The organism is Levilactobacillus tongjiangensis, assembly GCF_003946345.1.
Classification (GTDB): Bacteria; Bacillota; Bacilli; order Lactobacillales; family Lactobacillaceae; genus Levilactobacillus; species Levilactobacillus tongjiangensis.
In genome coordinates, this window is the sequence record NZ_RHNY01000015.1 from 1 (window position 1) to 57671 (window position 57671).

At 48.2% G+C, this 57671-nt stretch carries 55 protein-coding genes and 1 pseudogene; 10 read left to right on the forward strand and 46 right to left on the reverse strand.

What is annotated here, in order from left to right; translation table 11 throughout:
• Positions 1-137: 137 nt before the first annotated feature.
• The 9 genes and pseudogenes from EKM75_RS09345 to EKM75_RS09385 all read right to left on the reverse strand — a co-directional run bounded on the left by EKM75_RS09345 (position 138) and on the right by EKM75_RS09385 (position 7494).
• Positions 138-1229 (reverse strand): annotated as a pseudogene (locus EKM75_RS09345) (DUF916 and DUF3324 domain-containing protein).
• A 54-nt stretch (positions 1230-1283) separates the two neighbouring features.
• Entirely contained in the window at positions 1284-1985 is a 702-nt protein-coding gene (locus tag EKM75_RS09350; RefSeq protein WP_125694032.1) for a WxL domain-containing protein, read from the reverse strand.
• 41 nt (positions 1986-2026) lie between these two features.
• Positions 2027-2809: a WxL domain-containing protein gene (locus EKM75_RS09355; protein WP_164508780.1), complete on the reverse strand. Its 783-nt coding sequence runs from the start codon at positions 2807-2809 to the stop codon at positions 2027-2029.
• A gap of 14 nt (positions 2810-2823) precedes the next feature.
• A complete protein-coding gene (locus EKM75_RS09360) occupies positions 2824-3273 on the reverse strand; it encodes an LPXTG cell wall anchor domain-containing protein (RefSeq protein WP_164508781.1) in 450 nt (149 codons plus the stop codon).
• 501 nt (positions 3274-3774) lie between these two features.
• Positions 3775-4497 (reverse strand): class A sortase, encoded by a 723-nt coding sequence (locus EKM75_RS09365; protein WP_125694038.1) that lies wholly within the window; start codon positions 4495-4497, stop codon positions 3775-3777.
• A 201-nt stretch (positions 4498-4698) separates the two neighbouring features.
• The gene (locus tag EKM75_RS09370) at positions 4699-5079 is read right to left on the reverse strand and encodes a hypothetical protein (RefSeq protein WP_125694040.1); all 381 of its coding nucleotides are present in this window, start codon (positions 5077-5079) and stop codon (positions 4699-4701) included.
• 113 nt (positions 5080-5192) lie between these two features.
• Positions 5193-5444, reverse strand: a complete 252-nt coding sequence (locus EKM75_RS09375) for a type B 50S ribosomal protein L31 (protein WP_125694042.1) — start codon at positions 5442-5444, stop codon at positions 5193-5195.
• 100 nt (positions 5445-5544) lie between these two features.
• Complete coding sequence (locus EKM75_RS09380; RefSeq protein ID WP_125694044.1) at positions 5545-6831, reverse strand: UDP-N-acetylglucosamine 1-carboxyvinyltransferase; 1287 nt, start codon at positions 6829-6831, stop codon at positions 5545-5547.
• A 126-nt stretch (positions 6832-6957) separates the two neighbouring features.
• On the reverse strand, positions 6958-7494 hold the full coding sequence (locus tag EKM75_RS09385) for a TetR/AcrR family transcriptional regulator (RefSeq protein ID WP_125694046.1): 537 nt from the start codon (positions 7492-7494) through the stop codon (positions 6958-6960).
• Positions 7495-7782: 288 nt separating this feature from the next.
• Here EKM75_RS09385 and EKM75_RS09390 point away from each other — a divergent pair, with 288 nt between their 5' ends.
• Positions 7783-10116, forward strand: coding sequence for an ABC transporter ATP-binding protein/permease (locus EKM75_RS09390; protein ID WP_125694048.1), 2334 nt, complete (start codon positions 7783-7785; stop codon positions 10114-10116).
• Positions 10117-10232: 116 nt separating this feature from the next.
• Here the strand turns inward: EKM75_RS09390 and EKM75_RS09395 are convergent, their stop codons facing one another.
• From EKM75_RS09395 to alsS, 3 genes are all read right to left on the reverse strand, one after another.
• Positions 10233-11486: a hypothetical protein gene (locus EKM75_RS09395; protein ID WP_125694050.1), complete on the reverse strand. Its 1254-nt coding sequence runs from the start codon at positions 11484-11486 to the stop codon at positions 10233-10235.
• Between the two features lie 247 nt (positions 11487-11733).
• Positions 11734-12444 carry an acetolactate decarboxylase gene (budA, locus tag EKM75_RS09400; protein WP_125694052.1) on the reverse strand — a complete coding sequence of 237 codons (711 nt, stop codon included), beginning with the start codon at positions 12442-12444 and terminating at the stop codon, positions 11734-11736.
• A gap of 14 nt (positions 12445-12458) precedes the next feature.
• Complete coding sequence (gene alsS / locus EKM75_RS09405; protein WP_125694054.1) at positions 12459-14135, reverse strand: acetolactate synthase AlsS; 1677 nt, start codon at positions 14133-14135, stop codon at positions 12459-12461.
• Positions 14136-14275: 140 nt separating this feature from the next.
• Here alsS and EKM75_RS09410 point away from each other — a divergent pair, with 140 nt between their 5' ends.
• Entirely contained in the window at positions 14276-14695 is a 420-nt protein-coding gene (locus EKM75_RS09410; protein WP_125694056.1) for a MarR family winged helix-turn-helix transcriptional regulator, read from the forward strand.
• Between the two features lie 679 nt (positions 14696-15374).
• Here EKM75_RS09410 and EKM75_RS09415 read toward each other — a convergent pair.
• From EKM75_RS09415 to EKM75_RS09425, 3 genes are all read right to left on the reverse strand, one after another.
• The gene (locus EKM75_RS09415) at positions 15375-16982 is read right to left on the reverse strand and encodes a CTP synthase (RefSeq protein ID WP_125694058.1); all 1608 of its coding nucleotides are present in this window, start codon (positions 16980-16982) and stop codon (positions 15375-15377) included.
• A 171-nt stretch (positions 16983-17153) separates the two neighbouring features.
• On the reverse strand, positions 17154-17813 hold the full coding sequence (gene rpoE / locus EKM75_RS09420; protein ID WP_125684078.1) for a DNA-directed RNA polymerase subunit delta: 660 nt from the start codon (positions 17811-17813) through the stop codon (positions 17154-17156).
• A 44-nt stretch (positions 17814-17857) separates the two neighbouring features.
• A complete protein-coding gene (locus tag EKM75_RS09425; RefSeq protein ID WP_125694060.1) occupies positions 17858-18298 on the reverse strand; it encodes a DUF1934 domain-containing protein in 441 nt (146 codons plus the stop codon).
• Between the two features lie 714 nt (positions 18299-19012).
• On the opposite strand from EKM75_RS09425, the gene EKM75_RS09430 reads away from it, so the two are divergent.
• The 4 genes from EKM75_RS09430 (at position 19013) to EKM75_RS09445 (ending at position 22738) form a co-directional block, all read left to right on the forward strand.
• Positions 19013-19843, forward strand: coding sequence for a lipoate--protein ligase family protein (locus EKM75_RS09430; protein ID WP_125694062.1), 831 nt, complete (start codon positions 19013-19015; stop codon positions 19841-19843).
• A 20-nt stretch (positions 19844-19863) separates the two neighbouring features.
• Positions 19864-21228, forward strand: a complete 1365-nt coding sequence (locus tag EKM75_RS09435; RefSeq protein WP_125694064.1) for an HD domain-containing protein — start codon at positions 19864-19866, stop codon at positions 21226-21228.
• Between the two features lie 4 nt (positions 21229-21232).
• The gene (gene yidA / locus EKM75_RS09440) at positions 21233-22042 is read left to right on the forward strand and encodes a sugar-phosphatase (protein ID WP_125694066.1); all 810 of its coding nucleotides are present in this window, start codon (positions 21233-21235) and stop codon (positions 22040-22042) included.
• 279 nt (positions 22043-22321) lie between these two features.
• The gene (locus EKM75_RS09445; protein WP_125684068.1) at positions 22322-22738 is read left to right on the forward strand and encodes a MerR family transcriptional regulator; all 417 of its coding nucleotides are present in this window, start codon (positions 22322-22324) and stop codon (positions 22736-22738) included.
• Between the two features lie 297 nt (positions 22739-23035).
• On the opposite strand, the gene EKM75_RS09450 is transcribed toward EKM75_RS09445, so the two are convergent.
• From EKM75_RS09450 to trpS, 24 genes are all read right to left on the reverse strand, one after another.
• Positions 23036-23908, reverse strand: a complete 873-nt coding sequence (locus EKM75_RS09450) for a hypothetical protein (protein WP_125694068.1) — start codon at positions 23906-23908, stop codon at positions 23036-23038.
• Between the two features lie 600 nt (positions 23909-24508).
• The gene (locus EKM75_RS09455) at positions 24509-24856 is read right to left on the reverse strand and encodes a DUF3899 domain-containing protein (RefSeq protein WP_125694070.1); all 348 of its coding nucleotides are present in this window, start codon (positions 24854-24856) and stop codon (positions 24509-24511) included.
• A gap of 239 nt (positions 24857-25095) precedes the next feature.
• Positions 25096-26076 carry a ribose-phosphate diphosphokinase gene (locus EKM75_RS09460; RefSeq protein WP_125694072.1) on the reverse strand — a complete coding sequence of 327 codons (981 nt, stop codon included), beginning with the start codon at positions 26074-26076 and terminating at the stop codon, positions 25096-25098.
• Positions 26077-26159: 83 nt separating this feature from the next.
• Positions 26160-27539, reverse strand: coding sequence for a bifunctional UDP-N-acetylglucosamine diphosphorylase/glucosamine-1-phosphate N-acetyltransferase GlmU (gene glmU / locus EKM75_RS09465; RefSeq protein ID WP_125694075.1), 1380 nt, complete (start codon positions 27537-27539; stop codon positions 26160-26162).
• A gap of 11 nt (positions 27540-27550) precedes the next feature.
• The gene (purR, locus tag EKM75_RS09470; protein ID WP_125684179.1) at positions 27551-28390 is read right to left on the reverse strand and encodes a pur operon repressor; all 840 of its coding nucleotides are present in this window, start codon (positions 28388-28390) and stop codon (positions 27551-27553) included.
• 527 nt (positions 28391-28917) lie between these two features.
• A complete protein-coding gene (locus tag EKM75_RS09475; RefSeq protein ID WP_125684181.1) occupies positions 28918-29715 on the reverse strand; it encodes a metal ABC transporter permease in 798 nt (265 codons plus the stop codon).
• Positions 29708-30406, reverse strand: coding sequence for a metal ABC transporter ATP-binding protein (locus EKM75_RS09480; RefSeq protein WP_125694077.1), 699 nt, complete (start codon positions 30404-30406; stop codon positions 29708-29710). The genes EKM75_RS09475 and EKM75_RS09480 overlap by 8 nt, the downstream gene beginning before the upstream one ends.
• The gene (locus tag EKM75_RS09485) at positions 30403-31302 is read right to left on the reverse strand and encodes a metal ABC transporter solute-binding protein, Zn/Mn family (protein WP_125694079.1); all 900 of its coding nucleotides are present in this window, start codon (positions 31300-31302) and stop codon (positions 30403-30405) included. The genes EKM75_RS09480 and EKM75_RS09485 overlap by 4 nt, the downstream gene beginning before the upstream one ends.
• 115 nt (positions 31303-31417) lie before the next feature.
• Entirely contained in the window at positions 31418-32353 is a 936-nt protein-coding gene (locus EKM75_RS09490) for an alpha/beta hydrolase (protein WP_225426697.1), read from the reverse strand.
• 292 nt (positions 32354-32645) lie between these two features.
• Positions 32646-32795: a hypothetical protein gene (locus EKM75_RS12785; RefSeq protein WP_164508782.1), complete on the reverse strand. Its 150-nt coding sequence runs from the start codon at positions 32793-32795 to the stop codon at positions 32646-32648.
• A 194-nt stretch (positions 32796-32989) separates the two neighbouring features.
• Complete coding sequence (locus EKM75_RS09495; protein WP_125694141.1) at positions 32990-33571, reverse strand: uracil-DNA glycosylase family protein; 582 nt, start codon at positions 33569-33571, stop codon at positions 32990-32992.
• A gap of 17 nt (positions 33572-33588) precedes the next feature.
• Entirely contained in the window at positions 33589-34443 is an 855-nt protein-coding gene (ispE, locus tag EKM75_RS09500) for a 4-(cytidine 5'-diphospho)-2-C-methyl-D-erythritol kinase (RefSeq protein WP_125694081.1), read from the reverse strand.
• Positions 34444-34793: 350 nt separating this feature from the next.
• Complete coding sequence (locus tag EKM75_RS09505) at positions 34794-35030, reverse strand: Veg family protein (RefSeq protein WP_061777444.1); 237 nt, start codon at positions 35028-35030, stop codon at positions 34794-34796.
• Positions 35031-35129: 99 nt separating this feature from the next.
• On the reverse strand, positions 35130-36020 hold the full coding sequence (gene rsmA / locus EKM75_RS09510; protein WP_125694083.1) for a 16S rRNA (adenine(1518)-N(6)/adenine(1519)-N(6))-dimethyltransferase RsmA: 891 nt from the start codon (positions 36018-36020) through the stop codon (positions 35130-35132).
• A complete protein-coding gene (gene rnmV, locus EKM75_RS09515; RefSeq protein ID WP_125694085.1) occupies positions 36010-36582 on the reverse strand; it encodes a ribonuclease M5 in 573 nt (190 codons plus the stop codon). Before rnmV ends, rsmA begins: the two co-directional genes overlap by 11 nt.
• Positions 36569-37348: a TatD family hydrolase gene (locus EKM75_RS09520; RefSeq protein ID WP_125694087.1), complete on the reverse strand. Its 780-nt coding sequence runs from the start codon at positions 37346-37348 to the stop codon at positions 36569-36571. The genes rnmV and EKM75_RS09520 overlap by 14 nt, the downstream gene beginning before the upstream one ends.
• Before the next feature lie 779 nt (positions 37349-38127).
• Complete coding sequence (gene metG / locus EKM75_RS09525; RefSeq protein WP_125694089.1) at positions 38128-40167, reverse strand: methionine--tRNA ligase; 2040 nt, start codon at positions 40165-40167, stop codon at positions 38128-38130.
• Positions 40168-40395: 228 nt separating this feature from the next.
• Positions 40396-41244 carry a DUF72 domain-containing protein gene (locus tag EKM75_RS09530; protein ID WP_125694091.1) on the reverse strand — a complete coding sequence of 283 codons (849 nt, stop codon included), beginning with the start codon at positions 41242-41244 and terminating at the stop codon, positions 40396-40398.
• Between the two features lie 12 nt (positions 41245-41256).
• Complete coding sequence (locus EKM75_RS09535) at positions 41257-41583, reverse strand: hypothetical protein (protein WP_125684200.1); 327 nt, start codon at positions 41581-41583, stop codon at positions 41257-41259.
• A 10-nt stretch (positions 41584-41593) separates the two neighbouring features.
• Positions 41594-42292 carry an NAD-dependent protein deacylase gene (locus tag EKM75_RS09540; protein WP_125694093.1) on the reverse strand — a complete coding sequence of 233 codons (699 nt, stop codon included), beginning with the start codon at positions 42290-42292 and terminating at the stop codon, positions 41594-41596.
• A 25-nt stretch (positions 42293-42317) separates the two neighbouring features.
• Entirely contained in the window at positions 42318-43283 is a 966-nt protein-coding gene (locus EKM75_RS09545; RefSeq protein WP_125694095.1) for an IpaB/EvcA family protein, read from the reverse strand.
• 14 nt (positions 43284-43297) lie between these two features.
• Positions 43298-44560: a hydroxymethylglutaryl-CoA reductase, degradative gene (locus EKM75_RS09550; protein ID WP_125694097.1), complete on the reverse strand. Its 1263-nt coding sequence runs from the start codon at positions 44558-44560 to the stop codon at positions 43298-43300.
• 12 nt (positions 44561-44572) lie between these two features.
• A complete protein-coding gene (locus EKM75_RS09555; RefSeq protein ID WP_125694099.1) occupies positions 44573-45493 on the reverse strand; it encodes a Ppx/GppA family phosphatase in 921 nt (306 codons plus the stop codon).
• Between the two features lie 20 nt (positions 45494-45513).
• Positions 45514-46533 carry a tryptophan--tRNA ligase gene (gene trpS, locus EKM75_RS09560; RefSeq protein WP_125694101.1) on the reverse strand — a complete coding sequence of 340 codons (1020 nt, stop codon included), beginning with the start codon at positions 46531-46533 and terminating at the stop codon, positions 45514-45516.
• A gap of 746 nt (positions 46534-47279) precedes the next feature.
• On the opposite strand from trpS, the gene helD reads away from it, so the two are divergent.
• Entirely contained in the window at positions 47280-49586 is a 2307-nt protein-coding gene (gene helD / locus EKM75_RS09565) for an RNA polymerase recycling motor HelD (protein ID WP_125694103.1), read from the forward strand.
• Between the two features lie 151 nt (positions 49587-49737).
• A complete protein-coding gene (locus EKM75_RS09570) occupies positions 49738-50061 on the forward strand; it encodes a hypothetical protein (RefSeq protein ID WP_125694105.1) in 324 nt (107 codons plus the stop codon).
• Between the two features lie 82 nt (positions 50062-50143).
• On the opposite strand, the gene EKM75_RS09575 is transcribed toward EKM75_RS09570, so the two are convergent.
• Positions 50144-50605 carry a hypothetical protein gene (locus EKM75_RS09575; protein WP_225426698.1) on the reverse strand — a complete coding sequence of 154 codons (462 nt, stop codon included), beginning with the start codon at positions 50603-50605 and terminating at the stop codon, positions 50144-50146.
• Positions 50606-50776: 171 nt separating this feature from the next.
• On the opposite strand from EKM75_RS09575, the gene EKM75_RS09580 reads away from it, so the two are divergent.
• Positions 50777-51103, forward strand: coding sequence for a toxin-antitoxin system (locus EKM75_RS09580; protein ID WP_125694107.1), 327 nt, complete (start codon positions 50777-50779; stop codon positions 51101-51103).
• Positions 51093-51389 (forward strand): type II toxin-antitoxin system RelE/ParE family toxin, encoded by a 297-nt coding sequence (locus EKM75_RS09585; RefSeq protein ID WP_125694109.1) that lies wholly within the window; start codon positions 51093-51095, stop codon positions 51387-51389. The genes EKM75_RS09580 and EKM75_RS09585 overlap by 11 nt, the downstream gene beginning before the upstream one ends.
• A gap of 112 nt (positions 51390-51501) precedes the next feature.
• Here EKM75_RS09585 and EKM75_RS09590 read toward each other — a convergent pair whose 3' ends face one another.
• From EKM75_RS09590 to EKM75_RS09615, 6 genes are all read right to left on the reverse strand, one after another.
• The gene (locus EKM75_RS09590) at positions 51502-52824 is read right to left on the reverse strand and encodes a tyrosine-protein phosphatase (protein ID WP_125694111.1); all 1323 of its coding nucleotides are present in this window, start codon (positions 52822-52824) and stop codon (positions 51502-51504) included.
• Between the two features lie 903 nt (positions 52825-53727).
• The gene (locus tag EKM75_RS09595; protein ID WP_125694113.1) at positions 53728-54915 is read right to left on the reverse strand and encodes a cation:proton antiporter; all 1188 of its coding nucleotides are present in this window, start codon (positions 54913-54915) and stop codon (positions 53728-53730) included.
• 133 nt (positions 54916-55048) lie between these two features.
• Entirely contained in the window at positions 55049-55570 is a 522-nt protein-coding gene (locus EKM75_RS09600; RefSeq protein WP_125694115.1) for a hypothetical protein, read from the reverse strand.
• On the reverse strand, positions 55560-56192 hold the full coding sequence (locus EKM75_RS09605; RefSeq protein WP_125694117.1) for an ATP-binding cassette domain-containing protein: 633 nt from the start codon (positions 56190-56192) through the stop codon (positions 55560-55562). The genes EKM75_RS09600 and EKM75_RS09605 overlap by 11 nt, the downstream gene beginning before the upstream one ends.
• Positions 56193-56211: 19 nt before the next feature.
• The gene (locus EKM75_RS09610; protein ID WP_125694119.1) at positions 56212-56880 is read right to left on the reverse strand and encodes a hypothetical protein; all 669 of its coding nucleotides are present in this window, start codon (positions 56878-56880) and stop codon (positions 56212-56214) included.
• Positions 56867-57658, reverse strand: a complete 792-nt coding sequence (locus EKM75_RS09615) for a hypothetical protein (protein ID WP_125694120.1) — start codon at positions 57656-57658, stop codon at positions 56867-56869. The genes EKM75_RS09610 and EKM75_RS09615 overlap by 14 nt, the downstream gene beginning before the upstream one ends.
• Between the last annotated feature and the right edge of the window lie 13 nt (positions 57659-57671).

The window sequence follows — 57671 nt, forward strand, 5'->3', positions numbered from 1 at the left end:
TCAAAATCAGAATACAAAAAAGAGGTCCAATTCGAAAGTGAATTGAACCTCTGAAAATCCCTTCATCAACACCGGTTGACAAAGAGCCCAAAAAACTCGGTATCTTGACTAGATACCGAGTCTTACCGTGAATCCTATTAGTCTTTGCTTACCTTATCATCATCGTCATCACGCTTCTTGTTCTTCAACAACAAGTAGATAATGATCAACAATAACAGAATGATGATGGCCCCACCAGCTACGAACCACCAGAAATAATTCTTCTTAGGTGCCGGTGTGTTGAACTTGTTTTGTAATTGCCCAATCTTCTTCTGAGTCAGCTTAAAGTCCTTCACGAAGTGCCAATGATACCCGCCTTGCGCGTATGCATCCAGCGTTAACGTATAGGTACCGGCCTTCAACTGCTTGTCCCCCCACGGAATGGCGTAATTGAAATTACTGTTTGGTGCCATCGCCATGGAAGACTTTTCGTTGCTTAAAATGGTTTTGCTTTCACCCTGCTTCGTAATCTTCGTCTTGACCTTCAAGTTGCTCATCAAGCCCGGACGTGGGTTCTACAGGTTAGCCTCAACCTGGTTGTACTTGTTCGACTGGCCGTTCTCGACCGAAAGTAGCTTCATGTCCGGCGCAACGTCCACGTCACTCTCCCGAAGTCGCAGACCAATGACGTAAGCAAAGGCGTTCTTGATGCTAACACCCTTTTTATTGCTGGCTGCTTCGTTCGCCGTGAGTTGCTTGACGTAAATACCACCCAAAATCATCCCATCGATTCGCTTGGCAGGCATCTTGTAAGAAACGTAGACTTTTTGCTTGCTCTTAGCAGGAACGGTGACCCGCTGGGTTTTACTACCGAACAAATCCTTAATTCCTACTTTTAACGAGGAATCTAGCTTAGGACTCGCCATACTGTAATCAACGACCCCGTTACTGTTGGTGACGGCCTGATTGACTCCCACCTGGTACGTCTTTTTCTTACTCCCCGTATTACTGATCACAATGGCTAACTTCTGTTCCTGATTGGGTTTAACCCGTAATGCAAAGTAAGTCACCTTTTTGTCGTCCTGATTTTTTGGTAGCACGGCCCCAACCGTGTACCCGACACTTTCTGCGCGTGCGGATTGCTGAAACCATCCGAACGCTAGCAGTAACGCCCCAAATGTTACCAATAACCGTAACCACTTTTTCATGATTAATTCGGCCTCCCATATCCACTCTCTTTTTTGTTTCATTGTAACAAAGAATGCGGTAGCTGTCGCCACCGCATTCTTTAAAACTCGTCATTTTTAAGGTGTGTCTGTTAACTGCCAGGTCAATACTCCCGTGTAAAGTTGCTGTTGGGTTACCTCGCCGGCATTGACGAACAGACGCGCCGGTAAACTTGAATTTGCGTTGATGCGCATCATCCACGTTCCTAACCCGTGGTCCGGTGCGGCGTGTGCCACAATTTCCGCCACATTCATCGTCATGTCTTGCTTTGCCCCAACGGTTACGGTTGGCGCCCCGCTGACAGTCCCTGCTGCCTTCGGTTTAAAAGTCGACTGACCCAGAGCTAAGTCACCGTGAGTCACCTGATGATGGTCAGTTTGACCAGTCAGGGACCCCGCCGTTAGGTACAGTTTCCAGCCGGCGCCATTATAGCGCCGGTCACTGACCTGAACAAAGGCTCTGGAATTCTCGGCGGTCGTGTTAATCACTTGGCCCGTCACAGAATCCTGTTTGAAAGTTAGGTTCGGAACGTAATCCAACGTAAGTGGGCCGGTCGAACCGGTCCCTCCGTTACCTGAATCCCCTGGGTCGCCGGGAAAGGGTTTCTCCGGTGTTTCCGGATCGACAGGTTTCACCGATCCACTAGTGTCCCCGGGCTTCAGGTTCGTTGAAGCAGTTGTTCCGTACGTATCGGCTGACGCTGGGCTTTGTAGCAACCCCACGCTAAGGCTGAACGCCAAAGCAAATGAGGCCACTATTTTAGTTATTTTGTTGGTCACTACGCAGCCCTCCTTTGCTTATAGCAACGGATTAGCGTGTGTTATTTATCAGTTGATGGTTGTGCTGGTGCTGGAGTTGATGGCGTTTGTGTACTTGCACCAGTCGTGTCAGGCGTGTTAGCTAACGTCCAAGTCAATTTAGAAGTATAGTTACCAGCCTTGTTACCAGCAGCAATTTCAAATGAGCTGGTTGCCTTATCGAATTGAGAAATCCAAGTCCCGATACCTTTACCAGCTGAGGCTTGGAAAATTGGTAAGTTACCAGTGGAACCGTCAGATTCCAAAGTTACCTTGTTACCAAGGGGAGAATTACTTTGGTTGTTGTCATCCGTAGCGCTAACTTTTGAAGCATCCAGTACCAGTTGGGAAGCTGCCAGAACCTTTGAGTCTTTTGTAACATTAGCGTCTTTAGCCACTGGGTTGTTGAGATTAAATGCATCAGCGGATACTTGAACGTTCCAACCAGTTTCATAACCTTGGTTCCCAACAACTAAGGCACCATCTTTGAGTTCTTTAGGTGCCTTCGTCTTGTCTCCAAACAGCTCATTAGTGAAAGTTACATCGTGCAGGGTTTGCTTGTCCCCAGTTAAGGTACCAGTGAAGGCAACGTTAGGAGCGCTGATCAAGTGAATACCACCAGCAGCGTTACCACCTTCATCGCCACCACCAGTTAAGCTAACACTGGCTTGGGTTTGCTTGGAAACTGAAGTTGCATCTTTTTCAGCTGGGTTCACCGTTGCGGCACTAGCAGTAACAGTGTTAAAACCTAACCCAGCAAGCAGTGCAGTAGTAGCAAGTAATTGTAAAGTTTTCTTAGTCATCATCATTATAGTCTCCCTCAACTTTTTGTCTTTTTCCGTCTACTCGTCAAAAATCCTATCCAAACCGTAAGCAACAATATGATACCGGCCATCGTACCTAAGCCGAACCACGCCTCAGAAGTCTGAGGTAAGCGGCCCTTCGAAGTCTGGTTGGTTGGGCTGCTGCCCGTCGCCGGACTCGCGGTAGCTCCTTGACCACCTGAAGCACTCGTGTTGACGGGCTTCGAAGTCGTCCCGGGGTTACCATCGTCAGCGCCACCGCCGCTCACTAGATCGCCGTCATGTCCCCCACTAACCGAACCACTAGGTGTCGTGATCGTTGGTGTTGTAGGTGGCGTTAAAGTGACCGAGTAATGCGACTGTTGAACATCCCCTGACGATTGGTCAGCAGCTCGAGCAGTTGTTGGAATTCCCCAACCGACGATAAGCAGGCTCAGTATCAGCAATCCTAGTTTTTGAAAACGCATCGCTGTTCCCATCCTCACGTCCGTATCTTTCCAAGCAACTCATTACCATTTCCAATGGACCTGTCTTGCAAGGCGAATCGAATCTCATCTGATTACAGGGCATATACTATCACGACCCAATTAACTTGTCCACAATCTATAATCTGTGGTGAAAATGGGAACGAAGCCCAGTCAAGCCGCGCCGTGCCTTAGTTCATACGTATTTATATTTTTTAGATTAAACACTGTTATATCAGTGTTTTTGCGTACATTTTCGATATTAATTACGCAATCAATTCGCGAAATCCCTTGTGAATATTTTAAAAAGCGCCCGGAACATTATAGGGTAATGGGGTTCTTATACAACATATCTAAGGTATATCCTATGTACTATAAACCCTTATGGCTTATGGCTTGAACCCATGAAAACAATCCTGCTTTTTTTATTCCAAAAAAAAGCAAAAAATGTAAAAAAAATGACGTTTTCTTAGAAACCTCTAAGAAAACGCCGTTTTTATAAAACTATTTATTGTTAAAGCCGCTATGGAAGCCTTTTTGTACGGAAACTGGTGCATTCTTGTACGCCATCTGTTTGACGTAAGTTCCCCGAATCATCAATCGATTAGCACCGGTTGCGTCACAAGTAATCAGGGTCACCAGCTTCTTCTTGGTCTGATCAACCACTTTCACGTCGGTTGCTGGAATAAATTTCCGCACGCTCACCTTGTACACGAAAACCTTTTTAGCATTGGTTAGGTAGATAGTCTGCCCGACCCGGGTCTTCCAATACAATGGACTAAACAGAATCGTCTGTGAGCTCATGTGGTGCCCAGCCAGCGGATAATTCCCCTCACCCATCTTTTGGTCCGGCCGCATGGTCCCCGCTGTTAACGCGAGAACCTCGTTGCTGACCCCTCGAGCAATCGGCAAGTGAATCTTAGATTGGGGCATCAATATCTCCCCAACCACGTGAATATCAGCCGTGTTCCAACGCGCGTTAGCTACGGTTGAGAAATCCAGTGACTTGACCTTACTGAAATCAAACGATGCCTTTTTCTTCTCGTTTTTCTTAACGGACTTCTGCGTAATCTTGGGTTGATAGGAAGAAATCAACCAGTTTTTAATCTGCTCGTTGAAAATCAAGCCCAGTGATACCACGATCAACAGAACAAATAGCGTCGACCAGAACCATCGCCACCGATTCTTCCTCTGTTTTTTGGGTGCTTGCTTGTTATTGTCTGCCATAATTACATACTCCATTCCCCAAATAATTCGGTCTCTTCGCTTTTGTATTTTACGCCCTTTACTGACTAAAACAAAGCCGAATACACCGAGAACGGGTTTATTCGTTAGAACTTTGTCAGCTACCAGGTTGCACTGCCCCCCAAAGACGCCTAACTTCAAAGAGTCGTTCTCCCTATATGGAAGGACGACTCTTTGTCAGCTTTATCTATAAAGGGTCGAACGATGACCATATTGCTTAAAAGTCACACGATGTCTATTGATAAAGTGCATCGTCACTGTCGATTGATACTTTCCAGCTTCAAATTCATAGCCACGGAACTTGTACCGGTGACTCCCCATTTTCTTGTATTTCAAGTGGGTGAGGTGCGGATCATTATCGTCTAAAACAAATAGTTTCTTACTGATATACATCGTTTCACCCATGCGACCCCGCATCACATCTTTGTCGTGCCAATGACCACGGGCAATCTTGGGAGCGCCCTTATGCCACTTAGCCGCTTGCGCCTGAGTATTACCACTAACCAGACTGCCCAATCCCAAGCTGCCGACTAGCAATAACGCTGCTATCGCTTTACGATACATCTTGCCATCTCCTAAATTAAATAGACTATCTCTCTAAAGTTTAGCAGTTTCATTCCACAAAAAACCGGCAACAGTTGAACTGTCGCCGGCAAGACAAATCATAAATTTTATAATTAGTCGTTGGATAAACCATACTTCTTGTTGAAACGGTCCACAGCACCATCGGCCGTAGTAAACTTTTGCTTACCAGTGTAGAATGGGTGGGAATCAGAAGTAATTTCGACACGGATCAATGGGTACGTGTTACCGTCTTCCCATTCAACCGTTTCGTCAGAAGTTGCAGTTGAACCAGACAAGAACTTAAAACCAGTACTTGAGTCTTGGAACACAACTTCGTGGTAATCTGGATGAATTCCTTGCTTCATAATGTATTTCGCTCCTTTGCCCTGATCCATCTACTGGATCAGAGATTGATTTAATCGTCAACCGTTGAATTATACCATGAAATTATAATCGCGGCAATGCTTAATCTTGGCCGTTTTCAACCAAACTATCATCAACGATTTCTACGTCGGCGTTTAGCGCCGTTAATTTTTCGACAATTCGATCATAGCCGCGCAAAATATTATCTGCCTGACTAATCTCTGTGTCACCTTCGGCCATCAGCCCGGCAATCACCAGTGATGCCCCGGCCCGAATCTCGCCAGCCTGAACTGAGCTGCCGACTAAGTCATCGCTCGGATCAATGATAATGGTGCCCTCTTCAGAACGAATGTGGGCCCCCATCTTCCGTAACTCCGCAATGTGCTTAATCCGCTTAGGGTAGATGGTATCAATGACCACACTACTCCCGTCTGCCTTAAACAACAGCGGCGTCAATGGCTGCTGTAGATCCGTGGCAAAACCAGGGAACGGCATCGTCTTAACCTGAATGGGCTGTAAGTCCTCGGACCGCGGCACGTAAATACTGTCTTCGTTGATCTCCAGAGGCACGCCCATTTCAATCATCTTAGCGGTAAAGGCCTCCAAGTGTTCTGGAATCACATTCTTTAACACCACGCCATCCCCAACAGCCGCTGCCATGGACAAATACGTCCCAGCTTCGATCCGATCAGGAATAATGGTGTGAGTGTTCATGGCCCGTAACGTTGGGACCCCTTCGATCCGAATAACGTCGGTACCAGCACCACGAACGTGTGCCCCCATGTTGTTTAAAAAGGTCGCAATGTCGATAATCTCTGGTTCCTTCGCAGCGTTCTCAATCACCGTCGTTCCAACTGCTTTAACCGCTGCCAGAATTGAGTTGATCGTTGCGCCGACCGAAACCATGTCCAAGAAAATCCGCGCACCATGCAGGCCCTCTGGCCCCGTGGTGATCCGAACCGTCCCGTCGTGCTCGTCAACTTGGGCACCCAAGGCCTTGAACGCCTTGATGTGTTGGTCAATTGGCCGTGGCCCAATGTTGTCGCCGCCTGGAAAACTCAGCGTGGCCCGTTGGAACCGCCCCAACAAGGACCCCATAAAATAATACGACGCACGCAAGCTCTTGATAGCCTTGCTGGGTAACGGTGCTTCGACGATTTCCGTTGGGTCAATGGTGAGGACCCCATCTTCAAAGGTTGATTGCACATTCATTGATTTCAAAATAAGCATTAAGTTATGCACATCGAGAATATCCGGTACCATATCAAAACGCACCGGGGTATCAGCTAGAATTGCTGCCGGAATTAATGCTACTGTGCTATTTTTGGCGCCGCCAATCGTCACTTCTCCAGAAAGGCGCTGGCCGCCATGAATAATCATTTTCTTCATTGTGATGTGTTCCTCACTTAAATTTATCTTCCATATAATTCCATACAGTCAGATACCATGATAAATAATACCAGGCAAAAAGACAACTGTTTCCCGGCATTTCACGCAAAATGTAATATTCCGTGACTACAAGACCTGGTCTCGTAAGTCATCAAGGTCCTTGGCTAGAATGGTGTCAATAATAATTTGTGTCAATTGACGGGGTGTCTCAGGCATCCCGTCCTTGACCCATTTTTTAAGGATACTTTGCAAACCGGCGCCAATGTAGGTTCCCTGGTAATCGTCAATCAGTGGCGGTTCCGGGCCATTTCGCCGCATCAGTTCCTGCATCCGTTCTAATAGTTTCGTTTTGCCTTCAACAAACACCAAGTTACTTAACTTCTTGTCTCCATAGAACGCCGTTAACAGGTGTTCTAACGCCTGTGTTGGCGTTGCCCCCTCTAGAGGGTTTAACGACGACACAAAGGCCTTCTCAATGCTCGCAACGCAGTCATAGATGTCTGTATAGTACCGATAGAACGTTGTGCGGTTCACATCAGCCTGCGCGCAAACTTCCGTCACCGAAATGGCGTTAATCGGTTTACTCTCCAGTAATGATAGGACAGTTTGTTGAATGATCCCCTGTGTATACTGGGCGCGCCGATTATTTTTCACACCAACCATAGATTTTCACTCCTAATTGTGCCACACACCGGCCCGACCACGAGAGATATTACGTGCTGTCACCACTATTTCTATGGTATGGTAGGGACCGCAAAACACGGTGTGCGTAAGTATCAAAACAACATTTTCATAAAAACTGTTGTGTTTACAACACTTCCGTCAACATTGACGCTTGTTCTGTCGACCATTTGTTTTTATGATATAAGACACGGTGTTGCAATAATGCCATTTTATCAGAAAAATCGAAACAACAACAGCCAAAATCAAAAATTGGAAGGATAATTTCAAATGCTGGAACTCAAACATATCAAAAAGTACTACCACGTGGGCGATTCCGTCACGAAGGCCCTGGACGACGTCTCCGTTGCCTTCCGTTCCCAAGAATTTGTGGCCATCCTGGGGCCTAGTGGCTCTGGGAAAACGACCATGCTGAACGGTATTGGCGGCTTGGACATTTACGATTCTGGTGACCTTGCCATTGAAGGTAAGTCTACCAAGGACTTTTCTGCCTCCGACTGGGACGCCTACCGGAACAATTCCGTTGGTTTCATCTTCCAAAGCTACAACATTATCAGCCACCTAAGCATTCTCGACAACGTTGAAATGGGGATGACTCTGAGTGGGGTCTCTAACCAGGAAAAGAAGGAAAAGGCGCTTAAGGCCCTGGACCGCGTTGGTCTAACCGAACACATCAATAAAAAACCTAACCAACTTTCTGGTGGCCAACTACAACGGGTCGCCATTGCTCGGGCGATTGCCAATGAGCCAGAGATTCTGCTCTGTGACGAACCAACCGGTGCCCTGGATACCGAGACCAGCAACGAAATCATGCAGCTGATCAAGGAACTTTCCGCTGAACGATTGGTCATCATGGTGACGCATAACCCTGACTTGGCTCGGCAATACGCCGACCGGATCATCGAATTCGCAGACGGTAAGATTCAAAACGACTCAAACCCCTACAATGAACATGCCGATGCCGAACAATTTAAGCTGAAGAAGACACGGATGACCTTCTGGACAGCTTTGAAGCTTTCCTTCAATAATATCCGGACTAAGAAGGGGCGGACCGCTCTGACAGCCTTCGCTTCCAGTATTGGGATCATCGGTATTGCCGTCGTCTTGGCCCTGTCCAACGGATTCCAGACGCAGATCAATAAGACTCAGGCCAACACCTTGGCCCAGTTCCCCGTCACGATTTCACAGACCGCTACCAGCACCACCGGTACCCAGGGCAATGACAAAGTGAAGGCCAACAACGCCAAACACGTGACGGCTAAAGTCAGCCAGCAGGACAAGGCGACTCACACCAACAAGCTTACCAAGAGTTACTTAAACTACGTTAAAAAACTCGACAAGAATTTAAGCAAGAACGTGACGTACACCTACTCGACTGGGATGAACCTATTACGCCAAGTCGACGGTAAGACTAAGACGGTCTCCTTCTCCAACGTCGATAACAGTAGTTCTAGCAGCTCCAGCGCTATGCAATCAGCCATGTCTGCTTCCACTGGTGTCGGCGGTTCCGTCTACCCCAGCGCCAACGATGGTGGGATCAACTTCTTGAAGAAACACTACAAGTTGGTTTCTGGTTCGTATCCTAAGAGCGCCAACGACATTATCCTAATCGTTGACCGGGATGGCTCAACCAACATCAACGCGTTGAAGAACCTGGGGTACACTGCCAAGGACAACCAGAAGTTTAGCTACGGTAAAATCGTGGGTACCAAGATCAAGGTCGTCAATAACAACGACTACTATCAAAGCCTCCCTACTGGTAATTATGTACCGAACAAGGCCACAAATGCCTTGTACAACAACAGCCACAACATGACGTTAAAGGTTGCCGGTATCGTGAAGGTCAAAGCGAAGTCCTCTGAAAATGTGCTGGCCTCCGGAATTGCATACAGCGACAAGTTAACGCAGAACATCATTCAAGCAAATAAAGGTTCCAAGATCGTTAAAGCCCAAAAGAAGGCCAGTGACAACGTCATTACGGGCCAAAGCGTGGATAAGACCACGAAGCAATCGTTAGTCAGCTACTTAGGTGGCTCCACCACGCCTGCTAGCATTTTGATCTACCCCAACACCTTTAAAAACAAGGATAAAGTGTTGAAGTACCTCGACAAATACAACAAGGGTAAGAGCAAGTCTGACAAGGTGATCTACACCGATATGGCCGGGACCGTTTCCAGCCTGACTGGTGGCTTGATGGATGCCATTACCTACGTATTGGTTGCCTTTGCGGGTATCTCGCTGGTAACCAGTATGATTATGATTGCCATCATCACCTACACTTCCGTTCTTGAACGGACCAAGGAAATTGGGATTTTGAAAGCATTAGGTGCTCGGAAGAAAGATATTACCCGCGTCTTCGATGCTGAAACCTTTATCCTGGGTGTCGGTTCTGGTGCACTGGGTGTCGTCATTGCCTGGTTGTTGACGTTCCCAATCAACGTGGTGCTGAAAAACATCACTGACTTGAGCAACGTTGCCCACCTGAACCCCGTTCACGGTATCGTGTTGATTATCATCAGCACCGTCCTGACAATGTTAGGTGGTCACATCCCCGCACGGATGGCGGCCAAGAAGGACGCGGCGACTGCGTTACGTTCTGAATAATTTCTAAATACACTTAAAACGACCTCCCCCCTCAGTTGGGGAGGTCGTTTTTTTGCTGTCTATTGGGCTGGCTGGTAACAACTAACCCATTAACAGGACTGCTTCACGCTTGAAAATTATTCGCCGTATTGGGTTGAAACGACTTTGTATTTCCCTGTAACTATATCTTGCTTCATCAATTCTCCCTTGGCATTAATTTCGTAAGATGCCACCCTGGGATCGATATCAGGAGATGCACCAGCCTCTTGCATCCGTCTGGTCGAATGATTTTCACGAACGTCAATATCTAAAGTGCCTTTTTTATTCATGTTTTGCATAAACAAATAGTCGCTTTGCGCAAATTTATCCGGATTGCCTTTAAGATCATCTTTCAGCATATTCGTCCAAACCCAATCATTCACCTGAGCTGTCGTTAAATTATTGGTATCAGTACGATTAGTCGTAGCCGTAGTAGCTGAACTTGTGCTGTCCGAATCAGTGTCACTAGAACTAGACTCATCGTCCACTACTGGCGTATTCTTGGTTGATTTCCGGGTCATCAATGGGATATCCCCCACCGTATCAATTAATTTCAACCGGTTACCAGTCAGGTTGACCCGATAAACATCTGGGGCGACTTTCCGACCAGCCCAATATGACTTCAGCAGATAGTCGCCACCAGTCAACTTTTTGTAAGACACAGCCGAGTTGGCACCCCAACCAGCACCATCACTGACCTTATTTCCTTGCTGATCATAACTATTATTCAAGCCATCGAGGGTCGTATCAAGAATATAAAAATAGGTCTTTTCTTTAAGCATTTGTTTGTCTACCGAGGAACTGCTACTGTCCAGCTTCCCGCCTAAATTCAATCGCTTGGCATCATAAATGCCAGTCTCCCAAGTCCCTTTCAGTTCTGAAGGAACCCCCTTCGTCCAGGCCGTTCCATCATCGCCAATAATGAAGTTTCGACTCAACTTGGGGGCACTGCTTTTAAGACTGTAAGAATGCAGCCCACCATCCAGCCACGACAGGGTCAACGCCATCTTCTGACCATTGTTCCGCTTAATTGTCAGCTTCTGGTCAGAATCTTTCTTCTGACTCGTCGTTACGATTCCCTTAACGATTGTCTTGCCCTTGGCAGTCAATGCCCAGCGCCAATGGTTTTGATGATAGTAAAACCGTGAATAAGTCATCTGCTGATTGCTCCGCGTACCGGCATCCTCCGCTGCTTTTTGACTAGCCGGCTTCAGTGCCGTCGTCAACTTGGACGGTTGGGGCTGATCAGCCAACTTTGTTTCCGACTGGCCGGCATTTTGCCTAGCGTGGCAACCGCTCACGACCATCATGGCTAACAACGCTAACCCCACTAATTTGACTTTGGTTTTCATTGTCGTTCTCCTCTATTTTGACAAATTAAAAGCGGCCGGTCTGTACTTATCGCACGATGAACGGGCCCCCTCTGCCAACTGTAGTTATGTACTGTGATATTTTAGAATCAAAAATAACAACCATTTACATACTAAGAATACACCCACGACTGGAAAAAGCGTAGTGTCATTTATCAAAAAAATGTCGCATTACTCCCCAGTAAACCTAAGAAATAATGCGACACTGTTTGAATTCATGATTAATTGGTTAGCCCTCTGCTTGATGCACGTCTTCCTTGATGTTATCTTCAGCGAAGTCGTGGGCTCGGTAGTCCGGATCATCAATGGGTAAGTGTTGTTCCAACGTGCTGAACGGTTGAACGCTAACTTCACCAGTCACCGTTTCAAAGTCCAGCAAGTGGCCACCAAAGCTCCGATCGTCTGTCAGGAAATGGTGATGAAAACCACCGACCGCAATGCCATCAAACAACTGCGGTGAGTAGTAGCCAATCAAGGTTCCTTGAACGCTATCACGAGTGAACACACTCTGATTCTTAGCGGTTTCTGCCAAGGACTGGTAAGGCTGGCTCGACTTAGCCACGGCCCGGGTCTTCACGTTGGTAAAGGTTCCCGTTGCTTTGACCGAGAAGAACGCATTATCTAGCTTGCTTAACGCCAGAATCTGTTGATTAAAAGCGGTTTTGCTGGCATTTTCCACCGTCATTAAGGGTTGGTAGTCGGCAAAGTGACTGTTTGCAAATGGCAACGTAAAGTCGTCACCAACGACCTTCACCTCGCCACGACTGTTGATTTGATAGGGTTGCCCATCTAAAATGATCAGCTCACCATCCAAGCCTTCACCGGTGCCAATGCCGGTGTCCCCGTGCTGAAGCAATTCTTTCATCGTGAGGGTCCCGGTCAAAAGGCCCGGCACCAACAGGGCTAACGTCCCGTGTTGAAATAATTTTGTCGTATCCATTCCGCATGGCTCCTTTAGTTTAAAACGTCTTCCAAAAGTAAGGACTTCAATTTAAGATTATCACGGTAGTCAACCGGGATCTGAATCACGATTGGGCCATCAGTGTGCATCGCTGCAGCCAACGTACCCGCTAAGTCAGCAGCGTGGTCAACGCGCACACCCTTGGCACCAAAACTCTCAGCGTATTTCACGTAATCGACGGGACCGAAGTCTACGCCGGCGTCGTGGCCGTACTTCGCGATTTCCTGGAACCGCACCATGTCATAGTGCCCATCATCCCAAATGAGTTGGACGATTGGTAACTTCAAGCGAACGGCCGTTTCTAATTCCTGACCGGAAAAGAGGAATCCACCGTCACCCGCAACGGAGACGACCGGTTGACCTGGTCGTTCAAGCGCCGCCGCAATGGCCCACGGTAATGCCACCCCTAACGTTTGCATCCCGTTACTGAAGAGTAAATGCCGGGGTTGATAGCTCCGGAAATACCGGGCCATCCAAATGTAAAAACTACCGACGTCGGCGGTGACCGTGGTGTCATCATCCACGGCCGCTTGCAATGCCTTGATAATGGCTAACGGATGGATGCCGTGCACGTCATCCGCCGCTGGTACTTCCGCCTGATCAGTGAATTTTTGCCAAAGATCGGTCAGTTCAGTCTGAACGGCCGGGGCTAGTTTCCAATCGCTAGGCAATTTGGCCGCAATGGCATCGAGGGTCTTGGCAACGTCAGCGTGAACCACCATTTCTGGCTGGTAATCCGTTGTGATCTCTGGCACCACACTGTCCAAACTGATGACTTCACCAGTTCGGTCGGTATTCCAAATCCGTGCTTCATATTCCACGGGATCGTAACCAACGGTAATCACTAGGTCACTGCGTTTCAACAGGTTATCCCCCACTTGGTTACGGAACAAACCGACTCGCCCAAAGTAGTTAGCGACCAGGTCACGGGACACCACGCCGGCCCCCTGGAACGTCTCAACGACGGGCAAATCAACCCGCTTCAACAAGTCCCGAATGGCTGCCGTTACGTCGTTCGCCGAAGCACGCATCCCAGCCAAGATAACGGGCAACTTAGCCGCCTGAATCTTAGCAACGATACTGGCCACAGTGGCTTCATCAGCGACACCCTGATTGACGACTGGCACGGCACCAATTTCTGGACGAGTCACTGCAGCGCTCAACACGTTTTGCGGCAGTGACACGAAGGTTGCCCCAGCCTTAGGGGCAACGGCCGTCTGATAAGCGTTGGCAAATGTTTCAGACAGGCTGTCAGCGTTTTGGACTTCCACACTAGACTTCGTGGCGGCATCCATCAATTCCTTGCTGGGAATGCTTTGATGGGTCAACCGCGCTAAGTCATCTTGAGGAACCTGACCACCCAGAGCGATAACCGGATCCCCTTCGGCTGTCGCCGTAATCAGACTAGTCGTCAGGTTGGAGACACCCGGGCCAGAGGTAGTGGCTACCACACCAGGCTTACCAGTCAAACGACCAATTCCCGCAGCAATCAGCGCAGCGTTTTGTTCATGACGGGTAACAACTAGTTTAGGAGTCCGTGGATCTTTGCTATACTGGAGTCCTTCAAACAGTTGATCGACCTTAGCACCCGGAATACCAAAAACGTACTTGATTCCTTGATTGATCATGCTTTGAATTAGGGCTTGCGCACCCGTTTTCGTGTCTGCCATGGAGATTACCTCACTTTTATATATTTTCTTCTATTCTGCTAATTAAGTTTAAAAATCCGTTCGTGTTGACAAGTCAACATAGAACTATGATAATCAGGTTGTGTTGTTTTGTCAACACATCATTTCGAAAGGAGTTTCAAATGAAAGACTTAGGCTACCTGGCTCAGGACATTTCCATCCTGCACCGTAAATATTATAAAGATACGCGTGAGGCGTTCGCCGAATTGGGACTGAACCCCACCGCCGCCTGCGTGTTGCTCACGATTCACGAACAGCCCGGTATTAATCAGAACCAGGTGGCCAAGTCACTGGTCATCGACAAGGGATTGACCACTAGAGAGGTCAATAAACTCCAAAACTTAACCTACCTGACTAAGACCGCCGGGGCCGGTAAAGCCCAGTTGCTCTCACTGACCGCCACGGGTGAAACCGTGGTTGACCAAGTACAAACTATTCGTCGGAGCTGGTGGCAGGCCCGGTTCGATGAAACCGGCATCGATGCACAAAGTCCCCTAATTCCCGCCATCGAAGCCGCTGTAGCTAGTATTGTTGAAAAATAAACTGGTTAATTGGCCACCTGCGGCTGTCAGAGATTCCGCCTGCTGTGGGGAACGCCTCCGGCCTGAAAAGCGGTCCTTCGGCTCGGTTTGAAGCCTGGAAAAACCACCAGTCTCCAAACACGTCCCACGCTGTAAGCCGAAAATCGGCTAACACCGTTGACACAGCTGGCTCCACCTCTGACCGCCTCCGGTTAAACGGGTTCTTGGAAACTAAGCTAGTATAAATACTCGGATGACAGCACTTATCCAGTATCATTGGCGCTCTACTAGGCAGCCGAGGACGTGTTTTGCGGCTTCAAGCGAGGAACAAGACCGTCCTTTTGTCCTTCCCACCGTGTTTCGGTACAAATCTGGCGAACGGACAAGCGGCAATTTCCCACTATTTCTGACTAAACACCAATACCCGATTCCTGTTGTATCAGGCATAATTGGTGTTTCAATGTTTTCAATCTTTAGACCTCAATTAAAATCACACTATCATTCCCAAATATGCAAGATATGGCTGTTATCTTGTGTTATATAAAGTTTAAACAGCGTTTCCGCTGAACTCATTCAAGTAAAGTTTACAAATTTAAATTAATATATCTGAACTACAGACAAAAAGAAGCCCCACCACCAAGCGTTTTATCAACGCTTGGTGGTGGGGCTTCCTCAATTTCATAATTAAGTCATTTAAAACTTAGTCCTTAACTTCCTTGCTAGCAGCGGCAATGAAGTCACGGAACAAGCCTTCTGGCCGCTCTGGCCGTGATAAGAATTCTGGATGGTATTGGGCTGCCACGAAGAACTTCTTTTCTGGTAATTCAATGACTTCAACCAAATGGTCGTCAGGAGAAGTCCCAGAGAAGACCAATCCCTTGGCAATCATTTCATCGCGGTATTGGTTGTTGAATTCATAACGGTGACGGTGACGTTCTTCCACCATCGCCTGGTTATCGTAAGCTGCAGCGGCTTTCGAACCTGGCTTCAACTTGCAAGGGTACAGGCCTAAACGCTGGGTCCCACCCATTTCATGGACGTCCGTCTGGTCAGCCATCAGGTCAATGATCTTGTGGCTAGTTTCAGGATCCATTTCCGTTGAGTTGGCATCCTTGTAACCAAGAACGTCGCGAGCAAATTCAATGCTGGCCATCTGCATTCCCAGGCAAATCCCCAGGTAAGGAATATCTTGTTCCCGCACGTACTTGATGGCAGTAATCATGCCTTCAATTCCACGATCCCCGAAACCACCGGGAACCACGACACCATCAACGTCGCCTAAGATATCAGCAACCGTGCCTTCTGTAATCTTTTCAGCGTCGACCATCTGTAAGTCGATGTTGGCATCAACCGGGTAACCGGCATGTTGTAGGGCTTCCGCCACGGAAATGTACGCATCATGTAAGCCAACGTACTTACCCACTAACGCAATCTTGATAGTCCGCGTCAGATTTTGCATGTGGTCAACCATCGCTGCCCACTTCGTCATGTCAGCCTTTGGTGCTTCCACCTTGAAATGGTCTAAGACGATTTGGTCTAAGCCCTGTTCCTGTAACAACAATGGAATTGAGTAGATTGTTGGCACATCCATTGATTCAATAACTGCTGAAGGTTGCACGTCACAGAACAAGGCGATTTTACGTCGCATATCATCCGTAATGTGGGCTTCCGTCCGGACTACCAAAATGTTTGGTTGAATCCCGATGCTCCGCAGTTCACGCACGGAATGTTGCGTTGGTTTCGTCTTCATTTCGTGTGCGGCATGCAGCGTTGGTACTAACGTGGTGTGAATGTAAACCACGTTTTCGTCACCAACTTCGGACTTCATTTGCCGAATGGCCTCAAGAAATGGTTGTGATTCAATATCCCCAACAGTCCCACCAATTTCGGTAATCACAAAGTCTGCGCCCAGCGTCTTACCGGCCCGCATAATTTTTTCTTTAATCATCCCGGTGATATGAGGAATCACTTGCACAGTTGCTCCCAGATAGTCACCGCGACGTTCCTTCTCCAAAACTTCGGAGTAAATCTTACCAGTCGTCACGTTAGAATATTTGTTCAGATTGTTGTCAATGAAACGTTCGTAATGACCCAAGTCCAAATCCGTTTCGGTCCCATCGTCGGTCACGAAGACTTCCCCATGTTGATAAGGGTTCATCGTGCCGGGATCCACGTTGATGTACGGATCGAATTTCTGAATGGTTACGTTTAAACCACGGTTCTTTAAAAGCCGTCCTAGGGAAGCGGCAACAATCCCCTTACCTAGTGATGAAACCACGCCGCCAGTCACAAAAATATATTTGGTCATGTGCAAACTCCTTGTAAGATTATTTAGGGTTGGTTGGAAAACCATAAAAAAAGCTCCCTATTCCTAGCGAATAGGGAGCTTACCGTCCAGTTGTCCTCACTACCAAGTAGCAAGGAGCCCAAAAAATATAATACCTGCTTTTGGGGAGGAGGTCAAGCGAACTTAGAAAATTTATTTCTGTTGTTCGTCGTCATCTTCATCATCGTCGGCTTCGTCGTCGTCAGCGGAGAAGTCGAGACTTTCGTCGTCATCGTCGTCCGGCGTTTCCATTTGGGAAAGCTGGTCTTCGATACCGTCCGGAATATCTTCCGAACCGTCTTCTTCGTCATCGTCGTCGATACCCAAACCAGTCTGGAGCTTGCCCAGGTCTGGTGTTGAGCCGGTGGTGGTGTCATCATCGTCATCGTCGTCATCAGCATAACTGCTGTTGTCGTCGTCTTCGGGATCATCATCATCGTAGTCGATCACATCATCGTCATCTGTCGTGTCAGCCAAGAAGGCGTTAACCTTCTTACGCTTCTTACGCTTAGGTTGATCTTCATCTTCCTCAGCGTGAACCGTTGCTTCATCGATGGATTCAAACGGATACCAAGTTCGCAGTCCCCAAAGGTTATCACCCAGAGAAATGAAACTACCATCGACATTTAAATCCGTATAGAATTGGGACAGCCGGTCACGAATCTCTTCGTCGCTGTCGCCCAAGTATGATTGGACGGCGTTAGCTAAGTCGGCAAACCCCATCACGTCGCCGTGCTGAGACAAAATGGCGTGAGCAACTTCGATCATTGATAATTCCTTTTTATTCTGGCCCTCAAAGACTTTTAATTCCAAACTGGTGCACGTCCTTTCCACAGTCTACGAAATATGATACTCGTTTATGCCGTAAATTGCAATCGAATCTTGTAGTTACCAACCAATTCTTCTCCCGCATACAGGAGGTAATCAATTTTAACATTACCGCTGAACGGCCGCTCCTTGAAACTCGTTTCCAAAAATGGCGTAACGGTTTCAATCGGCATAATGCCATAAGGAGTCTTGTACCGGGCCGTAACCCGCTTCCCGCTCACAAAGTGGAGTCGTAACTCCGCTTCAGCATTACGGGTCAAATGCACATCACCCTCGGGCGTGAATTTCATGGTGACTGGTGTCTGTTCCCCGGTCTCATTATTTGGTTCCAGGTAGCGCAGGTAGAGGTTAGTCCCCATCTGAACCAGCTGACCATCCACATCCAAGCGGTAGTCGGAAACGTCGTCGTTTTGTTTAATGTGCGTTTCCAAGTGAATCATGACGGGCACCCCCGTTGATAACTGACCCATTTGCACACTTCCTTTCCGTGAATTGTCTGTTTTAATTATAGTTCATTTAACTATGAAAACATACTATTTATGCGTTTCTCAACAGGTATAATTTCGCCTTACCGGACACTTCTCTGGGAGCTGGAACGTGGTGGGTACGACTTGGGCCTTGAAAAAAACTCCAAGTCTTCCAGCACAAACTTATATCAAGCTGCAGAAAAACACGCCAACTAAGAATAATTTCACCACTGAGTCCCCCAGAAAAGTGTCCTCATGGCTAATGTTTACAACGCTTGTCACACAATCATTCACAGTCATATTTATATTCAACGTAGTCAGCACGCCTAAATGAATGACGTCGCCGAATCAGGTACAAGCAACAAATATTAGATTGAAGTTCTTCAAATTTTAAATTTGGGTTATTACACCAATATAAGTTCGCCACGCAGAGTCGCGGCTGACAGGAACGGAGCCCTGTGGATGTCCTCTTAGGTCGGGTGATTTTTCCGGCCTTAGAGGGCTGGCCGCCCTTTGAAACTCGGGCTTGGAGGTTCGAAGGCGCCCTGGAGACCGCATCTCAGGCTCCAGGTCTGCCTCACAGGACGTAGTTCCTGTCAGCCGTGACGAAGTTTGTGATTCCTATGTATTTAGTAAGAATGGTCCAGACCATGACGTAGCAAGCGTTTTCTAGTATAATGGGACACTGAAGATATCGTACGAAAGAAGGCGGGTTCGATGGTTCCCTTTGACCTCCCCACAGACAAAATTCAGACCGTGACAACGCCGATCCCAGCTAATCAAAAAAATCAGGCGTTTGGCTACACTAATGCTCTGCTAGACCTGGTACCACAGCTTCAGACACCCATTCTGCACTTCTGGACGATGCAGCCCACCGTTATCATGGGACTGAAGGATAAGCGGCTCCCCCACCTTAGAGCGGCAATTAGAGCCGTTCAAGGCCATGGCTACGATGTGGTTCTGCGAAATTCTGGTGGCTTAGCTGTCGTTAGCGATGGGGGCGTCCTAAACGTATCCCTGTTCGCCCCGCTCACAACGCCCCCACTCAGTGTGGACGCTGCGTACAGCCAAATGATGGCACTCGTGGACGCTGCCTGGCCCGAACTAGCTTTAGAACATTACGAAATCACTAATTCCTACTGTCCGGGTGACTTCGACCTGAGCGTTAACGGCCTTAAAATCGCCGGCATTGCCCAGCGTCGTAGTCCACATGCGTTAGTGACAATGTTGTATCTGGGCGTAACTGGCAATCAAGCTGCCCGAGGTCACTTAGTGCGAGACTTTTATCAAGCCGGCTTGGCGGGTGAGGAAAACGTGTGGGACTTTCCCGACGTGGATCCAGCCGTCATGACCACCACTGCCGACCTTTTGAACCAACCCATCAGCTTAACCGACGCTGAAACGCGGTTCACCAAGGCATTGGCAGATTCGGGGATCACTGTTGGCCACGAAGCGTTAACTGCTGCTATGGCAACGCCCGAATTTACAACTTCGCTAGAACATGCGACCGCTCAGATGGCCCGCCGGCAACCCCGGTTGACCCCATAAAAAGTTAAGGAGGAATCAGTGTGACATACGCCGAAACGCGGTTGCCCCGTGAGAAAGTTTTCCGGGACCCCGTTCACAATTACATTTACGTGCAACATCAAATTATTCTGGACCTCATCAACACCCGGGAGTTCCAGCGTCTTCGCCGGATCAAGCAACTCGGTACGGCTTCGCTGATTTTCCACGGGGCGGAACATTCCCGCTTCACCCACTCGCTGGGGGTCTACGAAATTACCCGTCAAATCTGTGACAATTTTCAACGTAACTACCCGACCAAAACACCGGGTGACGGGGGTTGGGATGATAGTGAGCGTCTGACAGCACTTTGTGCGGCCCTACTCCACGATATCGGTCATGGACCATACTCACACACATTTGAGCACATCTTCCACACCGACCATGAAGCCATCACCGTTGAGATCCTGACTTCCCCCGAAACCGAGGTTAACCAAGTCTTACGACAGGTGAGCCCCACCTTTCCAGCTGAAGTCGCAAGTGTGATTCAAAAAACGTACCCGAACCCCCAAGTCGTCCAAATGATCTCCAGTCAAATCGATGCCGATCGCATGGATTACCTGTTACGTGACGCCTATTACACTGGCACGCAGTACGGGACGTTCGATCTCACCCGGATTCTGCGAGTCATGCGCCCCTACCAGGACGGAATCGCCTTTGCCATGAACGGTATGCACGCGGTCGAAGACTACATCGTCAGTCGATTCCAAATGTATCAACAAGTTTACTTCCACCCGGTATCGCGAGCTATGGAAGTCATTTTAGACCACCTGCTGGGACGGGCTAACGAACTCTATCAGGCCGGGGAAAGCGATGAAAGCTTCATTCCCCACCTCCTCCTGCCATTCTTCAACCACCAGTTCAATCTCCAAGACTACCTGAACTTGGATGACGGTGTCCTCACGACCTACTTCATCCACTGGCGCCAGTCACCGGACGAAATTTTGGCCGACCTCGCGCACCGGTTCCTCGATCGCAAGCCGCTCAAGAGTGCGGAATATACCGCTGAAACCCAATCCCTGTTACCCCAACTTCAGGAAATGATTCGCTCAGTTGGCTTTAATACCGACTACTACACTGCCACCGACAACAGCTATGATCTGCCATACGATGACGCCTATGATCCTAAAATGACGTATCCGTTGACCCAGATTGAGCTCCAAGAACCTGATGGCACACTGCTTGAACTCTCGACAGTGTCCGACTTGGTCAACGCCATTCGTGGTAAATTCAGCGGGGATCAACGCTTCTTCTTCCCGAAGGAAATGTTGAATCCCGGTGACGACGCACCCGAAATTTTCCAACCAATCTACGACGAATTCGGGAGTTATATTCAAAACAACCAACTCATTCAACCCAAGGAGATCTAACCAGATGACCATCAAATTAATCGCAATCGACATCGACGGTACCCTGCTGAACGAAAAGAACGAACTGGCTCCCGCAACGGTGACCGCCGTTCAAGCCGCCCTTAAGCAAGGCATCAAAGTCGTCCTCTGTACCGGCCGGCCCCTGGCTGGGGTTCAACCCTACTTGGATGCTTTGGGCATTAGCGGCGACGAACAATATGCCATTACGCTCAACGGATCAGTGGCTCAAACTGTCTCTGGCAACGTGTTGACGTACCACTCACTAAGCTACGACAACTATGTTGATTTAGAAGCCGCTGCCCGAAAACTCCAAATTAATTTTCAAATTGAAACGCCGGACTACATCTACACCACCAACAAAAACATCAGTGCCTACACGATTGGTGAAAGTTACCTGGTCAAGATGTTGATTCGGTACCGTGAACCTAGCGAAATGAGCCGCGACTTGACCATTTCTAAAGCTATGTTCGTGGGGGACCCGAAAGAAATCGACCGCATTGTGCCGTTGATTCCACAGGACTTGAAGGACCGGTTCTACGTCGTGCAGAGTGAGCCCTACTTCGTGGAGATCATGAACAAGAACGCCAGCAAGGGAAACACCCTTCACGAGTTAGTCACCAAGCTGGGCCTGACACCAGCTGACGTCATGGCCTTAGGTGATCAAGGGAATGACTTGACCATGATTAAATACGCCGGCCTAGGTGTCGCCATGGGCAATGCCATCGATGAAGTCAAAGAAGCCGCCCAAGCGGTCACATTGACCAACGCCGAAGATGGTGTGGCCGCGGCCATTCACAAGTATGCATTAGATTAAACCACCTTACTAAGTCATTAAAAATACTATCCCTAAGTGACGAACCCGACTAAGCTCGGCGTGACTTTGGGTAGTATTTTTTAGTTTGCTTATAGGAAATTACCAATGCTATGATTATCCAAAACATTACAAGTGTTATCGACTTACCCGCCAAGCAGATAAGTCGATTTTTTTATAAACTAAACGAACCTCGGTTAAAATTCGGGATTTAACCGCGTTATTTAAACCTTTAGTGGGCGAGCGTGTTATCCTAACGGCAATCAGAGGAGATGATTGATTATGAACATGACTGAATTTGCGGCTAAGGTGGGGTGTAGTCGAGATACGCTGCGGTTTTACGAGAAGGCTGGCTTGCTAGTCCCCGTAAGAACCGCCCGTAACTACCGCCAATACACAGTAAGTGACCTTGCGACTTACCGAATTATTCATAGTTTGAAGCGGGCGGGTCTCCCCCTCGCAGAGATCAAACACATCTTACAGTTGCGTTCGGAAAATGTAAGCGCCACCTGTTGCGCGGATACCTTACGCTTTATCACGGGTAAACACACCCAGTTCATCGACAATCAGCATTTCTACGCCGCCCTCTCAGGACTGACCGACGAAATGGCTGAAGCACTGACTCGTTCCACCCTCTCACACAGTGAGTTAGAAACCATGATTGAACAAATCGGCGAATTAGATGATCAGGTCATCTAAAATTTGGACCGGATGAGGCAAATTGACATGAAGCAAACCTAGTTTCGAGGTGCCCGTTGGTTGGTACCTCGATTTTTTTGTCGCCAAGTTGGTTCAACGGTAAGTCCCTAATAGCTAACCGTCTATGACTGGCGGTAAAACCACAATATGATAACCTCATCAAGATTTTTTTACAGAAAAGCGGCGCTAATTGCCACAAACTGGTAATTAACACCACTTACTACTTCAGATTTTGAGCTTGACCCCAGACTCATTTTTTGATGAATTAGTTATTTTCTGGCTATGACCATTGGGTAATTACTTCACTCTCTGGGCGATAGCAAAAGCATAGAATTTAATGGTTAGGGGAGCATTATCTTTAACCTTATTGCCAGTTGTGTTTTCGGCAATATATAGCCCAATTTGATAGTTCTTAAGACGTTTTAGTTTTGCAGGTGTTAATCCGTAGTCTTTTGCTAGAATATTCTTAACTTTCTTGACCCGGGTAACAGTTGCGACATTATTGCTCTTCTTCAAATAGGCAGTAACCTTAGGGAAATATGTAATATGCGTGTAGTTTTTTGTCTTTAGAGAGCCAGATTTTACATCGGGAAGAGACGGATCTTCATCGGACATGGTTTCCGCGACTTTATAAGCAGCAATATTAGTTAAATCTAAGTTTAACTTCATATTTGGTAATGCTTTGACTAAAGCCTTAGTAACTTTTTGTGATTTAGAGTACTTAATGTAATTGGCATAGTCTGCGTTGTTATAAAATAGTTCTATTGGAACATAACGCCGCTTGAGCTCATCCATTGCTAATCCTTTGGTCAAGTATCCACGCCAAATATAGCCTTGCGTTGACTTAGGATGTTTTTTAGTGCCGCCAGCATTTACATAATAATAGACGGCTTTTGTATTGCCGTGTTTAAGAACCGCAATTGAAGTACGTGAGAACGTCGTGTTGGGACGATCAGTCAAATAACCGTATCGTTTAGTGTGCTTCTTATTCCAAAGGGCAACCTTTTTATTAGGGTACTTTGCCCGAAAACAAATTGGTGTGAAAATGCGCCAATTTTCTGAAACTACAGTGTACTTTGTTGCAGCTTGAGCTGGTTGGATAGATAGAAGACATAACGCAGTGCCAAGTATTACACCCAAAACAATACCTAGTTCACTTTTTAATTTCATAATATTCACTCCTCTTACTTGAGTCTACCATAAATTGAAGATGATTTAAGACAACATCCAATGGCTAAGACAGATCCGTACAACTTTACGATTCATATCCAAGATAGCGGTCTTCTCATACCCACTCTTAAGTTGGATTTTTTTTCCGGTAGAAAACTTAATTCTACAATGAACGCCCAACCCTTTTCGTAAATCCGAATCAGTCTTTACGATGTATGCTAAAACGCATTGACTCCACTGCTAAGCAGTTACCCGTTTGGTTGAAGGCGCCGCCAGGATTCTATTATTGGTAATTATGTAATATCCCAACGCTCGTCAGGTTCATTACAGATACCGTGAGCAACGTATGCATCGGCGGATAAGTTGCCTAAGCTAATCAGACGTTTCACCTTTAACAGAATGTCACCGATGGTTCATGATTTTTAGTGACAGACACGATTGTAATTAGCAAAAACCCATCAGTAGGTGCTAACGCTCAACGACGCCACTACTCATAAACTACGTAAAAACTGAACGGCGACACGCCATTCATTGAAAATTTTTGCCAAAATAAAAAGCGACGCCGTTTTTTCAACAGTCCATCGCCAGATTCAGGTAAGTCTAAATTGTAAATACGATTCCTAAAATAATGTAACAGATGCCGGTCACTAAACCAAACCGAGCCAATGGATTCACCACAATGGGAGAATTCTTTACACTTGCCACGTGCCGGACACCAATTTTTTCACCGGGTAACGGGTCTTGACCTTTTTTCCGACGGTGCCGCCACCCCGTAAAGAGGTGCCCCTTCGCCAACACACAGATAGCCCCGAAGACCAAGAATGCTAATCCCACCATGAAAAGCAGGTTGCCAATCAACATAAATGGTTGACCTAAGACTTTCATAATTAACGCAATTAACAGTCCAGCTGCAACGGTCCCCGTCGTAGCTCTTTTCCAGTTTTTCATTGAATCACAGTCCTTTGCAGAATCTCATTTGGACAACTTGCTGATGACTAACTTGCTACGTTGCCGAAACGTGCAGAATGAGGCAGTCAGCTCCGCTTAACCCCGTTAGCTAACTACTCCAAGAACCGGAGTATCTAGCTAACGACGTTAATGCTCACTGACTAACCGCCTCATTCCACACTCTTAATTATAAAAAAAACTCAAGTCAACGCCCAGCGCTGCTCAAGTTTTTTGTCGTTTTATTGTTCGTGACTCCGGAAACGGTTCTTGAACAATGGGCTGACTGGCCGGTTTTCGTTAATCCGCTTGATGGCTTGACCAATCAGTGGACCAACTGAAATTTGTTCGATCTTATCAATTTGCTTATCTGCCGTCAGTTGAATTGAATCAGTCACCACTAATTTCTTAATTGGCGAATCCTTGATTCGTTCGATGGCGGGACCAGACAACACGGGGTGGGTACAGCTAGCGTAAACTTCCGTAGCGCCAGCTTCCATCAACGCCCGGGAACCTAAAGTAATGGTTCCGGCCGTATCGATCATATCATCGATCATGATACAACGTTTGCCCTTCACATCCCCAATGATGTTCATGATTTCCGCCACGTTGGCTCTTGGCCGCCGCTTATCGATAATGGCAATTGGGGCCTTCAAGAATTCAGCTAAGGCCCGTGCCCGCGTCACCCCACCATGGTCGGGTGAAACAACAACAGCGTCTTTTGCTAAACCATTGCTCAAGAAGTAGTCCGCCAACAAAGGCGCACCCATCAAGTGGTCAACGGGAACATCGAAGAATCCTTGAATCTGGGCAGCGTGTAAGTCGAGGGCCAAAACCCGCGTCACACCCGCTGTTTGTAGCATGTTGGCGACTAACTTCGCCGTAATCGGTTCACGGGACCGGGCTTTCCGGTCTTGCCGTGCGTAGCCGTAGTACGGAATGACCACGTTGATGGTGGCCGCACTCGCCCGCCGCAGGGCATCAATCATAATCAACAGTTCCATCAAATTATCGTTGACGGGTGCCGACGTCGATTGAATGACATAAACGTGACTGCCCCGGACACTTTGTTCAATGTTAATCCGAATTTCACCGTCACTAAATCGGTCCACCGAAGTTTTCCCTAATTCAACCCCAACTTCGTTAGCGATTTTTTCCGCCAACGGTTTGTTGGAATTCAACGCAAAGATCTTTAATTTAGGGTCAAAATATTGCGTAGCCATAATTTCCTCCAATAGCAAGTAAGCTGCCTGAATTTACTACAACAATTTTATGCTAACGGGTCGCGAAACACAAGACCTTAGCCTTAATCTTCACCACGATATGGTAGTTTCTGATAATAATTAGGCTTATTAGTCTGGCGTTCCCGCGCGATTGCCATGTCATATTGATTAACAGCATCAGTAATCGTTGAACCTGCCGCAATAAAACTGTGGTCTGCCACGTTCAGTGGAGCCACTAAGTTAGAGTTTGAACCGATGAAGGCGTCATCCCCTACCACCGTTTCGTGCTTATTCTTGCCATCGTAATTGACGAAGACCACACCACACCCAACGTTGATGTTCTTCCCCAACTTGGCGTTCCCAACGTAGGTCAAATGCCCCACCTTGGTTCCTTCGCCAATCGTGGCTTTCTTAACTTCCACAAAGTTCCCAAGGTGAACCTTAGGCCCGATGTGTGATTCTGGTCGTAAATGACTGTTAGGACCAATGTTACTGCCACTTGCCATATCGGAATCTTCCAATAGCGATGATGTCACCGTAACGTGATCTGCTAATTTGGCATTCCGTAGCTCTGAATGAGAACCAATGTAACAGTCATCACCAATAACCGTGTCACCTTTAAGTAGGACGCCAGGTTCGATGATGGTATCGGAGCCAATCTGCACATCCGCCTCAATGTAAGTCGTGGCGGGATCAACCAGCGTCACACCGTTACGCATGTGCTGTTCATTGATCCGGTTACGCATGATGCGCGTGGCAGCGGACAATGCCACCCGGTCATTAACACCCATGGATTCATGAAAATCGGCCATTTGGTAAGCCGCAACGATGTCACCCTTGCTCTTCAAGATCTCAATGACATCGGTCAGGTAATATTCCCCTTGAGCATTGTCGTTGGATGTTTCGTGCAACGCTTTGAATAACTTTTGGTTATCAAATACATAGACCCCGGTGTTGATTTCATGGATTTCCTGTTCTTCGGAACTGGCATCCTTTTGTTCCACAATTTTTTCGACAATCCCAATGTTGTTCCGCACGATTCGACCATAACCAGTAGGATCTGGCGCCATCGACGTCAAAATCGTCGCTGCAGCGTGCTTCGCTTCGTGATAGGCAAACAAGTCTTCAAACGTTTCAGCTCGGAATAATGGTGTATCCCCACTGACGATCAGAGTCGTTCCCTCTTCGTCCTTTAACATAGGTTCCGTCTGCAAGACCGCGTGGCCCGTTCCCAGTTGTTCAGCCTGTAAGGCGTATTGTGTCCGGTCACCCAACGTTGACTTTACTTCTTCAGCACCGTAACCAACGACCGTCACAATCTTATCCATCTTAGTCTGTTCAACCTGGCTCAACACGTGGTCGACCATGGCCTTACCACAAACCTGATGTAACACTTTGTACAGCTTAGACTTCATCCGGGTGCCCTTACCGGCAGCGAGGATAATGGTATTTCTCGTACTCATTCCGATATCTCCTAGTTTAATTGATTATTTTCATCGCCAAAAATCTGCGTCAGGTAATTACCTGGCGAGACGCGAATCTGTTCGTCCTTGGTCTGAATTTTCAAGAGCGAGGTGTACTTGCTGACAGTCCGTTGACCGTCAAAATCGCCTTCAGCGAATACGGCAACCCCAGCCAGTTGAGAATCAAATTCATCAACCAACGAACGCAGGCCCCCAACGGTCCCGCCGCCCTTCATGTAGTCGTCCACGATTAAGACTCGTGAACCTGGCTTCACGCTCCGCTTAGAGAGTGCCATGCGTTCAATCCGCTTGGTTGAACCAGATACGTAGTTCACACTGACGGTCGAACCTTCAGTAATTTGTGAATCATGCCGGACAATCACGAACGGAACGTTCAAGTAGTTCGCCACACTTTGGGCCAACGGAATTCCTTTGGTCGCAACGGTCACAACCACATCAACGTTTTGATTCAAGTATTGGGTGGCCAAGATCCGCCCAATCTGTCGCAACGCCGCGGGCCGACCAAGAATGTCGGACATGTACACGTAGCCACCTGGCAGGTAGCGATCCGCTTCGGACAGTTCAGAAATCATATCGTCAACGAACTGCTGTGCTTCTTCACGTAATACGTACGGAATGAACCGTGCGCCACCAGCAGCACCAGGAACCGTCTCAAGCAAACCAGTCCCCCGAGCCTGGAAGGTCCGCTTCAGAATGGTCAAGTCTTCACTGATTGAAGACTTGGCTGATTCATAGCGTGCTGCAAAGAACGTCAATGAAACCAATTGATGCGGCCGTTCCAATAAATACCGGGTCATGTCAACTAACCGGTCACTTCTTCTGACTTTCAACTTCTTCACCTCAACATATTCTTTAGAGTTAATCGTAAGGCCAATTTTAGCATAATTGTTCGGGTTTTTCGTTACATTTCCGTGAGAATTGAAAAAACTTGTGGAAAATTAAGAAGTCAATGCGAAGAAAAAAGCGTCAAACCGGCTGATTCCCTTGCTTTTCACAAATATAATTATTCTGGAAAGATTTACAGCGCATAAAACCGAACCACTTACAGTTCTGATCTATCTGTTTGTGAGCAAATCAGAGGAGCTAACCAACCGCTAAATATCTAGTCCACTGGCCAATTGAAAAATACAGCATCAACACGAATAAGCAGAATTCACAAAAAAGGGTCTGCTCACGCTATTCGGAATACACCCCCCACCACTAACTTTCGTCAACGGGTATTTCACAAGCTCGCCTGGTTGAAATCTCCGACGACTTACTACCTGGTTGTCAACAGTGGCCACGCTCACGTCAACAAAAAAGCGACAACTGTCAGTTAAACTGACCAGTCGCCGCCTACCAATTTGTTAAATTAACGTTACTCAGCCGTCTGCAACTTCTGCCAGCCCAATGCGATGAAGTAGAAAATAGCTTCAATGGCAGCAATAAAGAATGAAACGGGATAATTCGTCACGTAGCTCAAGGTCAACCCGGCCCAAACGCCGACCAAAGCCAGCGCAATGGCCAACACCATCATGCCACCCACGGTATGGGCAAAGTACTTGGCCGTCGCTGCGGGTAAGGTCAATAGGATGAAAATCAACAGGGAGCCCACGATTTGGGCCGCCACACTGACACTCAACGCTAACAATACCAGGAAAGTAATTGACAGGGCGTTGGTCCACAAGCCCTTGACCCGCGCACCCGTGTGATCAAATGAATCAAATTTCAGGAACCGGTAAATCACGAAAATGACCAACAAGACTAGTAATGACAGCCACAACATTTGTTGAACATCGCCGGCACTGATCCCAATCACACTCCCAAATAGAATGCTGGTCGCATAGCTGGCATTCTTATTGGCCAACGAGAGGAATAGAATCCCCAGACCGATGAATAACGCTGAGATGGCACTCGTAGCCGCCTCACGTCGTTCGCTGCGAGCACTTAACTGACCGACAATCACCGAACTAACGACCGTAAATAACAGCATCCCGTTCAGGGGCGCCCAACCGGCAAAAACCCCGAACGCCGCACCAGAAAAACCAATTTCAGACAGCGTATGGGTCAAGAACGACATATTGCGGGCAATAACAAACACACCCATGATGCCACAAATAATGGCAATAATGGTTCCAGCCGCGAAGGCGTTACGCATAAATTCATAACTAAACATTTTCGCCCTCCCAAACCTTCTGTTGCGTCAATCCAGCAATCTGACCCTGCTCCGTACCTTCCGGCATCAGCATCAAGTACTGCGAGCTATACTTACGCGCCATTGGAATATCATGGGTCACGAACAGGACCGTCAACTGCAATTTCGTGTTTAACTCCTGAACCAAGTCCAACAGCTCGGTCTTAGTTACGGGGTCCAGACTAGCCGTCGATTCATCTAGGATTAACAAGTTAGGTGCCTCAACCAACGCTTGTGCCAGATAAGCTTTCTGACGTTCACCACCGGAAGCCTGACCAATTGGTCGGTTGGCAATCTTCTCTAACCCCGTTTCACCGAGAATTTGTTGAACGGCTGATTTCTCCTTGCGGGAGAGCCACGGCCATTTCCAACCAGTTAGGTTTAACCCGACAAAGTCCCGAATAGTCAGCGGATAATCCGCATCAATGTTCCGAAATTGTGGGACGTAACCAATACGAACGTCACCTGCATTGGGCCAGTAACTCACGCGCCCATGGGTTGGCCGTAATTGATGCAGAATCGTCCGCATCAGGGTTGTTTTACCGACCCCATTCTTACCAACGATACTCCAGAACTCCCCTTGATTGATGGTGAGGTTCAGATCAGTAAAAACCGGATGGTTGGGGAAAGTCACCCCAAGATGTTCAAGCTTTAAAATAGGTGTCTCCGTCATGAGCGACTCTCCTCCTGAATCCGTTGAACTTGGCGATACTGTTGTAACATCCATGTGCGATAAGTTTGCTTGGTTGGCATGGTTTCTGTGACCTTTACCACGGGAATCTGGTGTTTCCGCGCCAATTTAACCATCGCCGTCACGTTCTTGCTTGAATTTTGCGTATTCTCAACAAAGAACGCAATGTCGCGCTGTTTAATCTGCTTTTGCAACTGGGTAATATCTGCTGGCGTGGGATCGCTGTCCTCTTCAATGGCCTGGGCAAAGTGATTATCGCTGACCTGATAACCCATGGCCTTTAACGCCAAATCAAAGACTGGTTCACTGACAGCCACCTGGCGACCATTAGCCCGGTGCGCAATTTTTTGTGCTACCTGTGGCAGAACTGCCAATTGCTTTTCATAGGCTCGCCCTCGTTGCTGAAACACCTTTGCGTGCTGGGGGTCCAATTTGCTGAACTGTTTAACCAGTTGTCGGGTCACCAATCGCATCGTCTGTGGATCCGTCCACAAATGTGGGTTTGCTCCAGTTTTTTTGCCCATCAGTTGTCCAATATTGAGGGTCTTAGTTCCGGAATCCCGATTAGCTGCCACGACTTTATCCATCCAGCTGTCGTAGCCCAGACCGTTTTCAATCACCACGTGGGCTTTGGCTACCTTTTTTGCGGTACTAATGTCAGGTTGATAGCTCTCGGCGTCGATGCTGGGACTGTTGATAACGGTGGTCACTTGCCCGCGGTCACCCAAGATAGCCTTGGCAGCTTCACCATAAAAGCCGAGGGTCGCAATGACCTCAATCTTACTGGTATGTTGCGGCTGGGTGGTCTTAGCACATCCAGCCAACGTTAGAATCACCGCTAGCAAGCCAATTACGGTGACAAAACGAAACTGCTTCATCTGCCTGCTCAACGTCTGTCATCTCACTTCATCTAAAATTTATGTAAACAGTAATGATTACCGTTTAGTTATTTTACCAGAGATTGAAAACTTGTCAACAGGCCTTGTACGTTTCTTAATCAACGTAAGGTTTTAGAAAATCCGCCACCATTTGATCATAAAGGATAGGATCCTGGCTACGCGTCGCGATGTGCGCCGCTACGGGGTCCCGGTACTTCTGCTTAGGCCCAGCTGCGGCTTGGTACAAGATGTTGAGGTTTTCAACTGGCACCGTCTGATCGTTGGCCCCCTGAATCAACAAAATTGGCAAATGACTCTTCTTTAACTGCCCAGCTATATCGCCATCCGCCAAACGATAGTCAGCAAACCGAGAATACTGATCGGCCAATGGCAACGTTGGGGTTGCTGGCAAATGATATTTATGATGTAACCGGAACCGAGCTTCCGCCATAACAGACGCATAACCAGAGTCTGCGATAATTGCTTTAACGTTGTTAGGTAAGTCTTCACCAGCAGTCGCCATAACAGTAGCAGCCCCCATTGAGATTCCCATCAAGACGATCTGAGTCTCCTGCCCGCACTGGGTCAAGACCTTTTGAATCCAACCTTGATAGTCGATTCGATCCGGCCAACCATAACCAATCGTGTTTCCCTCACTGTCCCCATGGGCGCGCGCATCGGGCATTAAGACAGCATACCCCCATTCGTGAAAGACGCGGGCGTAGGGAATCATTTGCTCACGTGCGTGGCCTAAACCATGAGCAAGGATGGCAACTTTAGTCGTCGGCTCATCGGCTTCAATAAAGCTCCCCCGCAAAAGGAGACCATCCAAACTCGTTTGCGTCCACTCAATCGGGTGTTGCCGCAAATACCAAGCGTTATCCGCCGCGGAATTTTCGGCAATTGCCCGTTCTTTCGCCTTTAACCGACCGCGTGAAAAGGATTTTGTCGCCATCTGATACACAACAGCAGCCCCACCTAATACGCCGACAGTGCCAGCAGCTACCAGCACCCCCGCACCAGTCGCCAATTTTTGCCAAGTCTTCATCATTCACTACCCCATTTCATTTCTAGTTACCTTCACTGTACCCAAAAAACGTAAGCGTTACCACCATTTCCAAAAATATTCTTAGAAGTCTTGAAAATTCAGTCAAAATGACAATCGTGGCCTAAGTCGTCTAAATGCGGCTCACAGCCCCTTTTACGTTTTCATTCCCTGCTAGTAATCTGTTCGGTTTTCAGCCCGTCAGCGCGTTACCTGGGGTAAATAGCAACATAAAAGCCGGCCACCCCACCGGAATGACCGACCGTCCTTAGTTTATTTGATTGCTGATGGTCTTTTTCTAATCTAAGTCGACTCTTTCATGATTCTTAGCAGCCTGATACAACAACTGAATCAATTCACTCTGACTAAGTTCTGCGTGACGGAGCACTTCTCGCGCTTCTGCTACCAGCTTAGGATCCACGGCCACCCGTTGCGTCTCTTCTCCCAATTCTCTCACCTCGTAGGCTTTAGAATGCCGCTTTATTACACTTAGCGCAACCATAACGTCTTACAAATTAAATCATGCTCAAATCATTGATACATCAGCATTTTGGTTATCACATGCTTTATAAAATGGACACTAAAAAAGCCGCCCATCAACTGAGCGACTCAACTGTTCGTCTAATCAACAAATTTACGCGCTTAGTCCATAATCGTGCGAACCCGTGCTTGGAGCTCTGGAACCACGTCGTCAACAAACCACGGATGTTGATGCATCCACCCGTAATTCAGGGGCGACGGATGGACCAACGGAAAATACACTGGCAGGTAGTCCTGGTAATGAGCCACGGTCGCCGTCAACGTTTTCTCCCGTTTAGGTAAATACGCTTTCTGCGCGTACTGCCCAATCAACAGAGTCAACTTGATGTTTGGCATTAACGCCAGCAACGGAGCATGCCACTTCTCAGCGAATCCCTTTCGTGGTGGTAAGTCCCCACCATGCGCGTGTTTCCCTGGATAATAGAAATCCAGCGGCAACACTGCCACCTTTCCTGAATTGTAAAATTCATCCTTCGTGACGCCCATCCAGTCGCGCAAACGATTCCCACTGGCGTCATCCCAAAAAGTCATGGACGCCTGAGCTTGCCGGCTGGGAGCCTGGCTAATCAATAAAATCTCTGCGTGCGAATCAATGTGGTACAGGGGCAAGATGCCCTGCGCCGTGAACGACTGGTTCATTGGATCTGCCTGAATTGCTTGAAAAATATCATCAGCTGATTGGATAGTGGCCACCTGCCTTCCTACGGTAACGGTCGAACGAGGTAAACTTCTCGACAGAAGCCCTTCATGCCGTTAAAGACTCGCTGTGCCCGTGATTGCTTACCACACAGGCCAAACACGGTGGGACCGGTACCACTCATCTGAGCGGCGTCCGCCCCAAACTTCAACATTTGCTGCTTCAGCTGCGTAATTTCAGGATAACGATGCGCCGTCAAGGGCTCTAGCGCGTTACCCATCCGATCACACATGGCATTGATATCTTGGTCCCGCACAGCTCGTAACAGGCCCTCAATGTCCGGATGTTCTAACCGATCATAGCGAATCTGTTGGAGGATACTAGGCGTAGAAACACTGACCTTGGGTTTAGCTAAAACAACCCAGGACGCTGGCAATTTAGATAGCGGCGTAATTCGTTCTCCCCGGCCACGAACGTGTGCGGTTCGACCGTACACACAGTAGGGCACGTCCGAGTCAATTTGCAGGCCTAGTTCGGCCAATTCCTGCCAGCTTAGATTCAGCTGCCACAACTCGTTGAGCCCCCGTAAAACAGCGGCTGCATCCGAAGAGCCACCACCTAGTCCAGCGGCCACAGGGATGTTCTTGGTAATCCGGATATTGACGCCCTCTGCGATATTAAATTTAGTCTGTAGTAAATGCGCCGCTTGAAAGGCCAAGTTACGTTGATCATTCGGCAAAAAGCCACTATCCGAGGCCACTCGAATGCGTCGATGCTTCGTTAACGTTTGAATTTCTACGTAGTCCGCCAAGTCCACGGACGTCATGACCATGTTCCACTCTTCCGCCCCATCCTGGTGATGAAAGGGAGTGTCAAGGCCGAGGTTGATCTTGGCTGGCGCCTTTTCAATCAGTTGCATGAGCTCACCTGAATTCCAGATAGACCCGCGTCTACCTTCTCGTGAATTTAATTAAGCTTATTATACTATGCTTACCCGTAAAATAAAAAGGATTCTCCGATTTACTGGGTAAGTCGTCCTAAATTATTGGTGAGTGGAACGGATAGTTCGCCGCATTTGTGTGATCTGAAACACGCTAACCTGAATATCAGTACAGAAGGAACAACTAGGCATTCATCCTCAAAGTAGCCGAAGACTGGGAGCTGGCTGTATCGACGGTGTTAATCGAGGACCGAACCCGCAGTATCAGTCTTCGGCGGACACTACTGCGAAATTTTGGGCAAAATAAAAAGGCCATCCGGCCCAATTATTTATTCATCAAAGTCTACTTCGATGTTTTTAGTTAAGATATCAGTGTAACTATATGAAACCCGTTCAAAAGAGTTTTCGTTTTGGTCTAAATCCACAACGAAGACAGCTGGATAGGTTTCCCGAAGAATTCCATGCCGCTCTGTCGTCTTCTTACGCCCTGCCTGCGCGATGACCATCAGCTTTTCGCCGATGCGATCGTCCAGTTTGTTCTTAATGTTCGCTAAACTTGTTGGCATGCATTTCACCTCTGTGAAACAATTATACCAGGGTTTCACAGAAATTGCAAATTATACCACAACCGCCTACAAACCGCAAGAATCAGCAGTTGGTAAGGGTTACATCAATCCATCATTGTGGAAAGCATTGGTTAATTCAATGAAATTAATCAGTGTTAGCCGTTCTGGCCGTAGCTGCCGCGAGATTCCGACCTCATTCAAAACCTTTTCGATTCGTTCGCGAACCTCCGGCTGCTTCCCAAAGATTCCCTGAAGATTGTTCCACAGCGATTTCCGCCGGTGAGCAAAGCAACCCTTAACAAACTTGAACAGTGCACTATCTTCGTACGGTTCAACTGGCAAAGCCTCTCGTGGCGTCAAGCGAATAATCGCGGAATCAACGTTCGGTTGTGGAATAAAAGCCGTTCGGGGAACGGGGAACGCCACTTCGACGTGCGCCCGGTACTGCATAACAACGGACAACGATCCATAGGCTTTAGTCCCAGGTTCAGCTACCAAGCGATCGGCGACTTCCGCCTGCATCATGACGACGATTGCATCGAACGAAACCGTACTCTGTAGTACCCCCATTAAAATGGGCGTTGTGATGTAGTATGGCAGGTTGGCCACCAATTTCAAAGGATGATCAGGTTCAAACTCAGCCTTGACGACCTCTGGCAAGTTAGCCTTCAGGATATCCTGATTAATGATTTTAACGTTGTCGTAATCCATCAAAGTGTCGTCCAGGACGGGCAACAAATTTTCATCGATTTCAAAGGCCACGACTTTTCTGGCTTGCTTGGCGATTTGTTCTGTCAACGCGCCAATTCCGGGACCAATTTCAATGACGTTATCTTGCTTCGAGACGTCACCTGCTGCCACGATGTTCCGTAAGATATTTAAATCCGACAGGAAGTTTTGTCCCAGACTCTTCTTAGCCACCAAGTGATAGCGCGATAGGATGGCCTTTGTCCGGGCGGGTGAACCAATTTCGGGTACACTATTCTTCATGCTTGTCCTCCTTTGCACGAACCTGCTTCAGGGCAGTCGCGAAGTCCTCGGGCTGAATACCAAACATTCGGAGACGCTTCTCCAATTGTTTCCCGTTAACGTAACCAATCTGTAGGATCTCTCCTAATTGTTCTCGACGTTCTTTGGCGCCAGCACCACCAATCAAGCCTGCCGCCATCAGATCCTCGTGCGTAATCAACGTAGGCGCCGCCGTAGTCTCAGTGTAGACGTGGTCTAAGGCCGCACGGATGGCAGCTGGACTAGCGTGTTCAACCCCCAAAGACCCACCGGCCTTATCCGGGCGACCCTCAGCTTTCGGCAAAAAAGCGTGCTTCGCATTAGGAACAGCTTCCGCCACAATTTTTCGAATCTTTTCTCCCGAAAAATCAGGGTCGGTGAAAATGATGACGCCCCGTTGATCCGCTAACTTCGCAATTAAAGCCAGTGTATCCTCATCAACGGCGGAGCCACGTGTCTCAATGGTATCGGCGTTAACCGCCCGATTAATTTGTTTGGTATCATCCTTGCCCTCAACCACGAGGACCTCTTTAATCTTTTTCATTCGTTTTGTAAAACTCCTCTGCGTTTTTAAACGTGGCTGCGGCAATTTCCTCTGGTGTCGTCTCACGTTCCTTGGCAATCGCCTCAACCGTGTAACGGGTAAAACCTGGTTCGTTTTGTTCGCCACGGTGTGGTTCTGGCGTCAAGTACGGCGCATCAGTCTCCACCATCATGACATCAAGTGGCGTAGCCCGGACGGAATCGTGAACCTCATGGGCGTTCTTAAAGCTGGCCACACCAGAATAAGAAATGTGCATGCCCAGGTCGAGAAACTTCTTCAACCATTCCGGATCACCGTTAAAACTGTGCATGACCCCACCAATTTCACTAATATCGGCGTCTTTAATTATTTGATAGGTATCTTCAAACGCATCCCGGTTGTGTACTGCAATGGGTTTACCGACCTCTTTGGCAATCACGATTTGCCGGGCAAACACCTTACGCTGCACGTCCTGTGGTGAACTGTCCCAGTGGTAGTCCAGACCAATTTCACCTAAGGCCACCACCCGTTCATCAGCCAACTGTTCTTCCAACAGTTTTTCAGCCGCCGCATCATAATTTTTCGAATCTTCAGGGTGCCAACCGACTGCCGCGTACATTTGTGGGTACTGATGAGCCAACTTGATGGCGTCAGCGTTCAACTGCGTGTTGGAGCCGATGTTCGTCAGCTTAACGACTCCCAGGTCCGCCGCTTGTTTAAGGTAACGGGGTACGTCGTTGATGAATTCTTCACTGTTCAGATGCGTATGTGAATCAAATATTTTCATCTTGGTCCCTCCTTGAATTATTTGTTTGTTATTAGTTTTTTGTGTCGCCTACGGCAGTCAGGGGCCACGCCGTGGGGCAAACGGCAACCATGGTAGCCTCGAAAATCACGAGTCCCCAGGGCGCCTTGAAGCCTCACAAAACCGTGAGTTTTCAAGGTCGTCCCATGCTCTAAGCGGTAAACCGCTAAGACCAGCGACACCGCGCGACCCCTGACTGCCTTCGGCTCTAGTTTGATGAACATTAACAGATAGTTGCTCAACCAGAGCTGTTCAGAGGCTACAAAATGGTCACATCACAATCCCCATTCAATTCTAGTACTGGCTATCTACCATTCTGATTGTTTTAACGTTCATGAGCCCTGTACGAGAATAACCTGGTTTAACCACATTGTCCACCACTGCAGCTAATATTCTCTATTGATTATAACAACCGCCATAAACAAATAATACCATCCACGCTATTTGTTTTTGGGAAATTGGCGACAATCTTAGCCAGTGGACGCCAGAGACGGGAGCCGCAGTGACAGCGGAGTTGCTTGGCGTTTTTGACCAAGCTACACCGCGGGGCGAGCTGGGAGACCGGCCGTTCTTTGGCTGGGCTTCCAGTCGAGGAACAAGACCGCACTTTGACTTGTTCCGGTCCCCACAGTGGTCCCCGTCCCTGGCAGCCACAAACAGCCAAACAATGAAGACCTTCTAAAACAAAGAAAAGCGCGGGCTAGCGTCTCCATAATGGTCCGCCGCCCACGCCTCAATTTTTAATGATCATTCAAATAAATTTAGCTAACGGATGACCCGTTGACCAAACTGTCTGGTAACGTCAGCAATTGAACCTTGCCGTCGTGTTCAGCGGACAACAACATCCCCTGACTCACTTCACCACGCATCTTCCGCGGCTTCAAGTTGGCCACGATGACCACCTTTTTCCCGACCAGTGCTTCTGGTTCTGGATACCATTCAGCAATTCCAGAAAGAATCTGCCGATTGCCTTGGTCCCCAGCATCTAGCTGGAACTTCAACAGTTTGTCAGCACCCGCAACGTGGTCGACCGCTTTGATCTGGGCCACGCGGAGTTCAACTTTTTCAAACTTGTCGAAACGAATTTCTGGTTTTTCCAAAGTTAATTCCGTGTCTTCGGCCTCGCTCTTAGCGGCTTCTTGCTGTGCCTGAGCCTTGGCAGCCATAGCGGCCCGGCCTTTAGTCTTTTCAGACTTAGTCATTTGACCTTGAATAAAATCGACCTCTTCTTGCACGTCGATTCGTGGGAAGATTGGGGTTCCCTTTGCAACGACTTGCTTGCCAGCTGGCAAATCAGCCAATGCTAAGTCACTCATCGTCATGGTAGCGGGATCTAAGCCCAACTGGTCAAAGATTTCCTTTGGTGCGTGCGTCATAACGGGACTGATCAACGTGGCAATGACCCGCAAACTAGCAGCTAAATGTGCCATTACAGCGGCCAACGCAGCGCTTTGACTATCGTCCTTGGCTAACTTCCAAGGCTCCGTTTCGTCAATGTATTTGTTGCTGCGAGAAACCAATTTCCAGATTTCTGACAGGGCGTCCGCAAAGTGCATCTTATCCATTAAGTCGTGGTAGTTCGCAATGACGTCCACGGCCGTCTGTTCTAATTCAGCATCGAATTCAGTGACGCCAGCGTGGTATTCAGGCAGCTTACCGTCTTCGTACTTGTTGATCATGGCCACGGTCCGGTTCAATAAGTTCCCCAAGTCATTGGCCAAGTCGTAGTTCAACCGGTCAACGAAGTCTTCAGGAGTGAACGTCCCGTCATTTCCGTAAGGCATAGCCCGCATCAAGTAGTAACGCAAAGCGTCCAACCCGTAACGGTCCACCAGCGTTTCAGGGTAAATGACGTTTCCCTTAGACTTGGACATTTTGCCGTCCTTCATCAATAGCCAGCCGTGCGCAAACAACTCGTCTGGTGCTTCAACACCCAGTGCGTGCAACACGATTGGCCAGTAGATGGAATGGAAACGAACGATTTCCTTACCGACCATTTGGACGTTGGCTGGCCAGTATTTCTTGAAGAGGCCTTCATCATCACTGGTGTAACCCAAGGCGGTGATATAGTTCAAGAGGGCATCGATCCACACGTAAACCACGTGTTTTGGATTACTCTTGACGGGGACCCCCCAGGTAAACGTGGTCCGAGAAACGGCGAGGTCTTCCAGACCAGGCTTGATGAAGTTGTTGATCATTTCGGTCATCCGTGATTCTGGCTGGATGAAGTGTGGGTGACTGTGATAGAAGTCTAACAACCAGTCGGCATACTTACTCATCTTGAAGAAGTAGGACTGTTCCTTGACCAACGAAACTTCATGGCCGGAAGGTGCCTTCCCACCGATCACTTTGCCATTGTCATCATGGTAAACTTCGGCGAGTTGCGTTTCAGTGAAGTATTCCTCATCATCTTCGGAGTACCAGCCTTCGTATTCACCCAAGTAAATGTCCCCCTGCTTTAACAGGCGTTCAAAAATTTCTTGAACCGCAGCTACGTGTTCCTGATCAGTCGTCCGAATGAACTTGTCGTTAGAAATTTCCAACGTCTTCCACAGCTTCTTGATACCTTCAGCCATGCCGTCCACGTATTTTTGAGGGGTCTGTCCCTGTGATTGGGCCTTGTCTTCGATCTTCAAACCGTGTTCATCTGTCCCAGTTAAGAAGAAAACGTCGTAACCATTGCTGCGCTTGTAACGGGCAACCGTGTCACAAGCAATCGTCGTGTAGGAGTTCCCGATGTGTAACCGCCCTGATGGGTAGTAAATCGGCGTCGTAATGTAAAAAGTTGGTTTTTCAGCCATAAAGAAAATGCCTTCCCTCGCTCTAATTTTTTCCGTTATTTTCGGGTTAAATTTTAATGTAAATTCTAATCCAGTATAGCATAAACCCCTGGTGAGCCATAGCGTTCACTTGGGGTTTTTCACCGTTAAATTTTGATGAAACCTCGACCATTTTATCGATGCAAATGAAAAAAGTACCCCGTCCATCACGAACAGATAGGTACTTCCCTCGTTCTTTGCCCAGACCCTTTAAAAGAGATCCAGTTGTTGTGGCGCTAAATTTTGCCAATGCAGGCCCAAGATTTCCTGAAGTCGTTGTGCATTGGGTGCAGCGTCCCGACCGGAGTTGTTGTTAAAAATCACGCAGACATCCTTCGCCGCTGCCGCTAACCGCTTGGTCAAGGCCGCCAACTCCTGGAGCTCAGTTTCCTGATAACGGTACAACGTCCGCGTCTTGCGCCAGTTCTGGCCTTGATTGAACCACCCCTCAGCGTTACGACCATGGAGGCGCACCACCGCCAAGTCTGGTGTGGTCACAGTTTCCACTAGTGGAATCCCGTTATTCAAGTTGTGCGGTTCGTCCGTAATCACGTTGGTAAATCGTAGCGACTGCAGATATTGCATGACGTCAGCCGTCATTTCTGGTGTCTCAAACCAACTGGGACTACGAAATTCAACGGCCACTGGTAGATCTCCCATCAGCACTCGCACGTCACGCAAGTATTGAATATTAACCGTCGTGCGGTTAAAGTACGGTGGAAATTGAAAGAGCACCGTTTGTAGTTGCTTGGCTTGAACCAACGGCTGAATTGCCTGACAAAACTCATCAAATGCCATATTTCGCGCGGTCTCTTCCACTGGTTCCTTACGGTCGTCGTGGTGCGTCATGACCTGATTGGCCTTCAAAATGTACTGAAACCCATCGGGAACAGCCGCCTGCCACTTCGCAACCGTACTCTCCCGGGGAATCCCGTAGAAGGGCGTATCGAGCTCCACCACTGGAAAGTTACCGGCGTATTCAGACAACGTTACCGGCCGATCTTCCCCACCGATTAGGGCTGGATGTTCCGTCCACGTCGTCAACCCAATCGTTATCACGTTGTCACCTTCTTATTTGAAACGTTCAAACTGCTTGATCAGTTCAGCTTCCGGGGTCGTCAATCGCCCACTAAGTTGACTGATCAAACGCTTACCAGCCAGTCGATCATTATAGCGAATCCCCGTCACACAGAGATCAATCAGGGCAAACATGACGGTTACCATCACCGCCTGCCGCCGAGCAAAGCTTGCATTGAACAGGGTCACTAACTGACTACTGAAAGCTAACTGCAGAATCCCATAAATCACGAGTGTATCTGGAATTAGCTGAATCACATTTAACCACCGCAGACGCCTCACCAGGTGTCGCAGTTGATTGATCACTTCTTCATGGCTCATCGGCAGGACCTCACACTTGTAAGTCGTTGAAAAATTCAGTGGCATCAGCTTGGACCATTTGGTAATCAAATCCTAAATCTAGTTTTTCCTGGTTGACCACGATGACCTGGGCACCGTCACTGCGATAGTCCAGTAACCCAGCAAATGGGTAGACCCGCATGGAGGTCCCGACAATCACGACCAGGTCGGCTTGCCCCATCGCGGCTACGGCTCGCTGAACGTTCAGGGTGTTCAACCCCTCATCGTAGAGCACCACGTCTGGCCGAAGCCAGCCGCCATCATCCGCATGGTACGGTGACTTCAGGTAATCCTGCCAGTCGACCGTAGCACCACAGACCTGGCAATAAACCTTGTACAAGTTGCCGTGAAATTCAACCAGGTGCTTCGTTTTGGCCACATTGTACAGGTTATCAATATTTTGCGTAATCACGGTGGCCCGATCTTGTTGGGTCAACGCCGCTTGCTTCTGGTGAATGACGTTGGGTTTGGCATCCGGATAGTACAGGTTTTGCTTCACATAGTCATAAAAGACCTGTGGTTCCTGGACTAAACAGGTGTGACTCAAATAATACTCGGCGTTACGGTGTCCGGTGTACAAGCCATTTTTCGACCTATAATCCGGGATACCAGACGGCGTCGACACGCCCGCACCCGTTAAGAATACGATGTGCTTAGCGTCATCAAAGGTTGCTTGTAAGCGCGCTTCCATCCCCATCATCCTTTCTTAAAAAGCCCTAACGTAAAATATATGGCATCTTCAATTCCTTGAAAAGTTCCTCAACCGTCATGCTGTAAATCTTGGTGAAGTACTCTGGCGTATCATTTTTCGGCGCTGGTGCGGGCAGAACGAACGCATTTTGATTATCAGCGCGGTTAAACCCAACGTAGCCCCGTCGTTGCGTCGTCTTCTCATGCATATCGGAATGATACAATTCAAAAATCTGTTTAACGGTCAAGCTAAGTTGCCGTTTAGACAAAGCACTCGTCAACGTTGTAAATTCCGTGTTATGGAGCGCTGGTAAATGCCACGCTTCCAATTGTTCATCAAAGGCCTTGAACAACTTGACCACATTCCGCCGCAACGTAAATGGTGAATCGATTGGCTTAGCAGTAATAATGGCATACAGCTTTTGGGCTGCTTCAAAACTAATTGGATAATCCCGCTTGAACTGCGCCATCAATTGGTCGTCATCCGTGCCGAAGAAGACCAAGGCATCTAACAACGTCAGCGTCCGCAACGTCATTTCATCGTCCACTGGTGTTGGTTCTGGCTTAATCGTGGCCGTGACCCCGTTTAAGTATAGGTCCTTAATATGATCATCAATCAAGTGATGCTTCTTTTGTTCACTGACCACCACAATGTGACTGACAATATCGTAGAGCTCAGTCCCCATGATCATCAGTTGTTCATCCAACTGGTCCTGACCGGTCGTCAATGAGAAGAAGACCTGAGGGAAACCAGATAAGATCATCAAAAGGTGCAGTAATTCGTGAGAAGCCGTATAGTTTGGTGCCGTCAGGTCGGCTACCTGAATGGCAATGTCCTTGCCCATTTGCATCTGTTGGGCTTGGTCGTGTCGGACGAAACCGGCTTGCAATTCACCAATAAATTGGACTTCAACTTTCCCTGGGTAAAGGGCGTTGACCTGGTCCAATAAGCCTTGAACCTCATCGTTCAGCTGAATATCTTGTGCTTTCATGCGTTTCAATCCACCTATTTCTTTAAATTTGCTTGACGAACGGTCGCCAATGCTGCTTGTGCTTGCGCCGTCGTCGGTTGTTTAATTGTTTGTAATTGTGCCATGACTGCTGGCAACTCGGCGGGTGTGGTCCCCACAGACAGGGCCAATGATTTTCGTTGTAAGGCCATGTGCCCCCGTTGAATCCCATCAGTCACCAGTGCCCGTAAGGCAGCCACATTTTGGGCCAGCCCAACCGCCGCCGTCACACCCATCAACTGTCGCGCACTCGTCAAGTGAGCAACTTGCTGGTTAATGGCCACGAGCGGAAAGACCTTAGTCGCACCCCCCACAAATCCCAGCGCCAATGGTACCGTTAACTCACCGTGGAGGTCACCATCCGTGAGCCACCAACGACTAAGTCCCCGGTACTGACCTGAGCGACTGGCGTAAGCGTGCACGCCGCTTTCGACGGCCCGCCAATCATTGCCCATTGCTAGGACCACCGCATCGATGCCGTTCATGATTCCCTTGTTATGGGTCACAGCCCGGTATGGGTCAACTTGCGCGTACTCACTCGCCGCCACTAGTCGTTGTGCGACCGTGGCACCGGGCATGGTTTTCGTTCGCAGTTGATCGACGGGAACCACACAGGAGGCCGTGGCCAAGCTGTGCGTGGCGTAATTACTTAAAATGCTCATTAAAATGTCTACATCACAGTGGGCCTTAATATCCGCTGCAACGGCCTCAGTTAATGTATTGACCAAGTTAGCCCCCATGGCTTCACCAACGTCAATGAACAGGTCTAACGAGACCCAATCTGGTGGCAGACAACGAACCCGAATCGAGCGAGCCCCACCACCGTGTGTCAATAACGAAGGGTGGGCCGCGTCAGCCACTTTTAGGAGACGCGGTGACTCGTGCGTCAACCACGCCGTCAGTTTTTCCTGATCCGCTACGTGACTAAAAACAATCTGTCCCATCAATTCACGTTGGCTGACCTGCGTCGTGATACCAACGTCACTGGTCAACAACCGGCCACCATTACTCGCGGCAGCAATCACGGAGGGTTCCTCAGTCACCATCGGCACGGCAATCGTTTGGCCATCAACGCGTAAATTAACTGCAACGCCTTCTGGTAAACCATAGGTTGTCAGGTAATTCTCAATGAGGTCTTCATCGGTTGCCTGCCGGTGAGCGGCCAACGTGCCTAACTGAGCCACTGTTAAGTGACTCTGGGCAGCCAGCCGATCTCGCCGTGCCCCATAAGGTAACTTGTAGAATGGACGATTGCCCATTGCAAACACCTCCTAGTGTTGACTCACGTACTCAGAAATGATGCCCTCGCGCACGCCACTTTCAGAAAAAATAACCCGGTCAGAATCCAACATCTGAAGTAACGTGACTAGCGGTAACATCCCACCGATAATAATATCGGCCCGTTCAGCTTCTAAACCGGAAATACGCTTCCGTTCCATCAATGGCACGCGGAGTAAGCGTTCAAATGTCTGCATCACTTGCCCCGTCGTCAGGCGGTATCCGTGGATGTTTTCCACGTGCAGAATTTTCTGTTGCTGACGATTCATTCGGGCCAAGGTTCGGTTAGCGCCACCCAACAAGACGAGTGGCAGTTGCTTAGCATCGTTTAACCACCAAATATCGCGGAGGCGTTCCCGCAAAAAGACTTGCGCGGAAAAGAGATCGACGGCCGTCACCAAATCGTCCAGGTGGAACTGTTCCGACAGGTTGACTGCACCAAACGGGACACTGATCAGACTGGCATCCTTACCATCCCGCACGTGGACCAGCTCACAGCTAGCCCCACCCGTGTCGAGTAACAAGCAATCCTTGACCTTTAACCGGTTTACGGCGCCCAGATAATCATAGTAGGCTTCCTGATCACCAGACAATACTTCGATCTGAATCCCAGTAGCAGCAGCGACTCGGGTTAAGAATTCATCCCGGTTGCGTGCTTGCCTCACCGCCGCCGTCGCGATTCCCCGGACGATGAGATTGGGGAGGTGTTCATAGTAGGGCCTGAAGGATTTCAAGGCCGCAACGGTCCGATCCATCGCCTTAGGCTGCAGGATTTTTTCGGGACCCATTCCCTCGGACAGACGACTGTCGACCTTTACCCGATTGACCTCACGGTAGGAACCGTCATCATGTAGTTCATTAACGGCCATGCGGACCGAATTGGAACCTAAATCAACAATGGCTAGGTTTTGCATTGTTCATCCCCCGTTTCGCTTTAACCGAAGTAATCGATACCAATAGCGTGACGAACTTCGTGAAGCGTTTGCGCAGCCACTTGGTTGGCCTTTTCACTCCCCTGCTTGAGGATATCGTAAACGGCACTCTCATCAGCAGCGAAGGCTTCACGACGTTCACGGATTGGCTGTAACTTCGCCTGTAAGACGTCGTTTAAGTACCGCTTAATCTTAACATCGCCGAGACCACCGTGCTGGTATTGTGCTTTCAATTCTTCAACGTGTTCATGGTCGTCTGCGAAAATATCCAGATAAGTGAAGACCGTGTTGCCTTCCACGTGACCAGGATCTTCGATGTGAATGTGTTCGGGATCGGTGTACATGGACATGATCTTCTTTTGAATCGTGTCGGCACTATCGCCCAAGTAAATGGCATTGTCGAGGGACTTGCTCATCTTAGCGTTCCCATCGAGTCCAGGAATCCGGCCTTGACCCTTAGGTGGGAAGTAGCCTTCGGGTTCCACCAGAATTTCCTGCTGATAGATATTGTTAAAGCTCCGCACAATTTCACGGGTCTGTTCCAGCATTGGTTCTTGGTCTTCACCTACGGGAACCGTGTCGGCCTTAAATGCGGTGATATCGGCTGCTTGGCTAACTGGATAGATAAAGAAGCCGGCTGGGACACTTTCACCAAATGCCTTTTGTTTGATCTCAGACTTAACCGTTGGGTTCCGGTTTAAGCGGGAAACGGAAACGAGGTTTAAATAAGCCATCGTTAATTCGTTCAGGGCCGGAATTTGTGACTGCACCAGAATTGTGGATTTAGCGGGATCGATACCCACGGCTAAGTAATCCAAAGCCACTTGCAGGAGGCTGTGCCGAATCTTTTCGGGATCACGGGCGTTGTCGGTCAGGGCCTGCATATCAGCAATCATGATATAAGTGTCATAATCACCAGTGTTTTGTAACGCGACCCGATTTTTAAGTGACCCAACGTAATGGCCGATATGTAGTTTACCGGTTGGTCGGTCCCCAGTTAAGATAACGTGCTTCTTGCTCATAAATGTTCATCCTTTCTGAAAAAGCGCCCTACTGACTAATGCCAATAGGACGCTCATGCGCGGTACCACCTAATTTGTGGCCAGTTTGACCACCACTTTTGTCGTTAACGGGACACCGCGATAATTTAATTATCGGTTTAAATAACACGTAACTTGAGTCCATTTCAACCACAAAATCGTTTCAGCACGGGCGATTTCTCTCTGGTATCGGTCTACTACTCTCAAGTAACTATCCCTATATTTTAGTGGTTTTGGGGCAGAATGTAAACTGTCAGGGACTTGCAAAATTTCCGGCCCACCAAGTATCGTCTGAAAGCGGCCAAGTCTTTCTCTAATCATCGCCCATCTGGCGGTCAAGGTCAATCAAATTCGGTGATACAGACCCAACTATCGTTTCACTGATTAATTCACCGAACTTAACGACTAGTTAGCTGACGAGTGATTGAAAAGAATACCTATTATAGGAACAATCTGCTCAACTGGTAGCGCTAATTTGCCTGACTAATCGGTGGCTATGGGCTGAAAGTGGAGACAACTTGAAGCCGTCAGGACTAGCTGCCCCAATCAACCGTTTCCTAATATTTTCCGCCGCGATAGCCTTCAGCTGGTCGAGTGAGTGACAGCTGAAGCCAACAACAGGGATTATTCACAATAAGTTGGCCCAAAGCGGTGTGTTTAATTGACACAGCCGTGAATAATGACTAAACTTGTTAGGCAATTTAGCCTATCCAAAGGAGGCGGTCATTTTGACCACCAGCGAACAAACACAGGAACAACAGCGTGTTGACCACGTGGCTCAGCAAATTGGTAACCGCATTGATAAGACGACGGCGGATTACAATGCCGCCCATCAAGAACTGCGGAACGTGCTGAAGAACTACAGTGAAAACACCTCGGTCAACTGGTTTGAAGTCGATGACCGAATTGAAACCAGTGCCGAGTTGCAACAGCAACGGGCGTTGGTCTCCCGGCTAACTGAAAACCAGAACATTATTCAAGATCAACTCGATACCTTTAAGGAACTCCAAAAGTCCCCGTATTTTGGGCGCATTGATATTCAGGACCCAGAAGAAACATCCCCTGAATCCCTCTATATCGGTACCGCCTCCTTCGTGGACGATGACCAAAACTTCTTAGTCTACGACTGGCGGGCTCCCATTTCTAGTATCTACTACAACGGGGTGTTGGGCAAAGTCGCCTACAGTACGCCCGCTGGCGACCAACAGACAGAGCTCCTAAAGAAACGTCAATTTTTGATTCAAGGCGGAAAAATTGAAAGCATGTTCGACACCAACGAAACTGTTGGTGATGAAATGCTCCAACACGCCCTAGGTGAACAAAATGACGCCACTATGCAAAACATCGTGGCCACCATCCAACGAGAACAAAACGACATTATCCGGGATACCCGTAGCGACCTGCTGGTGGTTCAAGGGGTCGCGGGATCTGGCAAAACGTCCGCCATCCTTCAACGGATCGCCTTTCTGCTGTATCATAGTCGCCGAGACTTAGAGGCCGACCAAATCGTCCTCTTCTCGCCTAACCGCCTGTTCAGTCACTACATCAGCGACGTCCTACCTAGCCTAGGTGAACGAAACATGCGTCAAGTCACGCTGGCTGAATTTTTAACGCAACGGTTCCAGGGACTTAACGTACAAACTCAGTTTGAACGCTATGAAGCCGACCAACAACAACCCGTTAACCTCCCGCTGCGGAACTTCCGGGAGAGTGCCGACATGATGACGGCCGTCAAAGACTACTGTTATCAAGTTACTCCCGCCGAGCTAAAATTTACCGACATTCGTTTCAAGAGTCGGGTCTTCTTCGACCGCGAGGAAATTCGTGAGATTTATGCCCAATTTCCAGACGCTACGGCACCGGCCGACCGGTTACTTCGCACCAAGAATGCGCTAGAAAAACGCCTCAAACACCGAATTGCCGAAGAAGCTAAGGCGGACTGGGTCCGCGATGAGATCGACCAGCTGAGCGATGAAGACTATCACAACCTGCTGGGTGAAAAGCATCTAGGTAAGTTTGAACAACTCGACGATGAAATCGACTTTATTGCGCGTCAGATTGTGCGGAAACGCTTGCGGCCAGTTGACGATGCCATTTACAACGGTTATTTTCTAGACACCTACAGTCAGTACACGGCCTTCCTCGAGCAGTGTCCACTGCCCCAGACTATCGCGCCGGCTGACTGGCAACAAGTCATCACCACTTACCAACACGATATTGAGTTTCACAAGTTGGCGTTGACCGATGCCGCCCCGTTACTGTATTTGCGAGACATTCTCGCGGGTGGTGGTGCCAATCACCGCATGCAACACCTCTTCGTGGATGAGATGCAAGACTATTCAATGGCCCAACTGATTTACCTCCAACATGCCTTTCCACGGGCTAAGCTCACCCTGCTAGGCGATAGCGAGCAGGCCCTCTTCAAGGCCGTTGAAGCCCCCGAAGAAATTCTAAAGAAACTGGATAGCGCCCTAAACGTCAAACGGTCGCGCTTGATTACGTTGCGCCGGTCTTACCGGTCCACGCTACCTATCACGACCTTCGCCAAGGCCCTCTTACCTGACGGCGATAAAATTGAAGCCTTTAACCGTCCGGGAGACTTGCCGAAAGTTGTTCTACGTTACGATGAAGCCTCAGCGTTCAAAGCACTCGCCCATGAACTCAAATTAGAGTTGGCCACTAGCGGTACCGTGGCGATTCTGACCAAGAGTACTGCTGAAGCCAAGTACGTTTACCAGGAGCTTCACCGGGACTTTGACCTGACCCGGTTAACGGATACTGACCGCTCACTGCCCAAAGGGGTGGTCGTCCTGCCAATTTATCTGGCTAAAGGGTTGGAATTTGACAGTGTCATTGCCTACAACGTGTCTGCAGACAATTATCCGGATGAACAATTGACCGGGACACTTTACACCATTGCCTCGCGTGCCATGCATCACCTGACGCTCCTGTGCATTGGCCCCGCTTCCCCACTGATTGCTTCTGGTAACATTCCACAGGCGGACCTGCAGATCGAACATGAATTACAAAACTAACGCGATACTTTCACGGGGGTGTTACGTGAAACATCGCAGATCAATTCAAAGCGGATCGTAGCGTTGGCTACGATTCGTTTTTTGTCTCCGCCACCACCTTCCGTTACCTTAACGAAACCGCTATACTGAAAGTTAAGGGGATGACGGTATTATGCATTTATCTAAGGGACAACAGCTAACGGAGGCCTTCATCGGTTGCATCGTCTTGGGCTTCCCACTATTCTTAATTATTGATGGCAGTCTTGAATTTGCTACGGGCAACTTAGACCACCCTGACACGTTCATCCTTTTAGGATTATTACTCCTAAGCCTTGTTGGTCTAGTAGGCACCATTGTCTTCGGCTGGCGTTGGTACTATTACCGATGGCAAAATTTGCCGACCAGCTCAAAAATACTCACCGGCTTGTACATTCTGGCCCTATTGATTGGAACGGTTACGTGGATTATCCTCAATCATAACTTGCCACTTAAGTAAAGATGATAGCGGCAAGTTATGATTAACTCAAAAAGGAGCAGGAAAATTTCCTGCTCCTTTTATATGGCCTATCATTTCACAGTTATGCGTTCACAGGACTCTTCATCGTCTTAAACTTTGCCTGACGATCGTAGGTCTGGTACCCTTTGTAAAAGTGCACGTGTTTTTTGGTAACCTTTACCTTATAAGTCAACCGTTGGCCGTCGAACTGAACCTGAGTCCCCTTGGGCGAATACTGAATACCAGATAACCGGTAAATATGCTTGCCTAGTGACTGGTACTTCAGCTTTTTCAATCCATACCCTGGTAACCGATAGAAACGGTGGCTAGCAGCATCCTGTTCAAAAACATTCCCCGTGCTTTTAGACTTGGCGTACGTAATGTAAGCTTTATTGCCATCCTTGCCGTTGTAATACCAAGTGTGCCGCAGCACCTTGGGTGTCCCGGCGTGCCAAGTTGCGGCGTCTGCTGATGAAACATCAACCATCGCCAACCCCATAGTGGCAACGGCCAGGCCAATCAAAAAGACTGATTTATGCATCATGATGGTTCCTCCCCTAAATTGTCTGAGTCATTGTGCTTTCTTGAGGGTACGCGTTACGGTCGGGAAATACAAGCACAGATTGAGCCAACGCTCTAATTGTCTTTACTCTAAATACTTGTTATACTTTGTCTACATCCATGTAATTACGTGGGTGTACATGGAGGTAATATCATGAATACCAAAACTCGTAAACAAGGAAACTCAATTACGTTAACCGTTCCTAGTGATTTTAATATCAAACCAGGTGTCACTGTTTCGCCTAAATTAACGCCAACTGGTATCTTCTATGAATTTGTAAATAATGAAGACATCTTTGACTTCGATACTGATATTTTGCAGGATTTACTTGCACAAGATATTCCTAAGGACCAATTATTATCTGCTTTTAAAAAAAAGAAGAAATCAATTCCTCACGCCATCGAAGCACTCATCAACGATACCTCCCGCCAAGAATTGCCGATTACTAAGGCAGAACTGGCGGCCGAACTTGACCTATAAAGTTGTTCTTTCTCGTCCTGCCAGGCAATATCTTAAAAAACTTAAAAGTAAACCACTTAAGTCCCGATTTTTAACCCTCATATATGATGACATTGCTGAAGATCCCAGTAAGGGAAAACTAAAACAGGGTGACTTAGCAGGAATCTACACGCGAAAAATAACTTTCCAAAAAGCTCAATACCGGCTTGCATACGTTTGTCGTGACCAAAAAATCATTGTCTTTTTACTGATTGGTAAACATGAAAACTTTTATCAGCAATTAAGAAAATATATCGACCAATTCTAGTTCTCAGTAAAACCCTTGCCAATAACTTCATCAGCTAATATCGTTGAAATTCCTTGCTACTAAATACCCCTACCGACCATTGGTAGGGGTATTTTAAACGCAGTCCCTCAACCTATTTAAAGTTAAGGATGGCGCTCTTCACAAGCCATGCCTTGTGACCAGCCCGGTCCTTCACCTGAAAGTAAGTGGCTGCTTTCCCATTGATCTTAACCTTTTCTTGTTTAATCAATTGCCATTTTTTCTTACTGTGCTTTGGCGTGTGCCCCTTAGTCTTTTGCAGGTGAGCATCCTTGAACCATACCTTATTGCCCTTCAATCGGTACTTATAAGTCGTACGCATCTTCTTAGTCGATACGATTTTGACCACTTTCTTCTTCCCTGGTTTGTGGGTCCCACCGTTCGTGTTCGTTGGCTTACTTGGTTGGGCGGCCTGACCACCAGAAGTCACGTTGTTGGGTGTATTGGTCCCGTCATTTTGATTGGTACCACTGTTATCGTTTTGGTGGTTATCATTCGTCACGTTACCCGCGCCACCATTTCCAGAATTACCCGTGTTGTTTCCAGGTACGACTGGCTTCTGAGCTGCCGGATACGGGGTATTTTTACCATCCGTGGAGACCAGGAGTTTGGCCCGCAACTGTTCCTGCTGAGCCGGACTGAATTCTAAACATTCCGTGATGTAGGCTTCCATCGAACCGTAATTTTGCAGAACTTCCTTATAGTATTCCATCAGCCAGGCCCGTTCAACCTTCTTACCGACCTGGTTTGATTGCATGTAATCGGCAATAATCGTGTTGCGGCTAACACCCATGATGGAAAGCAACAGGACAGTCGCAATCCCCGTGCGGTCTTTACCAGACGTACAGTGATAGAGTGTGGCCTGCGGGTTCGCCAAGACCATGTTCAAGAATTTATGGTAACCAACAACGGCTGGGTGACCAAACGCTAATCGTTGATTGTAAAATTCGCCATCACTACCTGAATCTGTGTAGGCGTGCGGCCCGAGCACTGAAATATTCGTGTTCTTGGCCCCAGGCAAGGCTTTGTCTGGCTTCCCCTTCACTTGGCCGGGTGTCCGTAAATCAATGACCGAAGTAATTTTAAAATCTGTCGTTAATTTTTGAATATCTTCCGCGGTCAATCCAACGAGTTGATCCGAACGCAACAAGCTGTGAGAGCGAACCTGCCATTTGCCATCTGCCGTTGTATACCCACCTAAGTCTCGGGTATTCACCGTCCCTGCTAAAGGAACTAACGTCTTGTGAATATCGCCGTAGTTGGCTGGGGGCGTTGTCGGTTTAACTGGCACCGTTGAAGCCGTTTGGTTGACCGCTGGTGTGGTCGTTGCGGCTAACGCGCTAGGCGCCCCAACTCCCATAAGTGACAGGACCACCGAAGCGAGACTCAAAGATTTAACGATAGCTGAACGTTGCATGTAATCCTCCTGATTGGACCGTTTTATTTTGTTTTTGATAACAGATATAAGAATATCAATCTAATGTAGATTGTTCGTAAAGGTAATGTACAGACTAGGTAAAGACTGGTTAAAAACTAGTCTTTCGTACCGATAGGTTAAAGGAGTCACTATCTCGGTCTTCATTGGGATCCATCAATTATCAAGTAACTAAAGGTTGAAAGTTCGCAAACTGTTATCAAACCAAGAATAGTAAAACATTATCGACTTAAAATTAGTCTTACCAGCCACCTGCGGCGGTCAGAGATTCCGCCTGCTGTGGGGAACGCCTCCGGCCTGAAAAGCGGTCCTTCGGCTCGGTTTGAAGCCTGGAAAACCACCAGTCTCCAAACACGTCCCACGCTGTAAGCCGAAAATCGGCTAACACCGTCGACACAGCTGGCTCCACCTCTGACCACCTCCGGTTAAACGTGTTCTTGGAAACTAAGCTTGCTTACATGCCTGAATGACAGCACTTACTCAGTAGTATTGGCGTTCCACTAGATAGCCGAGAGTGAGTCAAATTTGGACTCAGCCGTGGAATTTTCAAGTGCTCTTCTTGAAAATGGCGACTTGAAGAAGTGTTTTTCGGCTTCAATCGAGGGGCAAGACCGCTCTTTGGCTTGTCCCGTCCTTTCCACCGCGTTCCAGTCCAAATTTGGCGAACGGTAAGGCGACAATTTCCCGCTATATCTGACTAAACCCCAACACCCAATCCTTGTTGTATCAAGCATAGTGGGTGTTTCAGTACTTTCAGCCTTTAGTCAAGTAACTAAATAAGGCCTTATTCCTGAGAAATCCTCTCAAAAACAAGACCAATCGTTTAACGAATTCAGTTCACAATTACCAATATCTTCGCTTGCCAGTTCACCCGTTGATTCCCAATTAAGCCGTTTCTTCCGCGACCGCTTTAGGCTTAGGCATCCGCTTCAGGGTCTGCTTCAATAACAATGGGGCCACGATAGTTGCCAAAATAATTACCAGAATCATTGCGGAGTAGTCACTCTCACTCATCAACCCAGCTTGGTGGCCAATCTGCGCGGTGATCAAGCCCATTTCGCCACGGGCAATCATCCCCGTGCCGATCACAGCGCTACTCGTGCCGTCAAACCCGCTGAGACGCGCACCTAGACCGCAGCCTAGCAATTTGGCCAGACAAGCTAATACCGTTAAAATTACAATGATTCCCAAATTATGTAGGAAGTGGTCAAAGGTCATGTTTAGCCCCACGCTCACGAAGAACACCGGAATAAAAATGGCATTTCCGAGTGGTTCAACGTGATCTGCCAAAACAGCTCGGTAAGGTGTGTGTGCGACGGCAATGCCGGCAAAGAAGGCGCCAATAGCCCCGCTCAAGCCCACAATGTCGGCGAGCCAGGCCATTGCCATACAGATGACCATCGACATGATGGTCACACTCGAAGCCATGACTAACCGCTCGCTCAAGTGCATCAGGTAAGGTGCAATCCACTTGACCAACACGTAAGTCCCCCCGAAGAAGGCCACCTGTTCAATCAAAACCAAGGCCAACGCCGGTTGACTCCCCGCTGTCTGAATTCCCTGACTAGCCAGTAGACTGATCATCAGAGACAGTAGCACGACTCCAATAATGTCATCCGCGACCGCCGCTCCCAGAATGGTGGCACCTTCACGCGTGGACAGGGCGTGGTACTCCTTAAGCACAGCTACCGAGATAGAAACGGACGTGGCTGAGAAAATGACACCGATAAACAATGATTCCAGTACCGTAAATCCCCACCACCAGGAAGCCAGCCCCATTAAAACGATGGGGAAAATTACCCCAGAGGTTGCCACAACGATGGCCGGGCGCAGATATTTCATCAGTAACTGCAGATTACTCTCCAGCCCCCCGAGAAACATCAAAATAACCACACCAATGTCAGCGAATATACTGACCAGGTTGTTTAATTGAACCCAGTTCAACACTGCTGGGCCAATTAAAATACCGACCAACAACTCACCGATCACAGCTGGAACACCCAGCCGGTTCGACAAGTTACCCGCTAACGTCGTCAATACCAGGATCAAACACAAAGTTCCTAGAAATGCCACGCGGACCCCTCCTTCAAAAATTTTATAATAAAACTATCATACGCCAAAACGCCGCCACACAAAACCCGTCAGCCGGAATTTTCTGACACGACCGACTACTGGTTCCTGGTGACGACGCTTAATCTAAGCAAATTTAAGTCAAATGGAGTAGCAGTGAATATTTGAAAAACTGGCCGGATGACTGCTGCAGAAGAAAGCTGAAACGCGTCTCCTGTAGCCGTGCCCGATAACTCTCATTAGGTACCGTAAATTCCAAAAATCCGGACTTGAGCCCTGAACTATGGAGCTCCTGATCAGTAAACAACTGACCTGAAGGATGCGTTAAGCCGCGTGCCTGATTACTGATTGCATAGGGAATATTTAACCACATATTCTCGGCGAGATTAGCATTCCCCGACTTCAGCCCATAGTGATACGCTCCCAGTTGTTGAATCTGTAGGTGAACCTTAACCCGCTTCTCGGCGGTTGCCGACTGGTGTTCAACGTGTTTAACCTTGAAACGGACATTTTGATCGGTCACCCACTCACCCTGATGAAAAATCTTTTCGACCACCAGCGGTTGCTTCACTTTCTGATTGACCCGTCGATACTGCCAAGCACTCCCAATACTCAAAAATAATAGCGCGAGGATAATCAGCAACGTTTTAAATTTCATAGGCCGTCCCCGCCTCCACTAGAATTCGTTTATCCGAGATGGCAGACACAAACTCGTGGTCGTGAGAAGCCACCACCAATGTGCTGCCAGCTGCCTTCAAAGATTGCAGATAGGTAATCAGTGCTGCAATGCTTTCAGTATCAAGCGCGTTGGTCGGTTCATCCAACACAATCAATTCACTTTGGCCTAAAGTCGCCTGGGCAATCCCCAACTTCTGCTTCATCCCTAGTGAAAAGTGCTTGACCTTGGCCCCATTCTCTCGAGGCAACTGAAACTGATGGAGCAACTGCACGATGTCTTGGTTGGTGACCCCTGGCATCAGGTTTGCGAGCAACTTCAGATTTTTATAGGCTGAGAACTCTTCAATAAGGCTCGGCGCTTCAATCAGGATGCCCGCTTGAACCGGATAACGCTGACCGATTCGAAGAGGAATCTCATTCACTGTTACACGTCCTCGAGTCTTGATCAACCCCAACATGGCCTTCAGAATCAACGTTTTTCCGGAACCATTAATACCCTCCAAAGTAGTAATCGTTTGCTGCTCCACGGTAAAGGACACATCCCGCAACACGGGTTGTCGCCGAATTGTTTTAGAAATCGTACTCAACTGAATCAACGTCATTGCTAATTCCCCTATCTCATCATAAGTCTCGACGATTGATGATCAACACCATCAGTCCCCACAGTAACCCCATCCCACCAATCAGCAGGCCCGTTGCGACCCCGGTCATCTCGGGAGTTGCCGGTGACTGAAAACGTAAGAATGGTGACTGTGGCCCAGATAATAGATCTGCAAGCAGCATCTCACTCAGCCAGGCGCCTACAATGGCAATTAGCTTCTGCTGGGTCGCGACGTACACTGTCAGCGCCACGCTGACAAAAAAAGCTTGATTGAGACCGACCTGTACACAACCCCATAGTCCGATCCAGCTAGCCGGCCACCCTACCAGTTCAGCAAAACGTGCAACCATAATTCCAGTCCATACTAACCATAGCGATCCTTGCAACAAAAGGCTTTGCACGCCTAACTGATGAATCCAAATCAACCGAGACCCGGTTACGCCATAGTCATTTAGTCGGGGTGAAATCACACTTAACCCAACAATTAAACCAATCGGTAAGTAACCCCAGCTAAAGCCGTTAATCTCAAATAAGGTTTTATAGACCGCTAAAGGTGCTAAGTTAGGTGATTGGGCCCAGTGCCACCACCGCAACCCAGAAATGACTGTGGCGAAGAGGCCCATAAGTAAAAGCCACCGATAACGGGTCAATTGGCTGCACTGTTGCCACCATAGTCTACGCGCGAACAAGTCGTCGCCACCCCCTAATTACTAAATACAAGGTGACCCCGCTAAACACGGCCGTTACTCCCAGTGCTGCCGCCCAGCTAACGTTGGCATTGGCCGTCTCACGGAAAAAGTCCGCCGGCGCCAAACTTTGAGGTGTCACCCCCAACGGTTGTACTAAAATTAGTCCTAGCTGCATCAGGACAACCAGTCCGATGCCCATAAAACGCTGACGCGTGTGCAGCCCCACCCCCGTCACAAATAAAGAAAGGAGCCCACCCCAAACAAATGTCCGGCCAATAGCTAAAGCAGCGTGTAGGAGGGGTTGGGAATAATACATCCCCACACTCAGAGTATTAAAGCTGATTGCCAGTATGTTGCTATGTAAGAGGTTGTCCGGTTGATAGCTGGGAAGCACCAATAAATGGCCCCACAGGTTGACCAGTAACGGTAACGCTGTGACCAAGCCGCCCAGTAAGAACGACCACCCGAAATAGCCTCGGAACAAGACTGTTGTAGGAACTTTCATCCGCAACTGCGTTAAAAAGCCGGTTACGCGATCCTGGTTTAGCACGCTACCCATGGGCAACGCCGCTAACAATGGTAGGACTAAGTAATAAACCTGACTAATTGATTGAAAGTTATCAACGGCCAACCATCTGGTGTAGGCTGAGTCAAAATAATTAGACTGGCCGCCAACAAGCCGCAAGGTTGGATAAAGCTGACTCATGGCTAAAACCAAAGATATACTGAATGCTAAAATTAGCGGTCGTTTGTTGAGCCGCTGCCAAACTACCCCCATCGTTTTCTCCCCT

Excerpts from the sequence above, each read along its gene's own strand:
- EKM75_RS09355 (WP_164508780.1), bottom strand. The coding sequence starts at position 2,809 with ATGATGACTAAGAAAACTTTACAATTACTTGCTACTACTGCACTGCTT.
- EKM75_RS09360 (WP_164508781.1), bottom strand. The coding sequence starts at position 3,273 with ATGCGTTTTCAAAAACTAGGATTGCTGATACTGAGCCTGCTTATCGTC.
- EKM75_RS09365 (WP_125694038.1), bottom strand. The coding sequence starts at position 4,497 with ATGGCAGACAATAACAAGCAAGCACCCAAAAAACAGAGGAAGAATCGG.
- EKM75_RS09370 (WP_125694040.1), bottom strand. The coding sequence starts at position 5,079 with ATGTATCGTAAAGCGATAGCAGCGTTATTGCTAGTCGGCAGCTTGGGA.
- EKM75_RS09375 (WP_125694042.1), bottom strand. The coding sequence starts at position 5,444 with ATGAAGCAAGGAATTCATCCAGATTACCACGAAGTTGTGTTCCAAGAC.
- EKM75_RS09380 (WP_125694044.1), bottom strand. The coding sequence starts at position 6,831 with ATGAAGAAAATGATTATTCATGGCGGCCAGCGCCTTTCTGGAGAAGTG.
- EKM75_RS09385 (WP_125694046.1), bottom strand. The coding sequence starts at position 7,494 with ATGGTTGGTGTGAAAAATAATCGGCGCGCCCAGTATACACAGGGGATC.
- EKM75_RS09390 (WP_125694048.1), top strand. The coding sequence starts at position 7,783 with ATGCTGGAACTCAAACATATCAAAAAGTACTACCACGTGGGCGATTCC.
- EKM75_RS09395 (WP_125694050.1), bottom strand. The coding sequence starts at position 11,486 with ATGAAAACCAAAGTCAAATTAGTGGGGTTAGCGTTGTTAGCCATGATG.
- budA (WP_125694052.1), bottom strand. The coding sequence starts at position 12,444 with ATGGATACGACAAAATTATTTCAACACGGGACGTTAGCCCTGTTGGTG.
- alsS (WP_125694054.1), bottom strand. The coding sequence starts at position 14,135 with ATGGCAGACACGAAAACGGGTGCGCAAGCCCTAATTCAAAGCATGATC.
- EKM75_RS09410 (WP_125694056.1), top strand. The coding sequence starts at position 14,276 with ATGAAAGACTTAGGCTACCTGGCTCAGGACATTTCCATCCTGCACCGT.
- EKM75_RS09415 (WP_125694058.1), bottom strand. The coding sequence starts at position 16,982 with ATGACCAAATATATTTTTGTGACTGGCGGCGTGGTTTCATCACTAGGT.
- EKM75_RS09425 (WP_125694060.1), bottom strand. The coding sequence starts at position 18,298 with ATGGGTCAGTTATCAACGGGGGTGCCCGTCATGATTCACTTGGAAACG.
- EKM75_RS09430 (WP_125694062.1), top strand. The coding sequence starts at position 19,013 with ATGGTTCCCTTTGACCTCCCCACAGACAAAATTCAGACCGTGACAACG.
- yidA (WP_125694066.1), top strand. The coding sequence starts at position 21,233 with ATGACCATCAAATTAATCGCAATCGACATCGACGGTACCCTGCTGAAC.
- EKM75_RS09445 (WP_125684068.1), top strand. The coding sequence starts at position 22,322 with ATGAACATGACTGAATTTGCGGCTAAGGTGGGGTGTAGTCGAGATACG.
- EKM75_RS09450 (WP_125694068.1), bottom strand. The coding sequence starts at position 23,908 with ATGAAATTAAAAAGTGAACTAGGTATTGTTTTGGGTGTAATACTTGGC.
- EKM75_RS09455 (WP_125694070.1), bottom strand. The coding sequence starts at position 24,856 with ATGAAAAACTGGAAAAGAGCTACGACGGGGACCGTTGCAGCTGGACTG.
- EKM75_RS09460 (WP_125694072.1), bottom strand. The coding sequence starts at position 26,076 with ATGGCTACGCAATATTTTGACCCTAAATTAAAGATCTTTGCGTTGAAT.
- glmU (WP_125694075.1), bottom strand. The coding sequence starts at position 27,539 with ATGAGTACGAGAAATACCATTATCCTCGCTGCCGGTAAGGGCACCCGG.
- EKM75_RS09475 (WP_125684181.1), bottom strand. The coding sequence starts at position 29,715 with ATGTTTAGTTATGAATTTATGCGTAACGCCTTCGCGGCTGGAACCATT.
- EKM75_RS09480 (WP_125694077.1), bottom strand. The coding sequence starts at position 30,406 with ATGACGGAGACACCTATTTTAAAGCTTGAACATCTTGGGGTGACTTTC.
- EKM75_RS09485 (WP_125694079.1), bottom strand. The coding sequence starts at position 31,302 with ATGAAGCAGTTTCGTTTTGTCACCGTAATTGGCTTGCTAGCGGTGATT.
- EKM75_RS09490 (WP_225426697.1), bottom strand. The coding sequence starts at position 32,353 with ATGATGAAGACTTGGCAAAAATTGGCGACTGGTGCGGGGGTGCTGGTA.
- ispE (WP_125694081.1), bottom strand. The coding sequence starts at position 34,443 with ATGCAACTGATTGAAAAGGCGCCAGCCAAGATCAACCTCGGCCTTGAC.
- EKM75_RS09505 (WP_061777444.1), bottom strand. The coding sequence starts at position 35,030 with ATGCCAACAAGTTTAGCGAACATTAAGAACAAACTGGACGATCGCATC.
- rsmA (WP_125694083.1), bottom strand. The coding sequence starts at position 36,020 with ATGAAGAATAGTGTACCCGAAATTGGTTCACCCGCCCGGACAAAGGCC.
- rnmV (WP_125694085.1), bottom strand. The coding sequence starts at position 36,582 with ATGAAAAAGATTAAAGAGGTCCTCGTGGTTGAGGGCAAGGATGATACC.
- EKM75_RS09520 (WP_125694087.1), bottom strand. The coding sequence starts at position 37,348 with ATGAAAATATTTGATTCACATACGCATCTGAACAGTGAAGAATTCATC.
- metG (WP_125694089.1), bottom strand. The coding sequence starts at position 40,167 with ATGGCTGAAAAACCAACTTTTTACATTACGACGCCGATTTACTACCCA.
- EKM75_RS09535 (WP_125684200.1), bottom strand. The coding sequence starts at position 41,583 with ATGAGCCATGAAGAAGTGATCAATCAACTGCGACACCTGGTGAGGCGT.
- EKM75_RS09540 (WP_125694093.1), bottom strand. The coding sequence starts at position 42,292 with ATGGAAGCGCGCTTACAAGCAACCTTTGATGACGCTAAGCACATCGTA.
- EKM75_RS09545 (WP_125694095.1), bottom strand. The coding sequence starts at position 43,283 with ATGAAAGCACAAGATATTCAGCTGAACGATGAGGTTCAAGGCTTATTG.
- EKM75_RS09550 (WP_125694097.1), bottom strand. The coding sequence starts at position 44,560 with ATGGGCAATCGTCCATTCTACAAGTTACCTTATGGGGCACGGCGAGAT.
- EKM75_RS09555 (WP_125694099.1), bottom strand. The coding sequence starts at position 45,493 with ATGCAAAACCTAGCCATTGTTGATTTAGGTTCCAATTCGGTCCGCATG.
- trpS (WP_125694101.1), bottom strand. The coding sequence starts at position 46,533 with ATGAGCAAGAAGCACGTTATCTTAACTGGGGACCGACCAACCGGTAAA.
- EKM75_RS09570 (WP_125694105.1), top strand. The coding sequence starts at position 49,738 with ATGCATTTATCTAAGGGACAACAGCTAACGGAGGCCTTCATCGGTTGC.
- EKM75_RS09575 (WP_225426698.1), bottom strand. The coding sequence starts at position 50,605 with ATGATGCATAAATCAGTCTTTTTGATTGGCCTGGCCGTTGCCACTATG.
- EKM75_RS09580 (WP_125694107.1), top strand. The coding sequence starts at position 50,777 with ATGAATACCAAAACTCGTAAACAAGGAAACTCAATTACGTTAACCGTT.
- EKM75_RS09590 (WP_125694111.1), bottom strand. The coding sequence starts at position 52,824 with ATGCAACGTTCAGCTATCGTTAAATCTTTGAGTCTCGCTTCGGTGGTC.
- EKM75_RS09600 (WP_125694115.1), bottom strand. The coding sequence starts at position 55,570 with ATGAAATTTAAAACGTTGCTGATTATCCTCGCGCTATTATTTTTGAGT.
- EKM75_RS09605 (WP_125694117.1), bottom strand. The coding sequence starts at position 56,192 with ATGACGTTGATTCAGTTGAGTACGATTTCTAAAACAATTCGGCGACAA.
- EKM75_RS09615 (WP_125694120.1), bottom strand. The coding sequence starts at position 57,658 with ATGGGGGTAGTTTGGCAGCGGCTCAACAAACGACCGCTAATTTTAGCA.